The sequence below is a fragment of the Streptomyces sp. NPDC006463 genome, from assembly GCF_042870715.1.
In the GTDB taxonomy this organism is placed as follows: Bacteria; Actinomycetota; Actinomycetes; order Streptomycetales; family Streptomycetaceae; genus Streptomyces.
Map to the genome: position 1 here is coordinate 487822 of NZ_JBIAHP010000002.1, position 55319 is coordinate 543140.

Genomic DNA, 55319 nt, shown 5'->3' on the forward strand with positions numbered 1-55319 from the left:
CCCGGCCACCGCGACCGACGGCGCCGGGCGGCGGATGGTGTTCTCCTCGACGTCCAAGACGGTGGTGGGCTGGGTGCAGCCGAAGCCGGGCGCCGCGCTGGGCCCGGCCACCGCCACCGGGCTGCCCGACACCACGCTCCCGCTCACCGCGGAGGGTCGCGAGGGCGGGGTACGGCTGTGGTTCCGCAAGCCGGGATCCGGCAACGTCCGTACCGCCCTGCTGACGGGTGACGGCGGGCTGAAGGTGAACCACCTGACCGACCTCGGCGGCCTCCAGGGCTTCGGCTCGGTGACGGCGAGCGGGCACGTGCTGGCGGGCCGCACCGCGGGCGGGCAGCTGGGCTCGGACGTCGGGTGGGGGCGGCCGTGGGAGCGGTCGCCGCTGATGTTCGTCGGCGCGCCGTCCTCGACGATGACCGGGAAGAACCTGGTCAGCCTGGCGGTGCTGGGGATGGACGCGCGGCTGTACGTGACCTCGTCGGCGGACGCGCCGGACGCGCACCTGGCGCCCTGGCAGCCGGTGGGCCCGCGCAACACGGCTCCGTAGCGGGAGCCCGCCAACCGGGAGCCCACCGCCTGGGCGCCCAACACCTCGTATCCACACGTCGGTTGGACCGTGGTGCGGACGAACAGAGTCCACATTCCTGTCACATATCCGGACCAAAAGCTCCACAACGCACCGTCGCAGCCGGTGGACTTCGGAAAGCAGGAGCAATCGGCGAAATCGGCGAACCAAGTTCCCTGAATTCGCCTCTCTCTGACTGCTCAGCGGTTTTTCCCGCCCGGAACGAACCCAAGGCGTGACCGATGCCCTTGTCCCGTCGCCGCTTCGCGGCTCTGCTCACCGTGCTGACGGCCGGTGCCACCGGCGTGTTCGCCGTGGCCTCCGGCCAGCAGACGACGGCCGAGGCCACCCCGGAGACGGGCCCGGTCGCGGCCCTGCCCGCGAGCGTCACCGCCGGGTCGGTCGTCCAGATCGTCGCCCACCCCGACGACGACCTGTTCTTCATGAACCCGGACCTCAGCCGCTCGCTGCTGTCCGGCATCCCGGTGACCACCGCCTACCTCACCTCCGGCGAGGCCGACGGCCGCAACGAGGCGCACGGCGCGAGCGTCAAGGACCCGGAGCAGCCCGCCGACCGCACCCACTACGCGGAGGCCCGGCAGAACGGCATCCGCTCCGCCTACGCCCAGATGGCGACCGGCGACCGGACCAGCGCCTGGAAGCGCACCGTCATACCCACCGCGGGCGGCGGCCAGGCCGAGCTCGACGTCCTCATGGCGAAGCCGCAGGTCAACCTGGTCTGGCTGCAGCTGCGCGAGGCCCGCAGCACCGGCGAGGACACCCCCGACAGCCTGCGCGGCCTGTGGAACGGCAAGATAGCCGCGCTGGGTGCCCAGCTGACCTCCGGCACCCCGGTCAAGCAGCAGTTCACGTACACGAAGGACCAGCTGATACAGGCGATAGCCGGGGTCCTGGCACGGTACCGGCCGACGACGATACGGATGCAGGACCCGACGCCGGGCCGGTACGGGGACCCCGGCACCGGCAAGTACACCGACCACCAGGACCACATGTACGGGGCACGGTTCGTGCAGGCCGCCACCACCGCGTACGCCGCCCAGGTCACGGACCGCCCGCACTTCTCGGTCCAGAACTATCTCGGCTACCACAACAGCACCCTCCCGCACACGCTGGACCCGCAGACGGCCGAGACGAAGACCGGCTACCTGAAGACGTACGCCTGGCACGACCACCAGGACTACTGCGGCTCCCCCTCGGGCTGCGGCGACCGGAAGGTCGCGGGCAACCCGACCGGGCGCAACTGGGCCCAGTCGCTGCGCTACAGCCGCGCCGACCACAGCTCCTGGCTGGCCGAGGGCACGCCCGGCCGGCTCTGGGCGTTCGCCACGCTGGACGGGCAGACCGCCTACTGGACCCGGGCGCCCGGCGGCGACTGGGCGGGTCCGGCCCTCCTCCCGGGTACGGGCATCGACCCCGGGGCGACCACCGCACGCTTCCCGGACGGGCGGATCGCGGTCGTCGCCACCCGTACGGTTTTCGGCCCGGTGGCTACGGGCTACCTGCGCGAGGTCGTGTACGCCGTCCAGTCCGCGCCCGACGGCCCGTTCGGCCCGTGGCAGTCGCTCGGCAGCCCCGAAGTGGCCGACGAGGACGGCACGTCGGCGATCAGCGCTCCCTCGGCGGGCGTGGACGCGGAGGGCCGGCTCACCGTGTACCTCCGCGACGCCCGGCGCACGCTGCGCGCCACCACCCAGCTGCCGGGCGGCGGCTTCTCCGCCTGGCGGCGCCTGGGCGGCGAGGACCTGCAGGGCGACCCGGTGACGGCTCTGGACTCGGCCGGACGCCGCCACGTGTACGCCACCACCACGAAGTCGGTCCTGGCCTGGACCCAGGCCGGCCCGGGCTCCCCGCTGTCCGGGCCGTCGGAGACGGGCCTGCCCGCCACGACGGTCCCCCTCTCGGCGGCCCCGGACGGCGCGGGCGTCCGCCTGTACTTCCGCCGCCCCGACTCGGGGGTCGTCCGCACCGCCCTGGTCACGGCCGGCCCGGGCAAGCTCCAGGTCTCCAGCGTCGCGGAGGCGGGCGGGCGGGCCGGCTACGGCGCGGTCGCCGTCGCGGGCCGCCTCATCGCGGGCCGCGCGGACAGCGGCACCATCGGCACGACGGGACTGGGCGGCCCGCCCGCCTGGACGGAGTCCGCGATGCTCTACTCGGGCGCCCCGGCGGCCGTCCTCGAACTCTCCGGCGCCACCACGGCGGTCCTCGGCCTGGACGCACAGCTCCACATCACGTCGACCCCACGCGCCTCGACGACCCCGGCCTGGCACCGCGCGGTCCGCTGAAGGGCCGCGCCCAGTCCCCGAAAATTGAAGATCTTTCTAGAAACATATTCCATAACTGCCTTCCATGGGGCCACACTTGGGGTGCGTCACCCCCAGGCCGACGAGGAGCGTCGGAACCCTGCGCGAGGAGGCTTCTGGTGAAGATCAAGGGCTTCAAGTTCTTCTGCGGGGAGTGCCGGTACCGCACTTCCCTGACGAAGCAGTCCAAGGCTCTGGAAGACATACAGGACCACTACGACCGCAAGCACGCGGGGAACTACCCGCCCGAATTCCTCTACGCGGCCAAGGTCAAGCGCGGCCTTTTCGGCTAGGGCCGGAACCTTCGCGAGACGACTCCGGGCCGACGTTCGCGTGACGGACGTGGATATCGGGAGATTTCCACCCGTTCAACCCTATGGTGGCGTGGTGAACGGTCACCAGCGAGTGCGGGACGACGAGGGGAGCGCGACCCGGGTCCTCGCGCTGTCGGACGGCGTCTTCGCCATTGCGATGACGCTGCTGGCGCTCGACATCACGCTGCCCCCCGGGCTGGATGAGGCCGGTTTCGAAGAGGCGCTGGCGGACGTGGTCCCCAACCTGTGGGCGTACGCCCTCAGTTTCGTGGTCATCGCAGCGTTCTGGCGGGGCCACCATCAGGTCTTCCGGTACGTGCGGGAGGTGGACGGCACCGTCGTCAAGCTCGGGTTGCTGAACCTGGGGCTGATCGCCCTGATGCCCTTCCCCACCACCCTGCTGGCCGAGTACGGGTACCAGCCGCAGTCGGTGGCGGTCTACTCCGGCGCCGTCGCGGCCATCGGGGCCGCACAGCTCGCGCTGACCGTCGTGCTGTGGAAGCGCCCGTGGCTGAGCAGCACGGCGATGCCCGACCCCGTGGCGCTCAACGACGTGCTCGACCTGGCGTCGATGGTGCTGGTCTTCGCCGCCGCCGTGCCGCTCGCGTTCGTCTCCCCGGTGGTCGCGGAGCTGTGGTGGGCGGTGCTGGTCCCGGTCAAGGCGGTGCTGGGCCGGCGGGGCAAGCGCCTGCGCGCGGCCACCTAGGGGGTGCCGCGCATCCGGGCACTGTGTGAACCGCCATTGTGAAGCGCCATTCGGGGGAACAACGGGTGTCGCACACAGGAGGGCCGGAGCCGCGGCTCCTACGTTCGGCTGCCATGACGTACGCACCGAGTGACCGCAGCTCCGGCCCCACCCGTCGCACCACGCTTGCCGGGCTCGTCGGCGGGGCCGGGGCCGTGCTGGCCGCCGGGTGCACGCCGTCGGGCGCCTCGCCCGCGAATGCGCCCGCACCCGCTCCCTCGGAGTCGGCCTCCGCCCCCGCGGGCGGACCCACGCCCGGGGTGATGACCCTCTTCAAGGACCCGGCCTTCAACTTCAACGGGCTCCTGGCGCTCGGCGGGTCCGGTTTCGGCGCCGCCGAGGTGGGCGAGGTGCTCACCGCCGTGAACGCGATCAACAAGGCCGGCCTCTCGGCCCAGACGTACACCGAGACCTTCAGGAAACTCGGCGATCAGCTCATGGCGCAGCCCCCGGGCAGCAAGTCCGACCAGCAGACCACGCGCTTCCGTGCCCTGCGGGCCGCGCAGTACTACGGCCAGGCGCTGTTCTTCGTCCTCGGCTCCGACACCCCGGGCAGCGAGGAGCAGCTGTACAAGGCGGGGCGCGGCGCCTGGGACACGTTCTGCAGGCTGTGCGACCCGGCGCCGGTGACGGCGAAGGTCCCGTACCAAAGGACGCCGCTGCCGGTGTGGTTCTTCCGGCCGGACACCTCGGGTGAGCGGCGCCCGACCGTGATCCTCACGAACGGCAGCGACGGGCAGGACGTCGACATGTGGACCTACGGCGTCTCGGCCGCTCTGACGCGCGGCTGGAACGCCCTGGTGTACGACGGTCCGGGCCAGGGGCAGCTGCTCTTCGTCGACCGGGTGGTCTTCACACCGCGCTGGGAGACCGTCGTGACGCCGCTCGTCGACTGGCTGGTCGCCCGCTCGGACGTGGACACGGACAGGATCGCCTTGACCGGGCTGAGCATGGGCGGGAACCTGGCGCCCCGCGCCGCCGCCTTCGAGAGCAGGATCGCCGCTCTGGTCGCGATGCCCGGCTGCATGTCGCCGTGGCTCGGCTTCCCCCCGGAGCTCCGGAAGATCGTCACCCCGGACAAGGAGGAGACGAACACCATCTGGAACAAGGAGGTCGTCCCCCAGCTGCCCCCGGACGCGGCCGCGACGCTGAGGAAGCGCATCGAACCCTTCTCGGTCCCGGCGATGCTGGACGCCCGCAAGGGCAAGATGTTCACCGACTTCTGGACGCCTGCCAAACTCATCGAGTCGCTGGACATCACGAACGTCATCGGCCGCATCAAGATCCCCACGCTGGTCCTCGACTACGACTACGAGCAGTTCTATCCCGGCCAGCCGCGCCAGATGTTCGACAAACTGACGACTCCCGGCAAGGACTATCTGAAGCTCACCACGGCCACCGGCGCCCAGCTGCACTGCTCCCCGATGGCCCCGCAGCAGCACTGCGACGTCGTCTTCGACTGGCTGCAGGAGCAACTCCCCGGCAGCTGACGCAGGGGATGGTCGCCGGGGCCTAACCCGGCGGGAGGAAGCAGGGCGATGTCACCTTGAGGGTGGCGAGGCCCTCGCCCTTGGTGCGGTCAAGGACCCCGGTGATGCCTTCCATCCAGAAGTCATCGGGCTCCGTGCGCATGCTGACCCAGGGGAAGGGGCCGGACATGTCCTTCTCGTCCGACGAGTTGTACTTGTAGCCCTGCTTCAGCCAGGCATCCCGCGCCTGCAGCACGAGGTTCTTGGCCGCGGACCCCGGAACCTCGGTGAGCTTGTAGAAGAGGGTGACCTGCAGTCGGTCGTCAGGGCCGTGGTCGTCCCGGGCTATGCAGGGGCCGACGGTAGCGGGGCCCGTACGCTCCAGTGCCGGCTTGGGCGACATGACGTCCACCGCCTGGTGGATGATCTCTTCTGCCCGGTCGGTCGCTTGCTGCTCGTTCGTCGTGACCTGCTTCGCCGTCTCTCCGTCGTCCTCCTGTGCCCCACACGCGGTCACCACGACCGTCAGGGCCAGCAGTGCAGCAGCGGGGAACGCCTTCCGCAGATTCACGGCCGTCCTCCCGTGACGATGTTTGCCGAGCCGACGGATCCGCTCATACGTCTGCCGACGACGGACCGTTGACGGGCGGCGTCGTGACCGCGACGCGCAGCGCACCGGTGGTCGAGGCCGCGACCTGTGCGACCGTGCGCTCTTCGGAGTGGCCGGCGACGAGGGCAGGGATGCCCTCGTGCGTCGGCAGGTGGCGCACGCGCCATCCCGCGCTCTGGAAGTACGTCTGCGCACGCGCCAAGGCCCGTACCGTCTCGTCCTGCGACAGCGGCTCGGTCGACCAGGTGTGGTGGACCGAGGTCCCGGCCTCGCTCCGGACCGTGCTGAGGCCTTCCCCGGGCTGCGTGGGCGCCGACCCGACCCGCAGGGCGTCGTAGATCCGGCTGGAGTGGCCGAGGGCCCGTCGCGTGGCGGGATCGTCGGCCTGCGGGGCCTCGAACGCGGCGGGATCGGCCGACGCCTTGCCCGGCGGGAGGAAGCAGGGCGATGTCACCTTGAGAGAGGCGATGCCCTCGCCCTTGGCGCGGTCCACGACGCCGGTCACGGCGTCCATCCAGAAGTCGTCGGACCCCGTACGCATGTAGACCGTCGGAAAGGGGCCGGACCAGTCGACCTCGCCCGACGTGTTGTACGTGTATCCCTGCTTCAGCCAGGCGTCCCGCGCCTGCCGCACGAGGTTTTGCGCCTCAGGCCCCGGAACGCCCGTCAGCTTGTAGATGACGGTGACCTGCACACGGTCGTCAGGGCCGTGGTCGTCCCTGGCGATGCAGGCGCCTACGGGCGCGGGGCCCATGCGCTCCAGTGTCGGTGCGGGGGACATGCCTTCCACAGCCTGCTGGATGATTTCCTCTGCCCGGTCGATCGCCTGCTTCTCGTTCATCGTGACCTTCTTCGATGCTTTTCCGCCGGTTTTCTGTCCGCCCTCCTGCGCGCCGCACGCGGTCAACACGGTCGTCATGACCAGCAGTGCGGCAGTCGTGATGATTCTGCGCAAGTTCACGGTCGTCCTCCGGTAACGATCTTCGCCATGCTGCCAAGGGGTTTTTCGTCCCAGTACTGGGAGTGCGCTGGCATCATTTCCCAACCCGCGCCCGGAAGCTTCCCGTCGGGGACGTCGAAGACCACGCCGCCGAAGTCGTCGGAAGTCGGGTCGGTTCCGTGGACGATCGTGTGGTCGTCGAAAAGGTCCCAGTACGCCTTCGGGCTGAGCGGATCGCGGGCCGGGGGCGGGGCGGCGTTGATGAGGTCGTTCTGGGCCGTGGCCGCGAAGACGTGGTCCGCCGGGATGTTCAGGTCCTTCGCGTGATCCACACCCACGCCCGGACTGCCCACCATGATCGCGTTGTCGACCGGCAGGTCTATGTGCATGCTCATCGTCTCGCCGACGACCAAGGACCCGTAGCTGTGGCCCAGGAGCGTCTGGTTCACGTCGCGGCCGTGATTGGCTTCCTGGATGCCCTGGATGAAGTTGCCGAACGGCTCCCTCGCCTCGTCGGCCCACTTGGTCTCCGTCGCATCGGTCGCGATGCCCTGCGGGGCGTCGTAACCGAGCCACACGATCGATGCCGTCTTGTGGGCCTGATCCTGGCGCTCCGCCTCCGACTGGAGCGCCACGGCCCTGCCGATGTCGCCGTCGATGGACTCCAGCTTCGCGAACGTCCCGGGCACGTACGTCACCACGTTGTCGGCAGTGTCCGGATTCCCGATGGAGACGATGGCGCGCCCCATGTCCTTGCCGTCGAATCCGAGCAGATAGGGGCGAGTGCTTTCGCTCGTATAGCTGTCGAATCGTTTCTGTATGTCGTCCATGCCCTTGTAGCCGTTCTCGAGCTGCTTCTTCTTCTCGTTCCACTCCTTCCACTCATCGGTCGGGACCATCGCGCCCTTCACCTCGCGACCCGTGATGGGGCTGATGTACGGCTTGTAGTGCTCCGGTTCCTTCTTGAGCCAGGCGTCGTACTCCACCTGCTTGGCTCCGCGCTGTTCCGCGAGCACGATGCGGTTCGCGTCGTCGCGCACGTCGGAGGGAAGGCCGTCGAGCGCTCCGATACTGGCCGGGTGCATGGAGATGTAGGCGTCGCGCTGCTCCTGGGAGAGGCCGTTCCACCAGTTGGCGTTGTCCTGGGGCCAGTCGTTCTTGGGCGGCGGCTTGATCGTGTCGAGGTAGGCGTCGGCCGCGCCGCGCACGCCGTCGGTGTCCGACGTGACGTCCGTCCAGTCCCGGCCGGACACGGTCAGGTCGTCGTCGGCCTTGAGGGCCCGTATCTTCGGCGCCCACTTCGCGTCCGCGTCCGTGGCCTCCTTGAGCGCGTCGGCGATCCGGTTCGCGTACCCCATCGCCTTGCCGTAGTTCGGGTTCGGGTGGATGTTCGCCGCCTGGCGCTCCAGCGCATCGGAGGTCGCGTTGCCTCCGGCACTCCCCGTCACCGTGCCGCCTTCGGTGACCTTCTCGTCGCCCGGCTTCTGACCCGCCGGATACGCGACCGAGCCGTCGTCGTTCACCCTGCAGCCGTCCGCCTGGGCGTCGTCGATCGCAGAGGTCAGCTTCCGCTTGGCGGCCGCCATGTCGTAGGCGAACCCGTTGAGGGCCGTGCTGATCACGCCGCATTCGGTCAGGGTGTAGTGGAAGTTCTTGGCCAGGGCCTGGAGCTGCTTCTGTGACGCCTCCGCGGCCTCGCCCTGCAGCGACTTGCGCATGCCTGCGGCGACGGTGTTCTCGACGTGGTCCTTGGCCGCCTGGGCCGCGTGACCCATGGAGCTGTACCCGTCGGCGGCCTCCTCGAACTCGGAGGGCTTGAAGGCCTTGAGGGTGGCGTAGTCCATCCCGCCGTCACCGGCCCTTCGCCTGGCCGCCGACGGCGTCCGTGTCCGCGTACTTGACGTTCAGCTTGTGCATCTCGGCGTTGACCGCCTCATCGGTCGTCAACACGTCGCGGCCCACCTGCTCCAGGACGCTCTGGAGCGAGCCGCAGCGCTCGCTGACGCTTTCGGCGTACTTCTTCCAGGAGTCGTACACCTCCTTCTGCGCGGCAGCGCTCAGACAACCCGTGGTCGCGCCGAGCCCTGCCTGGCCGTCCTCCAGTTTGGTCAGCGCGGTGCCGATGCTCTGGCGGAGGGAGCCCACCCCTTGGCCGGCCGTGGACCACGCCTTCTGACTGGACTTCAGGCCGCCCGTTACGGCGCTCGGCCCGCTGCTGGGCTCAACCGGAACGTGGTTGAGCCGCATCGCCACGGACTGCTGATCAGTCACATCGGCCTTGATCTTTTCCCACTCGTCCCACGCCATGCGCAGCCCCCGATTGCCCCTGCCGGTTACTCCGGCCAAGAACACTACATCGCACCGGCAACACACAACTCACGCCGTACATAGGCCACATGAGTACCTGTACCTAGGCGAATGAGTACCTGCCCCGCTGCTCGGCACGGCCCCCGGACGGCCCAGGCCTGTCCCGCCTGCGGTCAGGACGAGGGGGCGGGGCCCGGCGCCGGGGTGTCGGCGGACCAGAAGTCGGAGCGGACGTTGGGGGTGGGGATGGCGGTGGCACCTTCGTACGTAGGGCCGTTCGCCACCTTGGTGGGCGCCGCCACCTTCGACTCGCCCACACAGGGGCTGGTGACTTCGAAGAAGGCCTGCCCCTCGTGACCGAACATGAGCATGATGCCGAATCCGTCCGGGGACGTGGCGTATATCTCCGGCATGTCCTTGCTCGGATTCACCGTCTTGATCCGATAGCCGCTCGCCTTCCAGAAGCTCTCGACCACACCGAGGAAGTCGCCGCGGCGCTGAGGGGAGACGACCGTCATCACGGTCCAGTAGCGCGTCACGTCGCAGCTGCCGGTCGTCGTCGTGTCATGGACCCATTCGAGCTCCGGCTTGATCGCCCCGACCGTCGCATAGAGCATCGCGTCGGCGCGCTCCGCCGCTCCCTGCATGTCCATGCCTGCCCCTGGCCCTTGTCCGGCCTTCGTGCCGTCCGACAGCCCGCACCCGGCGAGCAACGCGCCGGCCACGGCCATCGCACAGGCCACGTGAACGGTCCGTGTGATGCGCTTCATCGATGCTTCTCCCTCACGATGTTCGGCCCAGGGCCAGTGACACGGCTCCGGGCCGGTGGTCAGTGACCACCGGCCCGGAGTGTCGTGCATGCCCCGATGGGGCTCTGACCTGCCCTTACAGGACGGGGAGGTTCTTGCGGAGTTCGAAGGCGGTGACCTCCGAGCGGTATTCCTCCCACTCCTGCTTCTTGTTGCGCAGGAAGTCATGCCCTGCTCCGCCCCCCCAAGCGGTCGCCCAATGAGCCCCATCCCAACCAGCAGCTAGGCGGTCGTCATTGGCCATTGCCGGTGACCTCCCGCCACCCTCCGACGGCCCAGAGACGGCCCAGAGATCCACGTCCCGCAAAGGAGCAGAGCCTCATCCTCAGAGGCCAACCCCTGCCGATCCGCCGCGACCCCTTCAGAGGCGGAGCATCCGCCAAGAGCCCGCTGGACCACTGACTTGCCGTCGCCGCAGCCATGGATCCACACCAGGCCAGTGGGGTAGACATGGGGCTGCTGTCAGTGCCAGGCGCTAGCTTGCCTGATCACACCCGATCACGGAGGGGAAGACAGAGCGATGCCGTCACCTGAACACGAGTTTCTCTCCGACGCCGCTCTCCAGATCATGCAGCAGGTATCGAGATCTGGACTTTACACATACAAGGAAGGAGCAAGAAAGCTATTCGACTTCTCATGCGACCTTGCCAAGGACTGGTCGAAGGCGATTTCTGGGCAAACGCTTTGGACTCACAACAGGGATGGCATCGACAAGGATCTTCGCACCCTCCTTACCGATGAGGAGGTATCTGCTGCAGTTTACATAGCACGCCACTCAACAACCAATAAGGCGCGCGTCGGCGAGATTGTGTCAGCATACCGCAATTCGCCAATGAGGGACCGCCTGTCACGGTTACGCGTATTTTGGATTCCCGGCGACTTCGACGCCGATGACGAGAAGGCCAGGGAGTCGACCTACACGAACCTAAAGGAGGAGATCACTAGAGATCTTCTACTGTACGTCACCCTTGGAGGTCTAACAGCGGACGATGTTATACGTTTCGCCACGTCAACACGGCCAGGATATCCAGTAGTCATCATCTCTCACATCAAGTCTCACGGGTTTGACAACATGACCCGGATGGCCAGGACCTTGGGCATCAGCACGCCAATCCTGAAGGAAGAGATACAACGACTTTTTGTTTCCGGAACCCTGGAAAGTGATTACCTGACTGGCGGCATCTATAGACTGAGCGAGCGCGGTCACGCAATCCTAGATTTGTGCGCACGGCTTCACGATTTCCTCGATGGCACCCTCGGAGAAAACAGCGAATTTGAGTACGTTGCAAAGATTCTCGGCATCGACTATCGCAACGTGCCAATTGACCTAGGCGGCAACGGAGTTGGCTACCGACTAGTCGGACCCAACACGTATCAATTCGACTACGAGAATCCATCCGCATTCCTTTTGAACCATGTCGCTTGGGCGGAGTTGGCGGGCGCCGTCGATTGGCCAGCACCATTCTTCACACTGCCAACGATCTAGTGACGCCGATAACTATCGGTCACTCTTAAGGGCTTCGGGTCCAGCTAACTGTCGACTTAGCTTGACTCGCCGCCAGCACATCGCTTAGCAACGGAGCCGACAATGGACCTGTTCAGTCGTGTTGATCTCTCGAAGCCCCCTGCTCGGCGATTCGGCGTGTCAGTGGGAAGCGAAATCGAAGATGCCTTCCGATCCCGCCTGGCACCGCTGAGCGGTCACTTGCAGGCGGTTGAACTTGATCTTCTATTCTTCTCGCGCGCCTATTGGCCCATCGCCCCAAATCCTTCTTGTGCCGCAATATTCAACCACGCTCTGAACGATTTTCAAATACTCCTGAAATCCCTATGGGATGGCGACGGAAGAACGGCTGCAAGGACTTCGAGATCGCTCTTTGAGCACCTCGTAAACTACAAGCATGTCGCTGGCGAAGCAGATGGCGCAGAACGCTACGACGCCCATATTGCGATCACTCGGCAAATCCTTGCCCGTACGAAGAAACGCCTTCCGCTCCTACGAAGCACTCCGATGAGGAGGGAGCTACACAGAAAGGCCAAACTAGACCGGGAAAGTAGATCAGAACAAGCTGCACTGATCCGGAAATATGGGCCCAATTTCGCAAGAGACTGGGCCAAAGATAACTTGCGCGAACGGGCGAGAAAGGTTGGCCACGAGTCTGACTACGACACCTACCGACTGCTTTCTCAAATAACCCATGGCAGTACCGGTGGAACCATGGGAACGGTGAGTAATAACGCTGGTCGGACCGTCCACAGATTGGGACCCTCTTTTGAGCTAGCAGCCCTGTCGTATCCCGAGGGAATCTCCTTCTTTCGTGACCTATGTCAGCACATCAATTCTTCGACACCAATACATGATGGACGAATCGTCTCTACGCTCAACAGTCTGACAGCAGGTTGGGGAACCTTCAAGGAAGCATGCGAGTGGATCGACCGGAATCTCTGGCCCGATTCCCCACCCCCTCCCCCTGTGGCAATTCTGGCAATCTACCCGAACGGGCGCACAAGGTGGTTCCTTTGGGAACCCTCTTTGGGGCTAATCGTCCCCGGCATGCCACAGCAAGATCTGGGTTGGATCGAAGAGAACGCCAAGGGGTATATGAATTTTAAGCCAGACGGGACATTCAGCGGAGACGGGGAAGGTAGGCCAATAACTGTGCGAGTCCTGGATGTGCAACTTTCCATAACGCCCACCGCAAAATGGGTGCCAGCCGAGGCGATTCTGCAAAAGAAGAGTGCCTCAGGCCCCTCGGATACGTTCCGCAGCTAATCCAGAATAATGGCTCTCCTCTCTCACATGCTGCATCGAAGGTTCTGATCAGGGCGCCCCGGACAGCCCTCAATCGATCCAACGCCCCCTCTCCCGCGCGGGCCCGGACATGCGAAGCTGGGTCGTGCGGGAGCCCTGGGGGCCGCCCGTGCGCCAGAAGAAGGAGGAGAAAGCGTGCCGAACCCCAGCCCGCGCGGGACGTATTTGACGATCTCGGAGGCCCTGCAGGCAAGGATCGCCCAAGGCGCCTACCCTGATGGCCTTCCGTCCGAAGCGGAGATCGGGCGGGAGTTTGGCGTGGCTCGCACCACCGTCCGTCGTGCGCTTCACGCACTGGAGCAAGCCGGCGACGTGACGACAATCGCCGGGGTCGGCCGCCAAGTCGGTGACGACGCACAGATGGCACCGTACAAGCGGATCATGACGGATCTATTGGACCGCATTAAGACGGGTGAACTTCCCCCCGGTGCTCGTCTCCCCAGCGAGGCGGAACTCGCCGACACGTACGGAGTCGCGCGGGGGACCGTCCGACGCGCTGTGCGCGAACTGGAGGCTGCGGGGCATGTTCAAGCTCAGCACGGAGTCGGGCGGTTCGTGAGCCCGGCGTCCTGAACCGCGACATCTTCGGAGGCATTCGCATGCGCTTGGCCAAGTGGGCTCACGACCTCGCGGAGTCCTTGCTCGCCGACAGTCTGCCGACGCGCTGGGCCCACTCTCAGCGGGTCTACTCGCAGGCCCTGACGCTGGCACCAGCCCTGGGAGACGATGCGGAGCTGCTGGCTGCCGCGGCCATCGCGCACGACGTTGGATACGCCAAGGTCGCTGTCGACACGGGGCAGCACATGATCGATGGGGCTCGGTACCTCCGGGACGTTGTCGGCGCCGACCCGCGGCTGTGCAGTGTCGTGGCCTTCCACACCTCCTCCCCGTGGGAGGCCGCCGAGCTGGGGCTCGACGAGGCGCTCGCGGAGTTCGGGCCCGCAGAGCCGACTCTCGTCGATGCGATCACCTATTGCGACCTGACCAGCAGTCCCGTGGGTGCGCTTGTTGACCCGGCGGAGCGGCTGAAGGAGGTGCTGGACCGGTACGGCCCCGATCATGTCGTATTCCGGGCTGTGTCTGCCGCTCGACCGGAGCTTCTGGCCCGGGTTGCTCGGATCCGCGAGCGCAGTCACGGAGTCAAGCCGGCACGCCTCAGCTGATCGTCGTCACCGGGGAGCCTCGGAACCCCTCCTCCAAGCGTCGGCGCGTGGTGGGCGATAGGTCCAATGCATCGATCTCCGACCTGGGCACCCACCGGACCTCCAGGGATTCCGAACTCACCTTGATCTCCCCGCTGACCGGGCGGGCACGGAAGCAGAGCGAGAATTCCTGTCGGACCTCTCCGTCCGCGAACGCGATGACGTGTCCTGGGTCGGTGAAGATGCCGACCAGGCCGACGACTTCAGTCACGATTCCCGTTTCTTCCAGGACCTCACGGACCACCGTGCTGGCGATGTTTTCCCCGATCTCCTGGACGCCCCCCGGCATACCCCAGCGCCCGTTGTCAGACCTGCGCTCCATGAGCACGTCTCCGGCATCGTTGACGACAAACGCCGTCACGGCGGGCACGATGCTGTTGGCCTTCGGCGCATCGGGATCGTTGAAGTAGTCAGTGCGGTTGCCCATGGTCACCTCTCGACGGGAACGGCTTCGGACCAAACCTTGTCGAAGCTCTGCTGGTATGTGGAGACCAACTCGGCGCCGGCCACCTTACGCAAGTGGAGAACGGGCGTCAGCGGGGCGCTCACCCCGTACACCTGCGTGTTCACCAGCCACTCGTCATCCGATCGGTAGAGCGAGTTGTGCAGCGTCGACCGGTGCAGACGGAACTCGATTCCAGGCACGGCGTACAGAGGGCGATAGAGCTTCATGACCTCTCGAACCTTGTAGGCCACGCCTTCGCCGATCTCTTCCTCCTCCCCTCGGCGCCGAATCTCCGGGCTCTCCGGGTCGCCGAGCAGGATGCGAGCGCGCACCCCTCCGGCCGCTTTCATCCGGAGCAACTGGGCCCATCGGGGATTCTCGGCGAGGAAGACACCCGCGTGCACCAACACGCCGATCTCGCGCTCCGCACGCCCGAAGAGCTGCAGCCAAAGGTCGGCCGGCACGTAGGAGCGATGCGGATAGACCTTGAGGACTTCGGCGTCCGCAGCGTCCTGACGTTGGCCATCGGGCAGGCCGTCAGGCCAGAGGTAGCCCTCGTCCTCCCGGAGCAATGCTGAGATGGCAAGACGATGGCGCCGGTAGGGCGCCCGCCCCTTGGTGATCCATCGCTCCACCGTCTTCGGGTCCACCCCAAGACGCTCAGCCAGGGCATCCGTGGTCACGCCTTGCGTCAGCATCGCGGACCTTAACCGCTCGTTCGCCATCTCTCCCCCGGGGACGTCTAGGGACGCGCTCGCCCACCAGGACGGTACTCAGGACGTCCCAAGTCGTCCAGTGACGTGGTGACTTCGTCCCGCCCTTCGGCGGCACTCTGATGACACATCGCACGGCGGATCGGCTGGAGCCCGGAGCTTGACAGCCCCAACCAGAACCGCCACTGTGAGATACACGTTCAAGCATGTATCTCATGCAGGGGTGGGCGGCACTTCACGCTGACCTGCATGGATTCCTGCCACGAGCTGTGTGCACGGAAGCGGCCCGCCTTGGTACGGGGGTCCGCTGTTGAGGGCGGGGACGCTGCAATCCCGCTAAAGGCCAGGGGACAGAGCTTCGGCTCGACTGGCGAGGTGGCCCGGTGACCGCGAGCAACGGCCGGCGTGTGGGGACGTGGTCCCCCTTGCAGTGCGAGACCTGTGCCCATGAGTTTCGGAGGTTCGAAGTGATCCGCTTAAGACCCTTGGCCGCTGCCGCACTGGACCGGCGTGGCGGCGTTGCCCTCCGCGTCACCTGACCCGCCGCACGTGCGTGCTGCGGTCGGCTGCCTCCCCCGCCCGTCCAACGTCGCTCTCGGCGTACGGGCGGGGTCGCAGGGAGCCGGAGTTCTTCCTGCTCCACCAACGAAGTGCAGCCCCGACGCGGGAACGCCGGGGCTGCTGTTCGGGCCCGTTCCTGTGTGAGAGGAGCAAGACCCAATGAAGTTCATCGTTGCACGTCAGAACCCCGTTACCGTCCTGCCGACGGATCTGGAGCCGACGGACGCCGAACTGGCGGCAATCGAGATGGAGATGCCCGTCGTCTCCGCCGAGGTCGAGCTGCTGGACGCGCTGATTGCCCTGCTGGACCGGCCGGCCTGGGAGTTCGACGCCCGCCGTATCCGCCGAGCGCACAACCGGGTGCTGTCCGCCCGACGGGACCTGGCCAACTGGCAGGACCCGAAGGAGGCGGCGTGAGCACCGGCCGAACGCTGACCCGAGCACAGAAGGTCGTACTCGGCGCCGCTTTCGTGCCGATGCTCGTCACCGGCGCGGCCGGCGGAGTGGGTACCTTCTCCAACATCAAGGGCGCCTACGGCTCCGGAACCGCGCTGGGCGCGGTCGCCGCCGGCGAGGGAGCGACCGCCGTCTTGGCCCTGGTCCTGCTCGGGCTGACGATGCTCGGGCAGGCCTCCCCGGCAGTGGTCCGGATCGGGCTGTGGCTACTGCCTGCGGCCGCTGCGGTCATGGCCGCGATGGCCGCCGACGGTACGGGCCGCACCGTGATCTACGCGGTCACGCCGATGGGCATGTGCGTGGCGGCCGAGGGCATGGCGTTCCTGGCTCGGCGGATCGTGGTCCATACCGACGGCCGGGACGCGGAAGCCGAGCACCGGGCCGCCACCGTGATCCGGTCGCTGGCCTACCACCGGGCCCGTGCCGCGAACCACCCTGACGAGAAGATCCGTGCTCGCTCCGAGCGCACGTCGTGGAAGCTCGCTCGTCGGATCGGCACCGGGGATACCGCGCTCGGCACGAGCCTGCTGGACGTTCAACGCGAGCGTGTCACCGACGGGGCCGACGCCGCCCTGGCCGACATGTTCACGGCTCCCGTCACACCAGAAGCTCACGCTGTCACGGCCGCCGTGACGCCCGCCCTCGCTCCAGCCCCCGAACCGCGTACCGGCTCCTCCGCGGGGACGGCTGAGGGCGAGGCCGTCACGGTTGCCCGTGACGGGGAAGACACGCAGGTCAGCCCGGCAACGTCGGACGCCGAGGTGACGGCCGTCGCGGTGCCCGTCACGCCCGTGACGCTGGATGAGGTCGCGGCCGTCACAGGCGTTCCCACGCCCCACCCGGCGGAGACGCTCTCCGACGAACAGCTCGTCGTCGTGCTTCGGCACCTGCGCTACTCCGCCGACCCGCCGCTGTCGTATCGGCAGGCCGTGACGGCCTTCCGTGACGCCGGGTTCGTCGGGGGCGAGCAGCGCGTCCGTAAGGCCTGGGGTGCATTGATGTCCCAGGAAGAGTCCACGCCGTGACCGGGCTGCCGGTCTACCCGTGGCGCCTGGCCCCTGACGGTCTGGCCACGCGCCGACAGCTCCGCGCCGCCGGTCTGCGGCCGGGAGGGCAGGACGTCGTCGCGCAGGTAGAGCGGCTCCGCCGACGGCGAGGGCCGCTCGTCGCCTTCCTCTACCGGTTCGATCTGGCGATGCCGGTTCGGCCGATGACCCCGGCTCGCTGGGCAGCGCTTGAGCGGGCAAACGAGGCCCGCCGTGTCTGCCCAGTCTGCCGTCGCGATGCCGGCTACGTCATCCCGGCCTCGCTCGGCATGTGCGTGCCCTGCCAGACCGGAACCGAGCAGTACGCCGCCTGAGCCCTGCCCCCTGCCGTGAAGGAGTTCTGCTGTGTCTCGCCGTACACGCTCGCAGGCCGCACAGGCGGCTTTCCCCACCACCGTGCACATTCCTCGGCAGCGAGGCCGGCGCCGTCAGGTGCCGCCGGTCATCGTCGTCGTCTCGGAACAGCCCACCCTGACCGCCCGCGCCACTGCGGCGACGGGCCGGTTCGTGTGGCGCCACCGCCGTACCTGGGCCCCGACCGGCATCGCCGTCACGCTGCACGTCGTGGCTGCGGTTCTTCACCTGTTCGCCCCGTGGACGGGCCTGATCACCGCTGCGGCCAGTCTCATCCCTCTGGGGCACCTGGTCTGGCTGGCCAAGACCCGTCCGGCCAGTCGGACCGTGTGGGCCTGGCGGATCTCCCTCGCGGTCCTGGCCCTGGCCGGGCTCGGCTGGCTGTCGCTGGCCCTGTGGTTCGGCCCCGCGAGCGCGGCGCTGATGGGCCTGTGGTCGCTGACCACCCTCACCGTTCAGATTCTGTGGCTGACCGCTGGCCGCACCACCTCTAAGGGGCACAGCTGATGTCCACCAACTCGTGGATGCCGACCAGCGGCAACGGCGCACAACGTCCCGGCAATCCCCCGACCGGCGGCCAGCGCCGGACCACCCCGCAGGGCGGTGGCCAGCAGAGCACCGCTGGACAGGGTGGAGCGAACCGCTCACGGACGACGAACCGGAGCAAGTCGCGGGAGTACCACTTCCACATCAACGACAACAGCGGTGGCCCCCGCGGCGGGAGCCAGCAGGGCGGACGCGCCGGTCAGGGCCGTGGCCAGGGCGGCGGCGGGCGGGTACACAGCCCGCTCGGTGACCCGGAGTTCTTCTCCAACGTCGACATCCGCAACTACTGCGAGAGCGGCCGGGGCCTGTTCCTGCAGATGTCGTTCGAGCTCGCCAACGCCGCCGAGCTGCTGAACGCGGTCCTGAAGGAGGTCCCGGACCCCGAGGGCCGTCCGTTCGGATCGCGGATGCGGGCCCGCCGGGTATCGAAGCGGCTGCAGAAGGCCGCCGAGGACGCCCGCGACACCGCCAAGAACCTGGCCGCCACGTACGCGGCGTTCCAGCGCGAGTTCGACCCCGAACTCGCCCCCTACCAGTCGAAGCGACCCCGCCAGAGCGGCCGGCGCTTCGACTTCGGCTCCTAACCCACCGACCGGCAAGGAGGTCAGACCATGTCCCGAGCCACCGTACAGACGGAGGACCAGCAGTACGACGCTCAACTGCGCGCCGCTCACGGCGACGGGGGCGGGGTCGGTGAGTACCTGCTTCACCGCGCGAAGCCGCACCTTCCCCCCTGGCTGGCGGGCGCCGGCGTAGGCCTGGCCTCCCTGCCCGCTCACTACTTCTGGTCCGGACAGCCCGGCGTCACCGCCGGGCTCACCCTCGCCTCGGTGGCCCTGACCGGGCTGACCTGGTGGGCCGGCCGCTCCACCACGCAGCAACGGCGCCTGCACTCCGCCGTCACCGTGGCTGCGGCCTCCACCTGGTTCACCGCAGCATCCATTGCCGGCCCCGCAGCGGGCCCGCTCGGGGAGCTGTACTTCATCGGCGCCCCGACGCTGGCCCTATCGTGGAACATTCGCCAGATCCTCCGCCGCAACGTCGACGGACCCGCTGCCGGAACGGACGGCGGGTTCCTGGAAAAGGTCGGGCTGGCCAAGACACAGGTGGTCCGCTCCGAGGTCGGCCCCAACAAGGCCACCTTCGATCTGCAGCTCCCGCGCGGGGAACTGACCAGCACGGACGTGTCCAAGAACCTGGAGCGGATCGCCGGCGCCCTGGACGTCCCCAAGACCGCAGTCCGCATGATGGAGAGCCCCGACTCGGCATCCCGGGTCACGCTCACGGTAGTACCGCTGGACCTGCTCAAGAACACCGTCCCCTGTCCCGGGCCCTCCAACCCGGGTGGCTCCATCGCGGACCCGGTAGTCGTCGGGATCTACGAGGACGGCACCGAAGCAGTCATCTACTTCCCCGGCGACCCGGCCGCAGCGCGGAACGCGGCGCACTTCCTGGTCATGGGGATGACGGGATCCGGGAAGTCCGAGGGCGGGCTGACCGCCCTCGCCGAGGTCCTCACCCGATCCGACGTGATCGTATGGGCCTCCGACCCGGCCAAGGCCGATCAGACGCTCGGCCCGCTGCTCCCGGCGATCGACTGGGCCGCACTCGACATGCCCTCCACCAGGGCCATGGTCGAAGCGATCAAGGCCGCGATTCCCGTCCGTACGGCGTGGCTCGCCAAGTACGGATACAAGCAGTGGGAACCCGCGTGCGCCGAGGTCCAGGCGGACGGATCACCGGGGATGCCCTACCTGATCGGCTGGTTCGAAGAGGCCGCCAAGACCATCCGAGAGACCGACGACGACGTCTTCACCGGCATCGCCCAGGAAGCACGCTCCGCCGGCGTCTCTCTGGTGATCTCCATGCAGCGGGCATCCGGCAACCAGGTCTCCACCGACACCCGCGCCTCGTTCGGTTCCTCCTGGTGCCACGGCGTCCGCACCGAGCAGGACGCCCGCTTCGCCCTCGACGACGACGTTCTCGACGCGGGCGCGTCGCCGCACACCTGGAAGGACAAGAAGCCCGGCTACTCCTACCTCGTCGCCAACGGTGTCCCGGAGACCTTCTGGGCGACCCCGCTGCGCGACTACCTCAGCAGCACCGACTACCTGACCTGGGTCGTGCTCACCTTCGCGGAAGCGCGCGCCGGAATCGATCCGGTCACGGCCGGCGTCGCGGCCCGCACCGTCGACCGGGCGTTCACCGCCCGCACCCGCTACCCCCTGCCCGGCACCACACCCGAGCCGGAGATGCCCGTGGACGAGTACGACGCGGACGACGAGTACGAGGTCCACGACGTCGAGCCGTACGACGAGGACACCGACGACGAAGAGTTCACCGACCCTGAGGCAGAGCTGCCCGAGGTCGAAAGCGTCGTCGAGTTCGCTCAACCCGCCGCAGAGGCGCCGCGGATGAAGCTCACCGCCGCGCAGGCGCGTGCCGCCATGGAGGAGCTGCTCGACGAGTTCGAGGAGGAAGAGCGGCTCATCGTCGGTCCGTCGGACTTCATGGAGCACTGCGACCGCCACGGACGCTCCCGTTCCTGGGTCTCCGGACAGGTCTCCGCGTTCGTCATGGCCGGCCGTCTGGCCGAGACGAACGAGGTCGGCCGCTACCGGATCGTCCCGTACCGGATGGCGGCCTGACGCGTCAGACGCGTCAGACAGCCCTGACACCGAACAGCGCCAAAACACAGGTCATACGCGTGCGCGAGGGGTGTCAGACGGGTGTCTGACGCGTCTGACACCCCCACTGGCACTCGGCCTGACACCCCTGAAACCCACACCCGAGCGGGGCCCGAGCCATCCGGCACGGGCCCCCGTCCTCTCCAGGGAGCTCGTCTTGTCCTACGAGACACAGCCCGCGCCCCTCCGGTACGGGGAGGCCGTCCTCCACCCGCCGGCCCTGCCCGAGCCCCGGATGCTGCCCGCCGAGATCCCGCCCGGCGTCCAGGTCGTCACCCTCCCCGGCGGCGTCCGCACCCTCGCCTACGCCCCCAGCGCCCCTGCCGAGCCGGTACGGGTCCCGGTCCAGCGGATCCCCGTCTGGGCCAAAACCACCGCCCTGCTCGCCCCGACCGTCGGCGGCGGCATCGGCGCCGCATCCATCGGCCTCGCCTACGCCGCTCCCGGGCTGATCGCCCTGACCGAAGCCCTCTGGGCCGCCGTCGCCCTCATCGCTGCGGGCGGCGCCGCACTCTTCCTGGGCCGGGCCCGCCGCGCGCCGACGTCCACGCACATCACGCAGCACATCACCGCGACCGGCCTGTTCGGCCGCGCCACCGGCAGCACCGTCCACCACCGGTAACCGGGCATGGCCGTCCACCAATACCTGAACTGGGGCGATGCCAGCCACTACGACCGAACCCGGACCCTGCCCTGCGTGCTCTGCGACAAGCCCACCCCGCTCCGCTCGCACGCGAGCGAGCCCGTCCACAAGGTGTGCGCAGAGGACTGGAACGCGGGCAACCCGGACCAGCCGCGCCGCTACACCCTGCCTGTCAAGGACAAGCCGCAGCACGACGCCGGCACCTGGCGGTTCCACAACGACGGCCCCAACACCCCGACCCTGCGCCGGACCACGGTCACGGCACTGCGCCCGCTCGACCCGGACGACGGGGCCCTTGAACTGTTCGCCGCGTGACATGACGAAGGCGGCCCGCTCTCGCCAAAGCCCGGGCCGCCTTCTTCCAGCACCTACTGGAGGACTCCAGCATGACCCATCCCGTCCATCTCCCGCCGGAAGGCGGCAACATCAGCCTGTGCACCGGGTCCGGCGCCTTGGACCTGGCCGTGGAAGCCGTCACCGGCCTGCCCACGACGCTGGTCGCCGAGAAGGACCCGGCCGCATCTCGGCTCCTCGCCGCCCGCCTGCCCGCCGCCCGCAACCTCGGCGACCTCACCGCCATCAACTGGGCAGACCTGGCCGGGACGATGCCGCGCCCGGCCACTCTGACGGCCGGGTTTCCCTGCCAGGACATCTCCAACGCCGGACCTCGGGGAGGAATCGCCGGTGACCGCTCAGGACTGTGGAAAACCATCGCCCACGCCATTCGCCACCTTCGACCCCGCCTCGTGTTCCTGGAAAACGTCGCCGCGATCCGAAGCCGCGGGCTCGACACCGTCGCCGCCGACCTGGCCTCGATCGGGTACGACGCGCGGTGGATGTGCCTACGCGCTGGAGATCCCGAGGTCGGAGCCTGCCACCGGCGCGACCGCTGGTTCGCCGTCGCCTATCCCGCTGCTGAAGACCCCCACCTCACAGCTCGGCCGCAACGGGGGACCGCAGCACCCGGACAAACGGAAAGCCGGCGGGCACGGGCCCACGCTGGAGGACGAAGTGGTCTTCTTGCTGCCCCCAGCACGCAGTTGACCCTGCTCCCGACGCCGGCCGCCGCCGACGGGACCGGCGGCCCCGGCGTCTCCCCGAAGCGCAAGGGCGGGATGAACCTACGCACCGCGGTCACGCTGCTGCCGACCCCGGCGGCCCGTGACTGGAAGTCCGGCGCCTCGAACCTGCTGGGGACCAACTCCCGGCCGCTGAACGAGGTGGTGGTCAACCTGCTGCCCACGCCAAAGGCCTCGGACGGCCCGCACGGCGGGCCGAACCAGCGCGACCGGGCCGGGCACTACTACCTCCCCGGCCAGGCCGTCCGCCTCGACGGGCAGTGGCTGGCCACCAACGGCACCGACTACGGCCCCGCCATCCGCCGCTGGGAGACCGTCCTCGGCCGGCCCGCACCCGAACCGACCGAACCCGGCACCAAGGGCAACCGCCGACTGTCCCCGGCGTTCGTCGAATGGATGATGGGCGCCGATCCCGGCTGGGTCACCAGCCCGGACCTGGGCCTGTCCCGCTCCGACCAGCTCAAGATCCTCGGAAACGGCGTCGTCATCCACCAGGCCGCACACGCCTACCGCACCCTGCTCGCCACCCTCACCACCGTGACCGCGAGCCCGCACGTGTCCCAGCTCGCCCTGGACATCGCCTAGAACGCCGAGGGCGGCCCCCGTCTCGCCAAAGTCCGGGGCCGCCCTCATCTCCCGATCACCTCAAGACCTGGAGAACACCAGCATGACCCAACCCACCCCCAACCCGCGAGAGCCACAGCACCCGCTGTTGCGCGCGGCCCTCACCGCCGCCGCCCGCGGCTGGCCCGTCTTCCCCCTCCGGCCCGGAAACAAGCAGCCCGCCCTCCACGGCGAGGAGCAGTGCCCCCTGACCGGTCCGTGCGAGGGCGGGCACGTGAAGTGGGAGCAGCGCGCCACCACCGACCGGGCCGCGATCGTCCGCTGCTGGACGCACAAGCCGTACAACGTAGGCATCGCGACGGGCCCGGCCGGGCTGCTCGTGGTGGACCTGGACCGGCCCAAGCCGAACAGCAAGAGTGACGCGCCTGACGGCGCGACGACCTTCGAGGCGCTCTGCGAGCGCGCCGGGCAGGCCGTCACCACCACCTACCGGGTGCGGACCCCCAGCGGCGGACAGCACCTGTATTTCACTGCCCCCGCCGGACTCCGGCTCGGGAACACCGCCGGCAGGCTCGGCCCGCTCATCGACACCCGCGCCCACGGCGGCTACGTCGTCGCCCCCGGCAGCACCACCCGCGACGGGGCGTACGAGGTCATCGACCCCGCCCCCGTCGCCGAACTGCCCGCGTGGGTCCCTGCCCTGCTCGAACCGCCTAAGCCTGCCACCAAGGTTGTACCGCTGCGATTGCCGGCCGTCAGCGGCACCCTGGCCGCGAACGCGGCCCTGGAACGGGAATGCGCCGTGGTCCGGGCGGCCCCCGAAGGGGAGGGCAACAACACCCTCAACCGATGCGCCTTCAAAGTGGGGCGCTTCGTCGCGTGGGGCGACATCCCCCGCCACGAGGTGGAGCAGGCCTTCCAAGCGGCGGGGGAGGCGCGGGGACTCACCGCTGCCGAGTGCCGCGCCACCATCCGCAGCGCCCTCGACAGCTCCGCCCGCACGGTCCGCGCCCGGGAGACGGCATGAGCACCCACCCCCATCCCCGCTTGGAAGGCCCTGCCCACGCCCCGGACGCCATCAGCTCCGCCGAACCGGCTCCCGCCGCCGTCGGCAGTGGTGCGCCGAGGGTCGTCGCCCGTCAGGGCGTCCCTTCAGCTCTTCGTCCGAACCCGCAGAGGCCCGTGCCCCTGCAGCACGCCCTGACCGATAGGAGGAACGCCGCATGACCACGCTGCAGACCGTCGACGGCGCCGCCCTGCTGAACGAGGTGGAAGCCTTCCACCGGCGCTTCAACGTCTTTCCGAGCGAGGCCGCCTACGTTGCCGTCGCGCTCTGGGACGCGCACGCCCACCTTCTCGACTGCTTCGACGCGACTCCGCGCCTGGCGTTCCTCTCTCCGGAGCCCGGGTCCGGCAAGTCGCGCGCGCTGGAGATCGTTGAGACCTTGGTGCCGGCGCCGATGGTGGCCGTCAACGCCTCCGCCGCTGCGCTGTTCCGCGCCGTATCCATGGGGGACGGCCGCCCGACCGTCCTGTTCGACGAGATCGACACCGTCTTCGGTCCGAAGGCCGGAGACAACGAGGAACTCCGCGGCTTCATCAATGCCGGACACCGGCGCAGCGGAGTCATGTATCGGTGCGTTGGCGACGGGGGCAACCAGACCGTTGTGCCCTTCCCCTCGTACTGCGCCGTTGCCGTCGCCGGGCTGGGCTCACTCCCGGACACGATCCTGACCCGGTCCGTCATCGTCCGCATGCGCCGACGGGCACGCAACGAGCACGCCGAGCCCTTCAGGGCACGGCTCCACACCACCGAGGGACACGCCCTGCGCGAGCGGCTCGCCGCCTGGGCCGACGCCGTCCGCGAGCGGGTCAGCGGAGCGTTCCCCGTCATGCCGGACGGGATCACCGACCGACCGGCCGACGTCTGGGAGCCCTTGCTCGCCGTCGCCGACGCCGCCGGAAGCGACTGGCCCGAACGGGCCCGCTCCGCATGCGTCGAGATGGTGACCGCCGCGCAGAGCGACGACAAAGCGAGCCTCGGCGTCCGCCTATTGACCGATCTCCGCGACCAGGTCTTCGGCGACATGCCCCGACTGCCCACGTCCGCCGTGCTGGAGCAGCTCCGAGCACTGGACGAGGCACCGTGGGGCGACATCAACGGCCGTCCACTGGACGCCCGCGGGCTCGGCCAGATGCTCCGCGAGTACACCACCGCCGACAGTCGCCCGGTGGTCGCTCGCAACATCAAGATGGGCGGCGCAGTGCTGAAGGGCTACTACGCCGCCGATCTGCTGGACGCATGGACCCGGTACTGCCCGCCGCCGGCTCCCCTCTCCTGAAGGGCGCTACCAGCGCTACCGCCGCTACCCCGCAGGTCAGCACACCTGCGAGCGGTAGCAGCGTCACCTGAGGTAGCGGAACGGAACCGCTACCCGCGCCGCTGGCACCTCCGGCCGAGCGGCTCACTCATCCGCTACCGCTACCCGATCCGCTACCCGAAACAGGTCCCTGACCTGCGCGGTAGCGGAGTAGCGGCGGTAGCGGGCATCTCGGAGGGGTCTCCGACCCCGCCCTGAACGGAGGGGATCGACCTGAACGCCATTCCGCCCCGATTCTTCAAGCCCGAGACTCTCGCCGAGCTCTTCGACGTGCCCGTCGAGACCGTCTACCAGTGGCGCAAGAAGCGTACTGGGCCGCCCGGATTCCGTGTGGGCAGGCACGTGCGCTACCACCCCGACGCCGTACAGGCCTGGATCGACCAGCAGATGACCGCTGACCTCAGCCAGGCCGCCTAGAACCGACCACAGGAGGGCGGGCCCGTCACGGGCCCGCCCTCCCTCGCATCTCCAGAAAGGCCGCACGTGGCTGGACACATCCAGGACCGCTGGTTCAAGACGGAGCGCGGGCTCGACGGAAAGCCCAAGCGGATCAAGACCGAGCGCTACGGCAGCGGCATGCGCTACCGAGCCCGGTACATCGGCCCCGATGGCACCGAGAAGTCGAAGAGCTTCCCGGACAAGCAGAAGCGGCTCGCCGAGCAGTGGCTGAACCAGATCGAGGTCGACATGTCTCGGCGGCAGTACATCGACCCCGCCGCCGGTCGGACCACGTTCCGGGAGTACGGCGAGAAGTGGCTCGCCAGTCAGACGACCGACCCCACCACCCGCGTACCGGTATCCGTGCAGCTCCGGAAGCACGCCTTTCCCTACATGGGGCCGCGGCCGTTGGACTCGTTCCGACCGGAGCACATTCGCGACTGGCTGAGCAAGCTGGAGATCGCGGTTCCGGCGTCCTCGTATCGGCGGGTCATCTTCGCCAGCGTCTCGTCGGTACTCTCCGCGGCGGTGGACGACGAGTACCTAGCCCGGAATCCGTGCCGAGCGCGCAGTGTCCGGCCGCCGGCGTCCGTGTCGCCGCGGGTCACGCCATGGACGCGCGAGCGGCTCTTCGCCGTACGGGCCTCACTGCCCGAGCGGTACCGGGCGATGGTCGATGCCGGCGGGGGGTGCGGACTGCGGCAGGGTGAGATCTTCGGGCTCCCGGACGACCCCGACGATTTCGAGGGCGAGTGGCTGCACGTGGTCAACCAGGTCAAGGTCGTCAACGGGCATCTGGTCTTTGCGCCGCCGAAGCGCGGCAAGGAGCGGAAGGTGCCACTCCCCCGCCGCGTTGCCGAGGCGTTCCGCGAGCACCGCGAGGACTTCCCGCCTGTGGACGTGACGCTGCCCTGGTTGCGCCCGGACGGTCCGCCCATGACGAAGCGGCTGCTGTTCTCCCTCTCGGGTGGCGGCGCCGTGCGCCGGACCGACTTCAACACCCGAGTCTGGAAGGTGGCACTCGTCCAGGCCGGCGTCATCCCGCAGCCGCGGGCGGGTGAGCGCCACCAGGCCGCCCGGGAGCACGGGATGCACGCGCTGCGGCACTTCTACGCGTCCGTTCTGCTGCACAGCGGGGAGAACATCAAGGCGCTCAGCACCTACCTCGGGCACACCGACCCCGGATTCACGCTCCGCGTCTACACCCACCTCATGGAGGGGGCCGACGGGCGGGCCCGGAGGGCTGTCGACGGCCTCTACTGTGACGTCGGTTCCGCGCCCGACGGCCCACAGACGGCCCAAGAGGGGTGAGACGGCTTCGGGCCGACGGTCCACGACCGTCGGCCCGAAGTGTCAGTTATCGCTGACAGGTGCTCTGAACTGCGGCTACAGGACCGGGAGGTTCTTGCGGAGCTCGAACGCGGTGACCTCGCTGCGGTACTCCTCCCACTCCTGCTTCTTGTTGCGCAGGAAGAAGTCGAAGACGTGCTCGCCGAGGGTTTCGGCGACCAGTTCGCTGCGCTCCATCAGGGAGATGGCCTCGCCCAGGTTCTGCGGGAGGGGTTCGATGCCCATCGCGCGGCGTTCGGCGTCGGAGAGGGCCCAGACGTCGTCGTCGGCGCCCGCCGGGAGTTCGTAGCCCTCCTCGATGCCCTTCAGGCCGGCGGCCAGGAGGACGGCGTACGTGAGGTACGGGTTGGCGCCCGAGTCGATCGAGCGGACCTCGACGCGCGCGGAGCCGGTCTTGCCCGGCTTGTACATCGGCACGCGGATCAGGGCCGAGCGGTTGTTGTGGCCCCAGCAGATGTACGAGGGGGCCTCGCCGCCGGAGCCGGCGGTGCGGGAGGAGCCGCCCCAGATGCGCTTGTAGGAGTTGACCCACTGGTTGGTGACCGCCGCGGTCTCCGCCGCATGCTTCAGCAGGCCCGCGATGAACGAGCGGCCGACCTTGGAGAGCTGGTACTCGGCGCCCGACTCGTAGAAGGCGTTGCGGTCGCCCTCGAAGAGGGAGAGGTGGGTGTGCATGCCCGAGCCGGGGAACTCCGAGAAGGGCTTCGGCATGAAGGTGGCCTGCACGCCCTGCTCCAGGGCGACCTGCTTCATCACCAGGCGGAAGGTCATGATGTTGTCGGCCGTGGAGAGCGCGTCGGCGTAGCGCAGGTCGATCTCCTGCTGGCCCGGGGCGCCCTCGTGGTGGCTGAACTCGACCGAGATGCCCATCGATTCGAGCATGGTGATCGCCTGGCGGCGGAAGTCCATGCCCACGTTCTGCGGAGTGTGGTCGAAGTAGCCGGAGTTGTCCGCGGGAGTGGGCCTGGTGCCGTCGAGCGGCTTGTCCTTCAGCAGGAAGAACTCGATCTCCGGGTGGGTGTAGAAGGTGAAGCCCAGGTCGGAGGTCTTGGCCAGGATGCGCTTGAGGACGTAGCGCGGGTCCGCGAAGGACGGGGAGCCGTCCGGCATCAGGATGTCGCAGAACATCCGGGCGGTGCCGGGGGCCTCGGCGCGCCACGGCAGTATCTGGAAGGTGCTCGGGTCCGGCCTGGCGATCATGTCGGACTCGTAGACCCGCGCGAAGCCCTCGATCGCGGAGCCGTCGAAGCCGATGCCCTCGTCGAAGGCCTGCTCCAGCTCCGCGGGGGCGACCGCGACGGACTTGAGGAAGCCCAGTACGTCGGTGAACCACAGGCGCACGAAGCGGATGTCGCGCTCCTCAAGCGTCCGGAGGACGAATTCCTGCTGCTTGTCCATGCCTTCATCCTCGCAGTTCAGACGGCCTGTGCACCACCACCGAGAGGGCTTGGACACAGTCGGGCCGCCCCAGTATCGCCAGCGGTGGTTTCCGCCAGATTACGCACCCCGCAAAGCTCGCGGCACCCCCGCACTGACCTTGGACCCGTCATGAGCATTACCATCTGCGCCCATGGGGGGCGGGCAGTACACGCGACGGGGGCGTCACACACGTCCCGCGCTGCTGCGCGCCGTCCTCCTGACGGCCTTCGGCGTGCTGACCGGGGTACTCCTCCTGTGCGCCCGACCCGGTGAACACCATGCCCCGACGGAGCACACGGCGGCCCGCGGCGCGGCGCACGCCGTCTGCGTGTCCCCGGACGATCTCCCCGGCTGCTCTCCGCTCGCGCACGTGATCCCGGGCGTGCTGCCCGTGCCGCCGCCCGCCGTGACCGTGGCCGGCGGGGATCCGCCGCCCGCCGTCGCGACCGGCGGGGCGGCGCGGATCCGGCCTCCCGCGCCGCTCGCCCGCGCCCCCGACCTGCATGCCCTCCAGGTGCTGCGGACCTGACGGGTCCGGCTTTCGCGTCCATCCACCCCCCTCAGCAGAAGGAACCAGGGCACCATGGCCAGCAAGTCCGGAAACACCACAGACCAGCACTCCCGCCAGGCGCGCATAGCCCAGATGCGCCGGGCCGACAGGGCCCGCGAGCGGCGCAACAAGGCCATCGCGATCACGACCTCGGCGGTCGTCGTCGCCGGTCTGGTCGGTTTCGGCGCATGGGTGATGATCGACAAGAAGCAGACCGAGCAGCGCAAGAAGGACGCCGCGGAACTGGCCCGCAAGACGCCGGTCGACGGCGAGCAGACCTGGGACGCGGCGAAGTTCGGCCGCAACCACGTCGAGACCCCGGTGAAGTACGACATGAACCCGCCCGTCGGCGGTGACCACCACCCCCGCTGGATGAACTGCAACGGCGATGTCTACAAGAGCCCGGTGCCCGAGGTGAACGCCGTGCACTCGCTGGAACACGGAGCGGTCTGGGTGACGTACAACGAGAAGGCCGGCAAGGACGACCTGGACAAGCTCGCCGAGACGGTGGGCAAGACCCCGTACACGCTGATGAGCCCGGTCAAGGAGCAGGCCGGCTCGATCATGCTCAGCGCCTGGGGCAAGCAGCTGACGGTGGAGAAGGCGGACGACCCGCGCGTGGCGCATTTCTTCACCAAGTACGTGCAGGGCCCGCAGACCCCCGAGCCGGGCGCGGCCTGCACGAACGGGGTGGCCGGCAAGTGAGCCGCACCCCCCGTACGTACTGGGCCGCGGGCTCGGCCGTGCTGGTGGCGCTGCTGTTCGCGGCGGCCGCCACGGTCGCCGCCGCGACCGACGACTCCGGTACGCCGGCCGGCACGCCGGGGCTGCACTCGCCGGACGCGGGCTTCGCGCGCGACATGGCGGTGCACCACCAGCAGGCGGTGGAGATGTCGTTCATCGTGCGGGACCGCACCCAGGACGAGGCGGTACGCAGCCTCGCCTACGACATCGCCAACACCCAGGCCAACCAGCGGGGCATGATGCTCGGCTGGCTGGACCTGTGGGGGCTGCCGAAGGTGGTGGCCGGCGAGCCGCCCATGTCCTGGATGGGCACCTCCGAGGAGGACGGCAAGCACGACGAGCACAGTGGCCACGGCGAGCACAGTGGTCAAGGCGAGCACAGTGGCCACGGCGAGCACGGCACGGACGGCGGCCACGGCGGGCACGGCACCGGCGAGCACGCCACCGACGGCGGCCACAGCGAGAGCAGCAGCCCCTCCGGCCACTCCGGCCACGACACGGCGGCCAAGCCGGGCGCGCTCATGCCCGGCATGGCCACCAAGGAGGAGCTCGCGCAGCTGGCCTCCGCGAGCGGCCGGGACGCGGAGGTGCTCTACCTCCAGCTGATGACCGACCACCACAAGGGCGGCGTGGAGATGGCCGAGGCCTGTGCGCGCCAGTGCCGGACCCCGGTCGAGCGGGATCTGGCGCAGGGCATGGTCGACGCGCAGCGCTCCGAGCTCACCCTGATGGCGGACATGCTGGGCAAGCGCGGAGCCGCACCGCGCGGCTGAGGCGACACGCCCGTACGGTGGTGGAAGGACGCCCTCTCACCCGTACGGGCGTGTACGCCCCGCGTGCAGTCGCGCCGGGCCGAACGTCCGAATGAGGACGAGGACGCCGAGGCGGGCGGCAACCGCCCCCGCCGAGGACGGCGCTCAGGAGGTTTACACGATGACCACCGCCGGAGAGATCATGCACGCCGGGGCCCAGTGGATCCCCGCCACCGAGACCCTCGACCGGGCCGCCCAGCTGATGGCCCGGCTCAACGTGGGCGCGCTCCCCATCAGCGACAAGACGGAACGCCTCTGCGGCATCCTCACCGACCGCGACATCGTGGTGGGCTGTGTGGCCAAGGGGCACAACCCGTCGAAGGTGACGGCCGGCGACATGGCCAAGGGCACGCCGCGCTGGATCGAGGCGAGCGCGGACGTCTCCGAGGTGCTGGAGGAGATGCAGAGCCACCAGATCCGCCGGCTTCCGGTGATCAGGAACAAGAAGCTCGTCGGCATGATCAGCGAGTCCGACCTCGCGAAGCACCTCTCGGAGGAGCAGATCGCCGGCTGGGCGGAGATGGTCTACGCACGCAGCTGACCGGCCGCGGTGCGGACCGCCCGGGCCACCTGGTCCGGGCGGTCCAGCATGACCAGGTGCCCGGCGGGCTCGGCGACCTCGAAGCGGGCGCCGAGCCGGTCCGCGAGGTCCGCCTGGCGGGCGAGCCAGCGCAGGGCGCCACGGCCGGACGAGCCGTCGTGGCCCGCGAGGACGACGGCGGGCGCGGTGAGCGGGTGCGTCCGGCGCAGGGCCAGCAGCTCGGCGGCCATGTCCGGATAGCGGGAGTTCTCCAGCAGGACACCGCGCCAGACGCGGCCGGTGCGGTAGCAGCGCCGTACGAGGTCCCGCGCGGCCGGGTCGCCGCCGCCGGTGCGTGAGGCCCGTACGGCCGCCCGCCGGGCGAGCGGCCCCAGCGCTGCGGGCAGTCCCGCGGCGGCCAGCGCCCCGCCCAGTGCGCGGGCGGCGCCGGTGCGCAGCGCGGCGGGCAGCACCGTACGGGGTGCCTCCTCCACGCTGGAGTCGACGAGAACCAGGGCGGCGGTGCGCCCCGGGTGGAGGCGGGCGAAGGCCTCGGCGTAGAACCCGGCGATCGAGTGCCCGACCACGGTGACGCGGCCGGTGACCGGGCCGGTGAGCCCGAGGACGTCCAGCAGTGCGGCGAGCCGGTGGGCCTGGCCGGCGATGGTCGGCGGCGCGGCGGCCGGGCCGCTGAGGCCGTGTCCGGGCCGGTCGAAGCGGACGACGGTACGGCCCTGGGCCACCAGCCGGGCGGCGACCGGATCCCAGTCGAACCAGGCCATGGCAAGTCCGGCGTCGAGCACGGCCACGGGGCCGCGGCCCTCGACGACCACGTGCAGCGGGACCCCGTCCACCCGGACGAACAGGGCGGCGTCCTTCGCGCGGCGCGTGCTCACGTACGGCCCTCCTTGTGGACGGAGTACGCGAGAAGGCCCAGCCACAGCGCGACGAGGAGTACCTGCAGCCGCTGCCCGGCGCCCAGGGCCCAGGTCCCGTGGCCGGCGGTGAACAGCGCGATGGCCGACAGGGTCCAGGCCGTGGCGAGCAGTTCGAGGACGACGAGCGCGGGGCCGTAGCGGGCGAGCGGGGCGAACCAGCCGTAGCGGCGGGCGGCGACGGTGAGGCCCACCAGACCGACGAGGGCGCCCGTCATGGCGAGACCGCTGCTGACGGCATGGGCCTGATGGGTGGCGGGAACCAGCCCCGCGGTCTCCCGGGCGGCGCAGACGGGGTCCACGGTGGGCGTGCAGCTCAGCGGCAGCCAGGCGTCGGCGGCGGTGGCCGCGCCGAACAGGGTGACCCCTGCCCAGCCGGTGACCGCCCAGGGGCGGCGGGACTCCGCGTGCCGCACCAGCCGGAGCAGCGCGAGCAGTCCGCCGGTGAAGGCGAGCAGTCCGGCGGTGAAGTCGGTGGCGCGGAACAGGCCGCCGAGCGGCTGGTTCTGGGCGGCGAGCTCGCTGACGTACGTCTCGATGGGGTTGAGGCCGGTGGAGAGGACGACTTCGAGCACCCACGCGGTGTAGGCGGCGGCGCCCAGGCCGATGAGCACCGCGACCGGCCAGGCGGTCCGCGGAGAACGCAGAGAGAGGCCATTGGTGGACATGGTGTGACTAATCCTAGACAGACCCGGAGTCGTTCCTTCGATCGGATACCCGCCCCGGGTAGCGTCCGGCCATGACGGGCAGTGACCGGTGTGAGCCGCGCCGCTCGGGGGCGCGGCCCGTGTTCCGGCCGGGGCCGGCGCGCGCGGCGGACCGGCCTCGCCCACGCCGGTCCCCGCCCCAGCCCCGGCCCTGACCTTGACCTTGACCTTGACCTTCGCGTGTCCTCCCCCACCCGTTAGGTGCTCCCATGTGTCCTCATCCCACCCGTCGAGCCGTGCTCGGCGCGTCCGCCGCCGCTGTCGCGATCGCCGGTCCGGGGCTGCTAGCCGGCTGTGCGCACTCCTCCGGACGGGGCCCGCTCCTCGGCACCGGTGTCGGCACCGGCCATGGGGCCGCGCACCACGGCGGGTCCGCCGCCGACGGCCCGCCGGGGTACGTGGATCCGGCCGGGCCCGAGGTCAAGGCCGCCGAGGCCGCCCGCAAGGCCGGCGGGCCCGTCACCGAGGTCAAGCTCACGGCCACCGCCACCACGCTCGACCTCGGCGGCGGCCACACCGTCCGCTCCTGGGCGTACGGGGACCGGCTGCCGGGCAAGGAGGTGCGGGTCACCGCGGGCGGCACCCTCGCCCTCACGCTGGCCAACAACCTCCCCGAGGCCACCTCCATGCACTGGCACGGCCTCGCGCTGCGCAACGACATGGACGGCGTCCCCGGGCTGACCCAGCGGGACATCGCCCCGGGCGGCTCGTTCGCGTACCGCTTCGCGGTCACGCACCCGGGGACGTACTGGTTCCATCCCCATACCGGTGTGCAGCAGGACCGCGGGCTCTACGCCCCGCTCATCGTCGAGGACCCGAAGGAGCCCCTCGCGTACGACAAGGAGTGGGTGGTGGTGCTGGACGACTGGATCGACGGGGTCGACGGCGCCACCCCGGACGCCGTCCTCGCCGATCTCCGCAAGGGCCGGACCGGAGGCCACGACCACGGCAAGGCGCGCGCCCCGGGCACGCCCGCCGGTCCCTCCGCCCCCGCCACCCCGGCGGCCGGACCGAGTGCCACCGGCGTGCCCCCGCACCTGCTCGTGGGCGCCGACAGCGACATCCTCGGCGAGGAAGCGGGCGACGTCGCCCACCCGTACTACCTGGTCAACGGCAGAACCGCGGAGGACCCGTCGGTCTTCACCGCCCGCCCGGGCGACCGGATCCGGCTGCGCATCATCAACGCCGGCGGGGACACCGCCTTCCGCCTCGCCCTCGGCGGCCACGAGCTGACGGTCACCCACACGGACGGCTTCCCGGTCGTACACGCGAAGACGGGCTCGCTGCTGCTGGCCATGGGCGAGCGGTACGACGTCCTGGTCACCGCCGGGAACGGGGTGTTCCCGCTCACCGCGCTCGCCGAGGGAAAGGGGCAGTCGGCGCTCGCGGTACTGCGCACCGGCAGCGGTACCGCGCCCACCGCAGCGACCCGGCCGGCCGAGCTGAACGGGCCCCCGCTGATGGCGGACGCGCTCAAGCCCGCCGAATCGGCCGCACTGGCACCGCGCGAGCCGGACCGCACGGTCCAGCTCAGACTGACCGGCTCCATGACCCGGTACAACTGGGCTTTCGACGGCACTCCCTACACACCCGACCAGCGGCACCCGGTGAAGGCGGGCGAGCGGGTCCGGCTGGAGTTCAGGAACGCGACGCCGATGTGGCACCCGCTGCACCTGCACGGGCACACCTTCGCCCTCGGCGGCGAGGCCGCCGGGGCCCGCAAGGACACCGCGATCCTGCTGCCCGGCGGGACGCTGACGGCCGATTTCGACGCGGACAACCCCGGCCTGTGGATGACGCACTGCCACAACGTCTACCACTCGGAATCCGGGATGATGACGGTGCTCGGCTACCAGCTCTAGGCCCGAACAGGCCCGAAAACAGGCCGGACCCAGGACATCGCGTCAGAAAGACGATTAGACTGGGCCCGTGCCTCAACTTCGTCTCGCTCTGAATCAGATCGACTCGCACGTCGGCAACATCGCCGCCAACGCCGACTCGGTCGTCCACTGGACCCGGCACTCCGCCGAGCAGGGCGCCCACCTGGTGGCGTTCCCGGAGATGGTGCTGACCGGGTACCCCGTCGAGGACCTCGCCCTGCGCAGTTCCTTCGTCGAGGCCTCCCGCACCGCGCTGCGCGAGCTCGCGCAGCGGCTGGCGGCCGAGGGCTTCGGCGAGCTGCCGGTCGTCGTCGGCTACCTCGACCGCACCGAGAAGGCGGCGCCCCGGCTCGGCCTTCCGGCTGGCTCCCCGGAGAACGCGGCCGCCGTGCTGCACCGCGGCGAGGTCGTGCTGCGCTTCGCCAAGCACCACCTCCCCAACTACGGCGTGTTCGACGAGTTCCGGTACTTCGTGCCGGGCGGCACCCAGCCGGTGATCCGGGTGCGCGGCGTCGACGTGGCCCTGGCCATCTGCGAGGACCTCTGGCAGGAGGGCGGCCGGGTCCCGGCCACCCGCTCCGCCGGGGCGGGGCTGCTGATCTCGATCAACGCCTCCCCGTACGAGCGCAACAAGAACGACGTGCGCCTGGAACTCGTCCGGAAGCGGGCCCAGGAGGCCGGCTGCACCCTCGCCTACCTGGCCATGATCGGCGGCCAGGACGAGCTGGTCTTCGACGGCGACTCGATCGTCGTGGACGCCGACGGCGAGGTCATCGCCCGCGCCCCGCAGTTCTCCGAGGGCTGCGTGCTCGTGGACCTCGACCTGCCGGTCGCGCGGGCCGACGCCCCCGAGGGCGTGGTGGACGACGGGCTGCGCATCGACCGCGTGATCCTCTCCGAGGATCCCGTGGAGCCGTACGACGCGGTCGTCACCGGCGGCTACGCCGACCGCCTCGACGACGACGAGGAGATCTACGACGCGCTGGTCGTGGGCCTGCGTGCGTACGTCAGGAAGAACGGATTCCGGTCCGTCCTTGTCGGGCTCTCCGGCGGCATCGACTCCGCGCTGGTCGCCGCGATCGCCTGCGACGCGATCGGCGCGCAGAACGTGTACGGCATCTCGATGCCCTCGAAGTACTCCTCGGACCACTCCAAGGGCGACGCGGCCGCACTCGCCGAGCGGACCGGCCTGAACTTCCGGACCGTGCCGATCGAGCCGATGTTCGACGCGTACATGGGATCGCTGGGCCTCACCGGCCTCGCCGAGGAGAACCTCCAGTCCCGGCTGCGCGGCACCATGCTGATGGCGGTCTCCAACCAGGAGGGCCACATCGTGCTGGCCCCCGGGAACAAGTCGGAGCTGGCCGTCGGCTATTCCACCCTGTACGGCGACTCGGTGGGCGCGTACGGCCCGATCAAGGACGTCTACAAGACCGACGTCTTCCGCCTCGCCCAGTACCGCAACCGGGCCGCGGCCGAGCGCGGCGAGGTCCCGCCGATCCCGGAGAACTCGATCGTGAAGCCGCCGAGCGCCGAACTGCGCCCCGGCCAGGTGGACACGGACTCGCTGCCGGACTACCCGGTGCTCGACGCGATCCTCGCGCTGTACGTGGACCGCGACCAGGGCATGGAGGAGATCGTCCTGGCAGGCTTCGACCGCGAGCTGGTGGCCAGGACCCTGCGGATGGTGGACACGGCGGAGTACAAGCGCCGCCAGTACCCGCCGGGCACGAAGATCTCCGCGAAGGGCTTCGGCAAGGACCGCCGGCTGCCCATCACGAACGGCTGGCGCGAGCAGGCGTAACACGTCGGTACGGAGGTCGGGCCCGGGCCGGGGCCCTGGCCCGACCTCCGTACCGGACCTGCGTGAGCTACGGCTTGACCGTGACCCGGGCCGCGACCGGGAGGTGGTCGCTGCTCGTGCGCGGGAGGGTCCAGGAGGCCTCCGGGCTGATCCCGCGGACCATGATCTGGTCGATCCGGGCCATCGGGAACTGGGCCGGCCAGCTGAAGCCGAAGCCGTCGCCCGCCGCGCCCTGCGTGGAGCGCATCTGTGAGGTGACCTCGGACAGGGCGCGGTCGTTCATGGTGCCGTTGAGGTCGCCGAGCAGGATGACCTTCTTCAGCGGTTCGCCGGCGAGGGCGGCGCCCAGCGCGTCGGCGCTGTTGTCGCGCTGGTTGGCGGTGAATCCGGCGTTCAGCTTGACCCGGACCGAGGGAAGGTGGGCGACGTACGCGGCGACCGGCCCGTACGGGGTGTCCACCGTGGTGCGCATGGCCCGGGTCCAGCCCAGCCTGATGTCGACCGGCCGACTGGCGCTCAGCGGGAACTTGCTCCACACACCGACCGTGCCCTCGACCGCGTGGTACTTGTACGTGCCCGCCAGGGCCTTCTCGTAGACGGGGACGGCGCTCCCCTTGAGCTCGGTCAGGGCCAGCACGTCGGCCCCGGACTTCGCCACGGACTCGGCGGTCCCGCGCGGGTCGGCGTTGTCGGCGTCCACGTTGTGCGTGGCGACCACGAGGTTGCCGCCGGAGCCGGATTTGTCGGTCACCAGGCCGCCGAACAGGTTCACCCAGACCCCGGCCGTCAGCAGTATCGCGATGAGCGCGGTCGCGGAGCGGCGGTACACGGCGGCGCCCAGCAGGAACGGGACGGCCAGGCCCAGCCAGGGCAGGAAGGTCTCCGTGAGGCTGCCGAGGTTGCCCACCTGGTTGGGCAGCTCCGCGTGGAAGATCATGACGAGCGAGATCAGCACGGCGATCCCGGTCAGTACCAGCCCGCGCCGCCAGATGCCCCGGTCTCCTCGCAGTTCGGCCAGCCGGCGCCGGAAGCGGGATCCGAAAGGCTCGGGTTCCGAGCCGCCGTTCCCCTTTTCCGTCATGTACGCCTGTGCCATGCCCCTGCCCTCACTGCCGTGCTCGCGCTCCGTCTCCGCCCATTGACCCTAGGCGATGTCCGAAGCCTTACGTGTCCTGCGTCACCGACCGTCTCCTGTCGCGGTCGTACGTCCGGGAGGACGAACGGCCGTACGCCACGGGTTCCGCTTGTCACGAAACGCGCACATTCGGCCGCGCGCGCCGGGCGCGCTCCCCCCGCCACTTCCGTCGCGGGCCACGTGGATGCCACCATGGTGGATGAGTCCGGGGACGCCGTGAGGGCGCCTCGAGATGACACAAGGAGCAGTTGCAATGACGCATGCCGTTTCGCCTGCCCGCGAACCCGCTTCAGCACCCTCGTCGGGTTCCCCCACCCTGTACGGAGGCACGGGCACCCGGCGCATCACCGTCCGCGACCTGACCCTCGCCAAGGAACGCGGCGAGAAGTGGCCCATGCTCACCGCCTACGACGCGATGACCGCGTCCGTCTTCGACGAGGCCGGCATCCCGGTCATCCTCGTCGGCGACTCGATGGGCAACTGTCACCTCGGCTACGACACCACCGTCCCCGTGACGATGGACCAGATGACCATGCTGTCGGCGGCCGTCGTACGGGGCACCAGCCGCGCGCTCGTCATCGGCGACATGCCGTTCGGGTCGTACCAGGAAGGCGCCGTGCAGGCCCTGCGCAGCGCCACCCGCCTCGTCAAGGAAGCCGGCGTGGGAGCGGTGAAGCTGGAAGGCGGCGAGCGCTCGCTGCACCAGACCGAGCTGATCGTCCAGTCCGGCATCCCGGTGATGTCCCACCTGGGCCTGACCCCGCAGTCCGTCAACGCCATGGGTTACCGGGTGCAGGGCCGCGGCGACGAGGCGGCGCACCAGCTGCTCCGCGACGCCAAGGCCGCGCAGGACGCCGGCGCCTTCGCGGTGGTGCTGGAGCTGGTCCCGGCCGAGCTGGCCGCCGAGGTCACCCGGTCCCTGCACATCCCGACGGTCGGCATCGGCGCGGGCGCGGAGTGCGACGCGCAGGTGCTGGTGTGGACCGACATGATGGGACTGACCGGCGGGAAGATGCCGAAGTTCGTGAAGCAGTACGCGAACCTGCGCCAGACCATGAACGACGCGGCGAAGGCATTCGCCCAGGACGTGGTCGGCGGGACCTTCCCGCAGCCGGAGCACGCGTTCCACTGAGGCCACCGGCACGTAGGTGAACAGCAGTTCCGGCAGCCCGCCGACGCGATGTCGGCGGGCTGTCGGCTGCCTGTCGGTCGGCTGTCGGTGGTTTGTCAGTGGGACCTGGTCCCATGGTGGACATGACGCGAAACGACAACAAGCCTCACGCCGTGGAAGTACGGGGGCTGGTCAAGCACTACGGCGAGACCAGGGCCCTCGACGGTGTCGACCTGGATGTGCGCGAGGGCACCGTCCTCGGGGTCCTCGGGCCCAACGGTGCCGGCAAGACCACCCTGGTGCGCTGCCTTTCCACCCTGATCGTCCCTGACTCCGGGACCGCGACCGTCGCGGGCTACGACGTGGTCCGCCAGCCGCGGCAGCTGCGCCGCACCATAGGCCTGACCGGCCAGTACGCCTCGGTCGACGAGAAGCTCTCCGGCTGGGAGAACCTCTACATGATCGGGCGGCTGCTCGACCTGTCCCGCAAGGACGCCCGCCGCCGCGCGGACGAGATGCTGGAGCGGTTCTCCCTGACCGAGGCGGCCAAGAAGGCCGCCATGAACTACTCCGGCGGCATGCGGCGCCGGCTCGACCTCGCCGCCTCGCTGATCGGCAACCCGGCCGTGCTCTACCTGGACGAGCCGACGACCGGCCTGGACCCCCGCACCCGCAACGAGGTGTGGGACGAGGTCCAGCGGCTGGTCGCCGAGGGGGCCACCGTCCTGCTCACCACCCAGTACATGGAGGAGGCCGAGCAGCTCGCCAACGAGCTGACGGTCATCGACCGCGGCAAGGTCATCGCCAACGGCAAGGTCGACGAGCTGAAGGCCCGTGTGGGCGGCCGCACCCTGAAGATCCGCCCCGTGGACTCCTCCGACCTGCCGGGCATGGCCCGTGCGCTGTCGGAGGCCGGGCTGGACGGCGTGGCCGGCTCCCAGGCCGTGCCCGACGAGGGTGTGCTGCTGGTCCCGATCCTGACCGACGAACAGCTGACCGCCGTGGTCGGCCTGCTGGCCGCCCGCGGGTACGCGATCGCCGACCTCGGCACCTACCTGCCCAGCCTCGACGAGGTGTTCCTGGCCATCACCGGCCAGAAGCCCACCGTCGTCGAGGACTCCGTCCCCACCGAGAAGACCGAGGAGGTCGCGGCATGAGCACCGTAACCACGACGAAGCCCACTCCCACCACCTCCGCCCCGGCCTCGGCGGCGGCGCACCACGGCGAGGGCCGGATCGGCCTGCGGGGCAACCTGCGGCACATCGGCGCGCTGGTGCGCCGCAACGCGATGCAGATCAAGGCGGACCCGGAGTCGATGTTCGACGCCGTGCTCATGCCGATCATCTTCACCCTGCTCTTCGTGTTCGTCTTCGGCGGTGCGATCTCCGGCAAGGGCAACCAGGAGGCGTACGTCAACTACGTCATCCCGGGCCTGATGGCCATGATGGGCATGAACATCTCAATGGCGGTCGGCACCGGCGTCAACGACGACTTCAAGAAGGGGATCATGGACCGCTTCCGGTCCATGCCCATCGCCCGGTCCTCCGTGCTCCTCGCGAAGATCGTCGTCGAGATCGGCCGGATGCTGGTCGCCATCGCGATCCTGCTCACCGTCGGCTTCATCCTGGGTCTGTCGATCAAGGGCTCGGTGCTGGACCTGCTCTGCGCCATCGGTCTGTCCGCCATCTTCGGCGCCTCGCTGATGTGGATCTTCATCCTGCTCGGTCTCACCCTGAAGACGGCGCAGGCCGTCCAGGGCATGGCGATGCTGGTCCTGATGCCGCTGCAGTTCGGCAGCTCGATCTTCGCCCCGCCGACCACCATGCCGGGCTGGCTGCAGTCCTTCACGGACTACAACCCGCTGTCCAACCTGGCCGACGCGGCGCGCGCCCTGATCAACGGGGCGCCCATCGGCAACTCCGTGTGGATGACCCTGGGCTGGTCCCTCGTCATCACCGCGGTCACCATGCCGCTCGCGGTGCGAAAGTTCCGCCAGAAGACCTGACCCGCGGACCGATCCGTTCGGATCGCGTCCCGGACGGACACCGGCCGGGGGCCGGGTCAGATGAGGGCGGTGGCCTCCTCCAGGGTGAGGCCACCGCCTTCGGCGTACGCGTTCTCGTAGGCGGCGTCACCCAGCGCCGCCCGTGCCAGCTCCTGCGCGCGGGCGAAGTCCTCGCGTTCCGTCGTCACCGGGAAGTGCGCGGGTGGCAACAGCGCACCGTAGGCGCCCAGCAGCCGGGCCGCGTCGTACTCCCGGCGCGGGCCGCCGAGCGAGACCAGTGAGAGGGCCGCGGTCAGCACGTAGACCGCCGGCATCTGCGGGGCCACCATGCGCGCCATCGGGTCCGTGGCCGTCTCCATGGCATGGCGCAGCCTGCTCAGGGCCTCCTCGTACAGCCCCTGCTGGTTGTCCAGCCAGGCCATCGTGCCGAGCAGGAATCCGTCGAAGATGGCGAACGCGCCGAAGGCGAACTCGTCGCGCAGGAGCTGGAGCTGGGCGCGGGCCTGGGGGATCCGTCCCGTACGGCCGAAGATGCCCGCGAGGAACATCCGGGCGGCGGGCATGGCCTCGTTGCCGTACCGCTGCAGCCTGGCGGTGATCTCGGTGAGGATCTGCTCGGCCTCCTCGATCCGGCCGTCCTCGGTCAGTGTCCCGGCCATCCGTACGCGCAGCACCGTCACCTGGGCCATGGCGCCGAGGCGTTCGGCGTAGGTGATCGCCTCGCGGTAGTCGCGGGCGGACAGGGCGTACTCACCGCGTTTCTCCCGGGCCTCGGCGCGGGCGGACAGCGCCTCGGCGCAGCCCCAGGCGTCGCCGAGTTCCCGGAAGAGGGCGAAGCTCTCGTCGGCGTCGCGGGAGGCGTCGCCGGCCCAGTCGGCCCGGTTGGCGAGGATGTTGGCGCGGAGCTGGAGGGCGGAGGCGAGCTCCCAGCCGTAGCCGAGCTCGCGGGCGGCGTCGACGGTCTCGTCGACGGCCCGCTGGAGCAGGCTGGGCTCGCCCGCGATCATGACGGCGTAGATCCACAGCGAGCCCGGTGTCCGGCAGGTCTGCGGAAGGCCGGGCCGGTAGGTCGCGAGCACGGCGTCGACCCGGGCGCGGGCCTCCGGACTGTTCCAGGTTTCGCTGGTCTGGTCCCGGGAGGCCAGGTGGAGCAGGTGAAGGGCGCGCCAGGCCTCGGTGAGCAGTTCGCCGCTGTAGGGCGGGGGCGTGTCGACGAGCCGCTCGTACACCGGCTCCGCCGGGACGACGGGCAACGCGAAGGGATCGGGGCCGAGCGCGACGGCCGCGTCGCACCAGTGCCGGGCCTCGGAGCGCAGGTCGTGCATGTGCCAGTACCAGCCCAGGGAGTGGGTGAGGCACAGCACTTCGTCGGCGTCGCGGGCGGTGACGGCACGGCGCAGGGCCGTACGGAGGTTCTCGTACTCGGTGGCGAGCCGGTCGGCGGCCGCGCGCTGGCCGTGGCCGCGCAGCAGCGGCTCGGCGGTGCGGGCGAGTTCGCGGTAGTGGACGAGGTGACGGCGCTCGGTGGCCTCCCGGTCGCCGCCGGCCTCGGCGAGGCGCTCGGCGGCGTACTCGCCGACCGTCTCCAGCAGGCGGTAGCGCATGCCGGAGCCGTCGGGGCCGGGGGCGGCCACGACGAGGGACTTGTCGACGAGGGAGCCGAGCGTGTCGGCGACGTCGAGGCCGCCTTCGGCGCACACCGTCTCGGCGGCGGCCAGGTCGCAGCCGCCCGCGAAGACGGACAGCCGGCGCAGGACGATGCACTCGGGCTCGTCGAGCAGGTCCCAGGACCAGTCGACGACGGCCCGCAGGGTCTGCTGCCGGGGCAGCAGGGTGCGGCTGCCGCCGGTCAGGAGCCGGAAGCGGTCGTCGAGCCGGTCGGCGATCTGACGCGGGGTGAGCAGCCGCAGCCGGGCCGCGGCCAGCTCGATGGCCAGCGGCATTCCGTCCAGCCGGCGGCAGATCTCGGCGGCCGCGGCCGGGTCTTCGGCCACGGTGAACCCGGCGCGGGCGGCGGCGCCGCGGTCGTCGAGGAGCCGCAGCGCGACCGCGTCGGGCAGCGGCTCCACCGGGCGCAGCGTCTCCCCCGGTACGCCGAGGGGTTCGCGGCTCGTGGCCATGATCCGGACGCCGGGGCAGTGGGTGAGGAGGCGTTCGGCGAGCTCGGCGGCGGCGTCGATGACGTGCTCGCAGTTGTCGAGCAGCAGCAGGAGCCTTCGGTGGGCGCAGTGTTCGGCCAGACGGTCGAGGGGGTCGTCCCCGACGCGCTCGGTGAGTACCCGCATCTCCTCGGCGGCGGCGCCGCGCAGCTTGGTCTCGCGCGCACCGAGCGCGGCGAGCGCGGCCTCGGCGACGTCCTCGGGGTCGTCGACGGGGGCGAGCTCGACGAGCCACACCCCGTCGGGCCAGTCGCCCGCGTCCTGTGCCTCTGCGGCCTCCTGGGACAGCCGGGTCTTGCCGGCTCCGCCGGGTCCCAGCAGCGTGACGAGCCGGGCCCGGGCGAGGTCGGCGCCGATGGCGCGGATGTCGTCCTCGCGCCCGACGAAGGTGGTGAGCCGGGCCCGGAGGTTGCCCTGCCCGGGCTGCGGCGGAACCGGAGACTGCGGCTGGGCTCCCGGCCGGGAGACGGCGGCGGGTTCGGGGGCGGCTGCGGGTACGGCTCCGGCCTCGGGTGCGGGGTTCAGGAGCTCGGCGTGCAGGGCGCGCAGGGCCGGGCCCGGGTCCGTGCCCAGGCGGGCGGCGAGGTCCAGGCGGACGGTGTCGTACGCGGCCAGGGCCTCCGACGGGCGGCCCGCGTCGCGCAGGGCCCGGATGCGCAGGGCCTGCAGGGGCTCGTCCAGCGGCTGCCGGGCGCACAGCGCGGTCAGCTCCGGCAGCGCCTGCTCCGCCCCGCCCAGGGCCAGGGCCGCGGCGAGCCGGCCCCGGCGCGCGTCGCCCCGTACGGCGTCCCAGCGCGCGGACTCCGCGGCCGGGTCGGGGAGGTCCGCCAGGGCCGGCCCGCGCCACAGGGCGAGGGCCTCGTCGTACAGGGCCGCGGCCTTGGCCGCCTCGCCTGCCTCCAGGGCCTCGCTCCCGGCGCGGGCCAGCCGCTCGAAGCGGTACAGGTCGATGTCCTCGCGGTCGGCGGCCAGCAGGTAGCCGCCCTGCGCCGAACGCACGGCCTCGTGCCCCAGCGCCCGCCGCAGCCGCCCGACCAGCGCCTGCAGGGCGGCCACCGGGTCGGCCGGCGGATCGCCGTCCCACACCTCGTCGACCAGCAGGTGCGCCGGGACCGCCCGCCCGGGGCGCAGCGCGAGCCCGGTCAGCAGCGCCCGCAGGCGCGCTCCGCCGACGGCCACGGGGGTCCCGTCGTCGCGTATGGCCTGGGTGGTGCCGAGAATCGCGTAACGCACCGGCCCATTGTCTCCGGATCCGTGCCCGGACCCGACCCCATTTGCGTCAGGGCCCCGGGATAGGTTTCGCCGCATGGGTCATCAGGGCAGTCGCAGCGAGCGGCGCATCAGTTCCGTGTTCCTCGGCATCGCGGCCGTCATGGCGGTCACCGGCTGGGCCGTGTGGACGGGGTACTCGACGAGCACCGGGCTCGCCGTGTTCCTCTTCGTGACCTCGGCGTGGGTCGTCTCCCTGTGCCTGCACGAGTACGCGCACGCCCGGACCGCCCTGCACGGCGGCGACCTGACCGTGGGCGCCAAGGGCTACTTGACGCTGAATCCCCTGAAGTACACGCACGCGCTGCTCAGCATCGTCCTGCCGGTGCTCTTCGTGATCCTCGGCGGGCTGGGCCTGCCCGGCGGCGCGGTGTACATCGAGCTCGACCGCGTCCAGGGCCGCTGGAAGCACAGCCTGATCTCGGCTGCGGGCCCGCTGACCAATGTGGCCTTCGCCCTGGTGTGCACGGCCCCGTTCTGGCTGGACGCCCTCGACGGCGTCCCGCCGGCCTTCCGCTTCGCGCTCGCCTTCCTCGCCCTGCTCCAGGTCTCGGCGGCGATCCTGAACTTCCTGCCGGTGCCGGGCCTCGACGGCTACGGGGTGATCGAGCCCTGGCTGTCGTACCGGGTGCGCCGCGAGGCGGCGCCGCTGGCGCCCTTCGGCCTGATCGCGGTCTTCGCGCTTCTGTGGATCCCGGAGGTCAACACGTTCTTCTTCGACGCGGTGAGCGGTGTGCTGTCCGGGCTCGGCGTGTCGGACCTGGACACCTACTGCGGCCGCGACCTCTACCGCTTCTGGGTGGAGACCGACGGCTTCTGCGAGATCCCGTCCTAGTTGGCACCGCGCGCGGCGGCGGCCTTCTCGGCCTTCGCCTTGCGGACGTAGTACCAGGCCATGTTGGACGTGAGGCCCGCCAGCAGCACCCAGACGATCCCTATGAAGCTGCCCTCCACGAAGGCGACGACGGCCGCGGCGACCGAAAGAACGCAGACGACAACGGCGAAGACGGCAAGGCGGGGCATGGGGGGAGCTCCTCGGGAACACTGAACGGGGTCGAGCCCCTCCAGTGTCCCCCATGCCCCGCAGTGGTCCCGTAAGGACGGCCGGGCGTCCTCGCTCAGACGTCCGTGACGCGCAGGCCCGCGTGGGCCTTGTAGCGGCGGTTGGTCGAGATCAGGTTGGCCACCAGGGCTTCGACCTGGTGGGCGTTGCGCAGGCGGCCCGCGAAAACGCCCCGCATGCCCGGGATGCGGGCGGCCAGGGCCTGGACGGTGTCCGTGTCCGCGCGGGACTCGCCGAGGACCATCACGTCGGTGTCGATCTCGTCGATCGACTCGTCCTGGAGGAGGACCGCCGAGAGGTGGTGGAAGGCGGCCGTGACGCGGGAGTCCGGGAGCAGGGCCGCGGCCTGCTGGGCCGCGCTGCCCTCCTCGACCTGGAGGGCGTAGGCGCCCTGCTTGTCGAAGCCCAGCGGGTTGACGCAGTCCACCACGAGCTTGCCCGCGAGGTCCTCGCGCAGCGCTTCGAGGGTCTTGGCGTGGCCCTCCCACGGCACGGCGATGATCACGATGTCGCTGCGCCGCGCGCACTCGGCGTTGTCCGCGCCCTCCACGCCGAGGCCCAGTTCCTCCGCGGCGGTGTGCGCGCGGTCGGCGGCGCGGGAGCCGATGATCACCTTCTGGCCGGCCCGGGCGAGCCGGTATGCCAGGCCGCGGCCCTGGTCGCCGGTGCCGCCGAGGACGCCGACGACGAGGCCGGAGACGTCCGGGAGGTCCCAGGGGTCCTTGGCCGGCGGCTTCTGCGTGCTGTCTGAGGAAGTCATGGGGGCGAGCGTACTGCCGAGTACCGCAGAGCCGAAGGGAAGGGAAGTGCTCCCCTTTGTCCCGTGCGTGGTGCAGGATGCCCGTCATGGATGCCGTGAGAGTCGCGCTGCTTCGCGAGGTCCTCGCCGGTACGCAGTGGCCGGGCGCGGCGCGCCGCTTCGCCGGCTCGCTGCGGCGCTCGGTCGAAGCGGGCGGCGGGAGCCTGCTGCTGGTGGGGACCGAGCAGTACGAGCCCTGGCACCTGGCGGCGCACCTGGTGGACGAGGCCGCCTGGTCCGGGCTGCCGGAGCTGGCGCCCACCCTCGTACGCCACCACGTGCAGCCCGGGGAGCCGCCGCACCTGTCGGTGGGCCTGAGCAGGCTGGAGGCGGCCCGGCGCGGGCACGCGCTGCTGGTGGTGGCGCCGGAGAAGCCCGGCGAGGGGCTGCTGGAGCGCGTGCACGACGCCCGGCGGGCGGGGGCGACCGTACTGTCCCTGGACGGCGGGGACCCGGATCTGGGCACGCTCGCGCACGACGCCCTCTCGGTGACGGACGGCTGCGCGGCGGGGGCACCTCCCTGGGGGTCCCCCCGGACGGAGTCCGGGGGAGGCAGCCAGGGTATGGATCTGGACACCCTGCAGCACCTGGTCAGCGCGGCGGCCGGGGAGAACGGCCTGCCGACGCAGCGCGGGCCGCGCCGCTTCCGGGACCGGCTGGCGCGGCTGGCCGATCAGCTGACCGCCCCGCCGCCCAGCCGCTGGTAAGAGCCGTCGGTCCCGGCGGCCCACCGTCCTACGCGGTCGTGCCCTCGTCGTCCTCGCGGGTCTTGTCGTTCCACTTGGGGTCCGTCTGCCATTCGAGGTTGCGTTCCTCGGCCGTCTGCATCGCGTGGGCCGCCTCCTCGGGGGTCCCGTACGGACCGAACCGGTCCTTGGCGGGGCACTCGGGGCCTTCCTCGACCTTCTTGTGGACCAGGCAGTAGTACCACTCGCCCGGTTTGCCCACCTGACGCTTCTTGAACAGGGCCATCGCTGTCGGGCTCCTCTCGATACCGCTCTCTGCCGCCATGCTGCCCCATCCCCCCTGGATACACTCGCTTGCATGTCTGGCCAGTCGCTGCTCGTACCAGGCGAGCTTTCTCCCGTCCGTTCCGTTCCCGGAAACATCCGCCGGCCCGAGTACGTGGGCAAGCCCGCGCCCACTCCGTACACCGGACCGGAGGTGCAGTCGGCCGAGACCATCGAGGCCATGCGCATCGCCGGCCGGATCGCCGCCCAGGCGATGGAAGAGGCCGCCAAGCTGATCGCTCCGGGGGTGACCACCGACGAACTCGACCGGGTCGCCCACGCCTACATGTGCGACCACGGCGCCTACCCCTCGACGCTCGGCTACCGGGGCTTCCCGAAGTCGCTGTGCTCCTCGGTCAACGAGGTCATCTGCCACGGCATCCCCGACTCCACCGTCCTGCGCGACGGCGACATCGTGAACCTCGACGTCACCGCGTACATCGGCGGGGTGCACGGTGACAACAACGCCACCTACCTGTGCGGGGAGGTGGACGAGGAGTCGCGGCTGCTGGTGGAGCGCACCCGCGAGGCCCTGAACCGGGCCATCAAGGCCGTCAAGCCGGGCCGCCAGATCAACGTCATCGGCCGCGTCATCGAGTCGTACGCGAAGCGTTTCGGCTACGGCGTGGTCCGGGACTTCACCGGCCACGGCATCAATTCGTCCTTCCACTCCGGCCTGATCATCCCGCACTACGACAGCCCGCACGCCACCACCGTCATCGAGCCCGGGATGACCTTCACCATCGAGCCGATGCTGACCCTGGGCACCCACGAGTACGACATGTGGGCGGACGGCTGGACGGTCGTCACGAAGGACCGCAAGCGCACCGCGCAGTTCGAGCACACGCTGGTGGTCACCGACACCGGCGCGGAGATCCTCACCCTGCCGTAGGCGCCTGGGGGCGGCAGGCGCTCCAGCGCAGGTGACTTTTTGCCGACAGGACGTCGGGAACCCATTGACTTAGGCATACCTAAGTAGGAGGATCGGATGTGACGGCCGTGCCGTCACATCTTTTCCCCCTCCTTGGAGGTCCGTCTTGGACGCCTTCTCTACGGTCATCCGCGTCGCTTCGCACGAGCAGCACACCGAGGCCGAGACGTCGAGCTTCATGAGCGACCTGCTGGGCGGGCGGCTCGGTGTGGACGCGTTCACGCGCTACACCGAGCAGCTGTGGTTCGTGTACCGGGCCCTTGAGGACGCGGCCGACTCGCTCAAGGACGACCCGGTGGCCGGCCCGTTCATCCGGCCCGAGCTGATGCGCGTCGCCGAGATCGAGCGCGACCTCGCGCACCTGCTGGGGCCCGGCTGGCGCGGACGCGTGGCGGCGCTGCCCGCGACCGAGGCATACGCCGCCCGGGTGACCCGGTGCGCGGCCGAATGGCCCGGCGGTTACGTCGCCCACCACTACACCCGCTACCTCGGCGACCTCTCCGGCGGCCAGATCATCCGCGACAAGGCGGAGCGCACCTGGGGTTTCGAACGCAAGGGCGACGGCGTCCGCTTCTACGTATTCGCGGACATCTCCAACCCGGCGGCCTTCAAGCGGACCTACCGCGAGCTGCTGGACGCTATCGCCGCGGACGACCTGGAGAAGCAGCGCATCATCGACGAGTGCAAGCGCGCCTTCGACTACAACGGCGCGGTCTTCCGCGAGCTGGGCGAGCGCTTCCCGCTTTCCGCCTAGAACGTTCCGCCTAGAGCGGCCCCGCTCTCCGTCTAGCCGCCGATGCCGCTTCCGCTGCCGCCACCGATGCCGCCCGGGGCGAAGCGGACGCGGCCGCCGATCTCGACCGTGCCGTCGGGGCCGGGGGCGGTGAGGATCTGCGAGCCGGCGCCCTGGGTGATGTTCAGGGCGCGGTTCAGCTGGGCCGTCAGCAGGATCGCCGCCGAGCCGGTGGCCTCGTCCTCGGCGATGACCCCGTCGGCGCGGCGCGGGAAGCCGCGGGCCCGTACCCGTCCCGCGGCCTCGTCCTCCCAGGCCCAGGCGTACAGCCAGCCCTCGCCCGGCGGCGGCGCCGGCAGGGCCTCGACGTCGGCGGGGCTCGCGTACTGCTCGGTGCGCTTGCCCTCGACCCACTCGGGGCGGGCCGTGATCCAGGTGAACTCCCCGTCGTCACGCGCCCATACGGATCCGGCCGGCGGCTGGAGCTCCTCGATGTCCAGCAGCCACGCGACCCCGACCAGCGGATGTCCCGCGAAGGACATCCGGGTGCCGGGCGTGCGGATGTCGACGACGCCGCGCTCGGGGTCGTCGACGAACACCGTCTCGCTGTAGCCGAGTTCGGCGGCCAGCGCCTGCCGCGACGCGTCGTCGGGGCAGGTCCGGCCGTCGCGGACGACACCGAGCAGGTTGCCGTGCCGGCCGTCACCCGCACAAAAGACCTTCAACACGTCGAGATCGTTCACGCGGGCATTCAAGCACGGCTCAGCGCAGGTCCGTACGCCGACTGCGCGCGAGGTACACCGCGCCCGCGCCGGCCGCGACCGCCGCGCCGGAGGCGCCGAGCAGGGCCGTGGCCGGGATCTCCGCGCCGGTGGCGGCGAGGCTGCCGCCGACGGTGGCGGCGGTGAGGCCCGCACCGCCGGTACCGCCCGCGCTGCCCGTGCCGCCGGTACCACCAGTACCCGTCGCCGGGAGTGTGGCGTCCTTGTCCACGGCCACGGAGAGGGTCAGCGGGTCGATCGCGTCGCCCGCCTTGTACGGGGAGCCGGTGGCGTCGTTTGCGAAGGAGGCCGCGCCCTCGGCGGTGAAGGCCGCCGGTATCGAATGCAGCGCCAGCACACCGCCGTTGGTCCTGTAGTCGGCCTTCGACAGGTCGAGCGTGGCGAAGGGAACGGCGGCCTTGGCGCCGGAGGCGTTCTTGACGTCCACGTACAGGATCCCGGTCCGGCCGGTGGCGGCCACGCGGACGTTGCCGAAGGTCATGTCGACGCCGTGGGCCGCGTACTGGAAGCGCAGGCTGCCCTCGAAGGAGGCGTTCAGCGTCTGCTTCCCGGTGTCGAGCTCGCCCTTGCCGAAGGCGAAGTCGAAGAGCTCGCCGTTGCGGGCGGCTCCACCCGCCGGGGTGACCGAGCCCCCGCCCAGCACGTACCTGCGGAAGGACTCCTTCACTCCCCACGTCAGCTTGGCGCTGAGGATCTTCTGCGCGCCGTCGGCCGGGGCGGTGGGCTGCTTGGTGGGAGCCGTCCCGGTCGGCCCCGGAACCGGCTTCGTCGGCGCCGGGCTGGTCGGCGCCGGGCTGGTCGGCGCGGGGGCGGGCTTCTCGAACTCCAGCTTCGCGGTGAGCGGGTCGCCCGCCTTGTTCTCGTACGAGGCCGAACCGAGCGCGTCCGCGGTCTCCTTGGTGAGCGTGGTCGCCAGCTTGTCCATCGACTGCCCGCCGAAGGCCACCGTGGCGAGCGGTACGTCCTCGGCCGTGGCACCGCCCTTGGTGACGTCCGCGGTGAGCTTCTTCGTACCGGTGTCGATACGGAAGTCCGAGAGCTTGACCTCGAAGCCGTGGCCGGCGGGCGGGGCGGGCGAGGAGAAGGTGACGCTGCCCTTGAAGGCCGCCTTCACCACGTGGCCGGAGGCCGGTTCGTACTGGCCGGTCGGCTCGCCGAACCGCAGGCTGCCGTCCTCGTTCTGCCCGGCGCCGTCCGCCACGGTGATGGAGCCCTTGGCCATGCCGGTCACGTAGGCGCGGTAACTGGTGAGCACCCCCCAGTCGAGGGTGCCGCCGACGATCTTCATCGGTGGGACGGCCGGTGCGGCGGTGGCCGGCAGGGCCAGGGCGGTGGCGCCGAGAGCGGCGGCGGTGAGGACGGCGGCCGCGGCGGCGACGGGACGGCGGAGGGACGACATCGCTGAGAACTCCTGGGCAGAAGAGGAGGGAAGGACGAAGGGGTTGGAAGGGTGGCCGCGCCGCTACGGGGCTTCGGCCGACGCACGGCGCTTGCGGACCACGAGGAAGGCCGCACCGCCGGCCAGGACCAGTACGGCCACGGCCAGCGAGACGTACAGCCCGGTGTGCGAGGACTCCGAGGCCGCCTGCTGGGCGAGGAGCGGCGCGGGCGAGGACGACGCCGACGACGCCGGCCCGGGCAAGGCCGCCGAGCCCAGGTCCGGCAGGGCCGGGAGCTTCGCGGTGGAGTCGAGGGCGATCGCGAGCGAGACGGGGTCCATCTCGGTGCCCGCCTTGTACATCGAGCCGAAGGCCTGGGAGCCGCCCTCGGTGAGGGTGGCGGGGGCTTCGGCGAGGGTGGCGAGCCCGCCCTCGGCCTTCAGGGACGCGGCGTCGAACTCCACCAGCGCGACGGCGCTCTTCGTCCCGTCGCCGGTGGTGACATCGGCGGACAGCACGCCCTTGCCGTTCTCCACCTTGACCGCCACCTTGCCGAGCTTCAGGTCCAGGTGGGCGCCGGTGAAGTGGACCGTGCCGGCGAAGGCCGCGTCCAGGGCGCCCTTCGCGCCGTCGTACGTACCCCTGCCCTGCGGGAAGCGGAACAGTGCGCCGCCGTCCCGGGCCCCCTCGGCGAGGGTCCACGTGCCCTGGCCGACCGAGCCGGTGACGTACTCGCGGAAGGTACGGCGTACCCCCCAGTCGACGGCGGCGTCGGTGAAGGCGCCCGGCGCGCGCGGGGTCCCGGCGGCCGTGGTGTCCGGCTGCACGGTCGGCTGCTGCTGCGAAGGGTCCGCCGCCGGTGCGGTCTTGACGTCCTTGACGTCGGCGGACAGCGAGACCGGGTCGAGCTGCGCGCCCGCCGCGTAGTAGCCGGCGAAGGCCTGGGCGCCCTGTTCGGTGAGGGTGGCCGGGAGGTTGGTGAGGGTGAGCGGGCTCGCGCCGCCCTTCATGTCGACGCCGCCGAGGCCGAGGGCGGCGAAGGGCACCTGGGACCGGCTGCTGACCTCACCGGTGTCCTTCGCCTTGCTGGAGACGTCCACGTACAAAGTGCCCTTGCCGCCGCTGATCCTGACGGTGGGCCGGCTCACCGTCATGTCCAACTCGTGGACGCCGTCGGGCTTCTGGTGACCCTGGAAGGTCACCCCGCCCGAGTAGGAGACCTCGAAGGTGCCGGAGGCGGGGTCGTAGGAGCCGGTCGCCGAGTGGAAGCGGAAGAGGCTGCCGCCGACCGTGGCGGCGCCGCCCTTCAGCTTGAAACCGCCTTTCGCCACCGGGCCGGTGACGTAACTCTGGAAGGACGATTTGACGCCCCAGTCCAGCCGGCCGCCCTGCACGGTGCCCGCCCGGGCGGCGGTGGCCGGGAGCAGGGCGCCCAGCAGGGCCGCCAACAGGGTGACGGCGAGCGCGCGGGCGGGTCTTGCCGACATGAATGTCCCCTCCAGGGCTGGCGAACTAAGGTTAGGCTAACCTAAGCTATTGCCGGGTGGGTGAGGAACCCCCCGGTCTGGCGGAACCTCGCCGGAACCTCTCCGAAACCCCAGTCGGACGATCAGGACGGTGCCTTCGTGCCTACGCCCGCCGCGTCACACCGCTTTCCCCGTCTCGCTCCCGCCGTGGCGGCACTGGCCCTGGCACTCGCGCTGACGGGCTGCGGAGGTACGGCCACCACCCCGGGCCCGTCCGCCCGGACCGCCGCCGCCGCGGACCGGGTGGAGCCGCTCGCCCCGGCGCCGCTGCCCGCGCTGCCGGTGACCGTGCCCTCGGCGGACGGCACCCGGGTGAGCGTCACCTCGGCGGACCGGATCGTCCCGCTGACCGGCAGCCTCAACGAGATCGTCCACACGCTCGGCCTCGGCGGGCAGGTCGTGGCCCGGGACATCACCGCCACATTCGAACAGGCCGCGCACCTGCCGGTGGTGACCCGTGGCCACGACGTCTCCGCCGAGAGTGTGCTCTCGCTGCGGCCGACGCTGGTGCTGGCGGAGACCACCAGCGGTCCCGCCGAGGCGGTTCAGCAGATCCGTGACGCGGGCATCCCGGTGCTGGTGGTGGCCCCGGCCAAGTCCCTGGACGACGTGCCGAAGCGGATCGGGGCGGTGGCCGCCGCGCTCGGCGTCGAGGAGGCCGGGGCGCGGCTGAACCGGCGCACCGCCGACCGGATCGCCGCCGCCCGCAAGGACGTTCCGGCCGGCTCCGGGAAAAGGCCCCGGGTGGCCTTCCTCTACCTGCGCGGCGCCGCCTCCGTCTACCTGCTGGGCGGTTCCGGCTCCGGGGCCGCCTCGCTGCTGGAGGCGGCGGGCGCGGTCGACACCGGCAAGGAGTCCGGGCTCGGCAAGGACTTCACCCCGATCACCAGTGAGGCCCTGGCGGGCGCCGCCCCCGACGCGATCCTGGTGATGTCCAAGGGCCTGGAATCGGTCGGCGGCGTCGACGGCCTGGTGAAGATCCCGGGCGTCGCCCAGACCCCGGCCGGCATGGACCGCCGGGTGGTCACGATCGACGACGGCGTCCTGCTGGGCTACGGCCCGCGCACGGACCAGGTGCTCGCCTCCCTGGTCGCCCAGCTCTACGGCAAGGGCGCCTGAGATGCCGACAGTCACCGCCGCCACCACCGGCGGTGGGACGACGGCCGATCCCGCCGCAGCCGAACGGCCGCGCCGCCGCAAGGCGTTCGCGCTCACCGCCGCGCTGGTCGCCTGCCTCGTCCTCCTCGCCCTGATCTCCGCGGGAGTCGGCGCCTACCGGATCCCGCTCGGGGACGTGCTCGCCTCCGTCCAGCACCGCGCGGGCCTCGGCGGGGCGCCGCTCGACCGGGTCGGGGAGAGCGTGCTGTGGAACGTACGACTGCCCCGCGTCGTGCTCGCGCTGCTCGTCGGCGGCAGCCTCGGCTGCGCGGGCGCGCTCATGCAGGGCGTGTTCGGCAACCCGCTCGCCGAACCCGGTGTCATCGGGATCTCGGCCGGCGCGGCGGTCGGCGCGGTCGCCGCCATCGGGCTCGGGCTCAGCTTCCTCGGCAACTGGACGATCACGGTCTGCGCGTTCGCCGCGGGCCTGATCACCGTCGGCTCCGTCTACTTCCTCTCCCGCAACGGCGGCCGGACCGAGGTCGTCACCCTCATCCTCACCGGCATCGCCGTCAACGCCTTCGCCGGCGCCCTCATCGGCCTGTTCGTCTTCTTCGCGGACAGCGGCCAGGTCAACCAGATCACCTTCTGGCAGCTCGGCTCCCTCGCGCAGGCCACCTGGCCCAAGGTGCTCGCCGTACTCCCCTGCGCCGCCGCGGGCCTGCTGATCGCCCCCTTCCACTCCCGCCGGCTCGACCTGCTCGCACTCGGCGAACGCCCCGCCCGCCACCTCGGGATCGACGTCGAGCGGCTGCGCCTGGCCGTCATCCTGGTCGTCGCCCTGCTCACCGCCGCCGCGGTCGCCGTGGCCGGCGTCATCACCTTCGTCGGACTGCTCGTCCCGCACCTGCTGCGCATGGCGGGCGGCCCCGGCCACCGCTTCCTGGTGCCCGGCAGCGCCCTCGCCGGGGCCGTCGTATTGGTCGCGGGCGATCTGGCCGCCCGTACCGTCGCCCAGCCCGCCGAACTGCCGCTCGGCGTACTGACCGCGCTGCTCGGCAGCCCGTTCTTCTTCTGGCTGCTGCGCCGCACCCGCCGCAGGCAAGGAGGCTGGGCATGACCGGCGGACTGACCGGGCTGCTGTCCCGGAACAGGCGGACCGTCCCGGCCCGGCCCGCACCCGGCGCGGCCTTCGCCGAAGCGGTGGGACTGCGGGTCCGGCTCGGGCGGCGCGAGGTCCTGGCCGGCATCGACCTGACCGCCCGGGCCGGGGAGGTACTGGCCCTGGTTGGCCCGAACGGGGCGGGCAAGTCCACCCTGTTGGCAGCCCTCGCCGCCGACCTCCCCGCCGCCTCGGGAGAGGTACGGATCGACGGCCGAGCGGTGGGCGGCTGGAGCGCCCCCGAGCTGGCGCTGCGCCGCTCGGTACTCCCGCAGTCGGCCGAACTGTCCTTCCCGTTTCCCGTGGAGGACGTCGTACGGATGGGCCGCGCGCCCTGGGCCGGCACCCCCCTCGCCGACGCGGACGAGGAGGCGGTGGCCACCGCCATGGCCGCCACCGAGGTCACCGGCTTCGCGGCGCGCCCGTTCT

At 70.5% G+C, this 55319-nt stretch carries 56 protein-coding genes and 1 pseudogene (2 of these 57 only partly in view); 38 read left to right on the forward strand and 19 right to left on the reverse strand.

Annotated features, from left to right (window positions below; all coding sequences use genetic code 11):
* The 5 genes from ACFYOB_RS06020 to ACFYOB_RS06040 all read left to right on the forward strand — a co-directional run.
* Positions 1-547 carry the end of a PIG-L family deacetylase gene (locus tag ACFYOB_RS06020; RefSeq protein WP_388555070.1) on the forward strand. Its footprint begins 2168 nt before the window's first position, so 547 of the gene's 2715 nt are visible here — the last part of the coding sequence; its start codon lies off the left edge, out of view; its stop codon occupies positions 545-547.
* Between the two features lie 260 nt (positions 548-807).
* Positions 808-2868 carry a PIG-L family deacetylase gene (locus ACFYOB_RS06025; protein ID WP_388555073.1) on the forward strand — a complete coding sequence of 687 codons (2061 nt, stop codon included), beginning with the start codon at positions 808-810 and terminating at the stop codon, positions 2866-2868.
* A gap of 137 nt (positions 2869-3005) precedes the next feature.
* A complete protein-coding gene (locus ACFYOB_RS06030) occupies positions 3006-3179 on the forward strand; it encodes a hypothetical protein (protein WP_388555075.1) in 174 nt (57 codons plus the stop codon).
* Positions 3180-3270: 91 nt separating this feature from the next.
* On the forward strand, positions 3271-3906 hold the full coding sequence (locus tag ACFYOB_RS06035; protein WP_388555077.1) for a TMEM175 family protein: 636 nt from the start codon (positions 3271-3273) through the stop codon (positions 3904-3906).
* Positions 3907-4019: 113 nt separating this feature from the next.
* The gene (locus ACFYOB_RS06040; protein ID WP_388555080.1) at positions 4020-5435 is read left to right on the forward strand and encodes an alpha/beta hydrolase family protein; all 1416 of its coding nucleotides are present in this window, start codon (positions 4020-4022) and stop codon (positions 5433-5435) included.
* A 22-nt stretch (positions 5436-5457) separates the two neighbouring features.
* On the opposite strand, the gene ACFYOB_RS06045 is transcribed toward ACFYOB_RS06040, so the two are convergent.
* The 6 genes and pseudogenes from ACFYOB_RS06045 to ACFYOB_RS06070 form a co-directional block, all read right to left on the reverse strand.
* Positions 5458-5985 (reverse strand): hypothetical protein, encoded by a 528-nt coding sequence (locus ACFYOB_RS06045; protein ID WP_388555083.1) that lies wholly within the window; start codon positions 5983-5985, stop codon positions 5458-5460.
* 43 nt (positions 5986-6028) lie between these two features.
* Positions 6029-6985, reverse strand: coding sequence for a hypothetical protein (locus ACFYOB_RS06050; RefSeq protein WP_388555086.1), 957 nt, complete (start codon positions 6983-6985; stop codon positions 6029-6031).
* Positions 6982-8808 (reverse strand): alpha/beta hydrolase, encoded by a 1827-nt coding sequence (locus ACFYOB_RS06055; protein ID WP_388555089.1) that lies wholly within the window; start codon positions 8806-8808, stop codon positions 6982-6984. The genes ACFYOB_RS06050 and ACFYOB_RS06055 overlap by 4 nt, the downstream gene beginning before the upstream one ends.
* A 7-nt stretch (positions 8809-8815) precedes the next feature.
* Positions 8816-9271 (reverse strand): hypothetical protein, encoded by a 456-nt coding sequence (locus ACFYOB_RS06060; protein WP_388555091.1) that lies wholly within the window; start codon positions 9269-9271, stop codon positions 8816-8818.
* Between the two features lie 173 nt (positions 9272-9444).
* Positions 9445-10041, reverse strand: a complete 597-nt coding sequence (locus ACFYOB_RS06065; protein ID WP_388555094.1) for a hypothetical protein — start codon at positions 10039-10041, stop codon at positions 9445-9447.
* Between the two features lie 115 nt (positions 10042-10156).
* Positions 10157-10243, reverse strand: a pseudogene (locus tag ACFYOB_RS06070) (glutamine synthetase); the annotation flags it as partial.
* Positions 10244-10600: 357 nt separating this feature from the next.
* On the opposite strand from ACFYOB_RS06070, the gene ACFYOB_RS06075 reads away from it, so the two are divergent.
* From ACFYOB_RS06075 to ACFYOB_RS06090, 4 genes are all read left to right on the forward strand, one after another.
* The gene (locus ACFYOB_RS06075) at positions 10601-11566 is read left to right on the forward strand and encodes a hypothetical protein (protein ID WP_388555096.1); all 966 of its coding nucleotides are present in this window, start codon (positions 10601-10603) and stop codon (positions 11564-11566) included.
* A gap of 102 nt (positions 11567-11668) precedes the next feature.
* Positions 11669-12853, forward strand: a complete 1185-nt coding sequence (locus ACFYOB_RS06080; RefSeq protein ID WP_388555099.1) for a DUF5677 domain-containing protein — start codon at positions 11669-11671, stop codon at positions 12851-12853.
* Between the two features lie 174 nt (positions 12854-13027).
* Complete coding sequence (locus ACFYOB_RS06085) at positions 13028-13465, forward strand: GntR family transcriptional regulator (protein ID WP_388555101.1); 438 nt, start codon at positions 13028-13030, stop codon at positions 13463-13465.
* Positions 13466-13491: 26 nt separating this feature from the next.
* Positions 13492-14055, forward strand: a complete 564-nt coding sequence (locus ACFYOB_RS06090) for an HD domain-containing protein (protein WP_388555104.1) — start codon at positions 13492-13494, stop codon at positions 14053-14055.
* Here ACFYOB_RS06090 and ACFYOB_RS06095 read toward each other — a convergent pair.
* Together ACFYOB_RS06095 and ACFYOB_RS06100 are read right to left on the reverse strand one after the other, a co-directional pair.
* Complete coding sequence (locus ACFYOB_RS06095) at positions 14048-14521, reverse strand: NUDIX domain-containing protein (RefSeq protein ID WP_388555603.1); 474 nt, start codon at positions 14519-14521, stop codon at positions 14048-14050. The genes ACFYOB_RS06090 and ACFYOB_RS06095 overlap by 8 nt on opposite strands.
* A 2-nt stretch (positions 14522-14523) precedes the next feature.
* Positions 14524-15222 carry an XRE family transcriptional regulator gene (locus ACFYOB_RS06100; protein ID WP_388555107.1) on the reverse strand — a complete coding sequence of 233 codons (699 nt, stop codon included), beginning with the start codon at positions 15220-15222 and terminating at the stop codon, positions 14524-14526.
* Positions 15223-15972: 750 nt separating this feature from the next.
* On the opposite strand from ACFYOB_RS06100, the gene ACFYOB_RS06105 reads away from it, so the two are divergent.
* The 13 genes from ACFYOB_RS06105 (at position 15973) to xerC (ending at position 27318) form a co-directional block, all read left to right on the forward strand.
* On the forward strand, positions 15973-16230 hold the full coding sequence (locus ACFYOB_RS06105; protein ID WP_388555110.1) for a DUF6284 family protein: 258 nt from the start codon (positions 15973-15975) through the stop codon (positions 16228-16230).
* On the forward strand, positions 16227-17294 hold the full coding sequence (locus tag ACFYOB_RS06110) for a hypothetical protein (protein ID WP_388555113.1): 1068 nt from the start codon (positions 16227-16229) through the stop codon (positions 17292-17294). Before ACFYOB_RS06105 ends, ACFYOB_RS06110 begins: the two co-directional genes overlap by 4 nt.
* Positions 17291-17629, forward strand: a complete 339-nt coding sequence (locus ACFYOB_RS06115; protein ID WP_388555116.1) for an RRQRL motif-containing zinc-binding protein — start codon at positions 17291-17293, stop codon at positions 17627-17629. Before ACFYOB_RS06110 ends, ACFYOB_RS06115 begins: the two co-directional genes overlap by 4 nt.
* A gap of 31 nt (positions 17630-17660) precedes the next feature.
* Positions 17661-18176, forward strand: coding sequence for a hypothetical protein (locus ACFYOB_RS06120; RefSeq protein ID WP_388555119.1), 516 nt, complete (start codon positions 17661-17663; stop codon positions 18174-18176).
* On the forward strand, positions 18176-18799 hold the full coding sequence (gene traA, locus ACFYOB_RS06125; RefSeq protein WP_388555121.1) for a plasmid transfer protein TraA: 624 nt from the start codon (positions 18176-18178) through the stop codon (positions 18797-18799). Before ACFYOB_RS06120 ends, traA begins: the two co-directional genes overlap by 1 nt.
* Before the next feature lie 27 nt (positions 18800-18826).
* Positions 18827-20863, forward strand: a complete 2037-nt coding sequence (gene traB / locus ACFYOB_RS06130; protein ID WP_388555124.1) for a plasmid transfer protein TraB — start codon at positions 18827-18829, stop codon at positions 20861-20863.
* 274 nt (positions 20864-21137) lie between these two features.
* The gene (locus ACFYOB_RS06135) at positions 21138-21524 is read left to right on the forward strand and encodes a hypothetical protein (protein WP_388555605.1); all 387 of its coding nucleotides are present in this window, start codon (positions 21138-21140) and stop codon (positions 21522-21524) included.
* Positions 21525-21530: 6 nt separating this feature from the next.
* On the forward strand, positions 21531-21860 hold the full coding sequence (locus tag ACFYOB_RS06140) for a hypothetical protein (protein ID WP_388555127.1): 330 nt from the start codon (positions 21531-21533) through the stop codon (positions 21858-21860).
* 71 nt (positions 21861-21931) lie between these two features.
* Complete coding sequence (locus ACFYOB_RS06145) at positions 21932-23209, forward strand: DNA cytosine methyltransferase (protein ID WP_388555130.1); 1278 nt, start codon at positions 21932-21934, stop codon at positions 23207-23209.
* An 82-nt stretch (positions 23210-23291) separates the two neighbouring features.
* Entirely contained in the window at positions 23292-24215 is a 924-nt protein-coding gene (locus ACFYOB_RS06150; RefSeq protein ID WP_388555133.1) for a bifunctional DNA primase/polymerase, read from the forward strand.
* Between the two features lie 196 nt (positions 24216-24411).
* Entirely contained in the window at positions 24412-25530 is a 1119-nt protein-coding gene (locus ACFYOB_RS06155) for a DUF3631 domain-containing protein (RefSeq protein WP_388555135.1), read from the forward strand.
* A gap of 261 nt (positions 25531-25791) precedes the next feature.
* Complete coding sequence (locus tag ACFYOB_RS06160) at positions 25792-25986, forward strand: helix-turn-helix domain-containing protein (protein WP_324615668.1); 195 nt, start codon at positions 25792-25794, stop codon at positions 25984-25986.
* Between the two features lie 66 nt (positions 25987-26052).
* Complete coding sequence (gene xerC / locus ACFYOB_RS06165) at positions 26053-27318, forward strand: tyrosine recombinase XerC (protein WP_388555138.1); 1266 nt, start codon at positions 26053-26055, stop codon at positions 27316-27318.
* Between the two features lie 75 nt (positions 27319-27393).
* On the opposite strand, the gene ACFYOB_RS06170 is transcribed toward xerC, so the two are convergent.
* Positions 27394-28755 carry a glutamine synthetase family protein gene (locus ACFYOB_RS06170; RefSeq protein WP_388555140.1) on the reverse strand — a complete coding sequence of 454 codons (1362 nt, stop codon included), beginning with the start codon at positions 28753-28755 and terminating at the stop codon, positions 27394-27396.
* A gap of 172 nt (positions 28756-28927) precedes the next feature.
* On the opposite strand from ACFYOB_RS06170, the gene ACFYOB_RS06175 reads away from it, so the two are divergent.
* From ACFYOB_RS06175 to ACFYOB_RS06190, 4 genes are all read left to right on the forward strand, one after another.
* Positions 28928-29305, forward strand: coding sequence for a hypothetical protein (locus tag ACFYOB_RS06175; RefSeq protein WP_388555141.1), 378 nt, complete (start codon positions 28928-28930; stop codon positions 29303-29305).
* 54 nt (positions 29306-29359) lie between these two features.
* Positions 29360-30031, forward strand: coding sequence for a DUF3105 domain-containing protein (locus ACFYOB_RS06180; RefSeq protein WP_388555143.1), 672 nt, complete (start codon positions 29360-29362; stop codon positions 30029-30031).
* The gene (locus ACFYOB_RS06185; RefSeq protein ID WP_388555145.1) at positions 30028-30843 is read left to right on the forward strand and encodes a DUF305 domain-containing protein; all 816 of its coding nucleotides are present in this window, start codon (positions 30028-30030) and stop codon (positions 30841-30843) included. The genes ACFYOB_RS06180 and ACFYOB_RS06185 overlap by 4 nt, the downstream gene beginning before the upstream one ends.
* Before the next feature lie 160 nt (positions 30844-31003).
* A complete protein-coding gene (locus ACFYOB_RS06190) occupies positions 31004-31423 on the forward strand; it encodes a CBS domain-containing protein (protein ID WP_388555147.1) in 420 nt (139 codons plus the stop codon).
* Here ACFYOB_RS06190 and ACFYOB_RS06195 read toward each other — a convergent pair.
* Both ACFYOB_RS06195 and ACFYOB_RS06200 read right to left on the reverse strand, forming a co-directional pair.
* The gene (locus ACFYOB_RS06195) at positions 31408-32298 is read right to left on the reverse strand and encodes an alpha/beta fold hydrolase (RefSeq protein WP_388555150.1); all 891 of its coding nucleotides are present in this window, start codon (positions 32296-32298) and stop codon (positions 31408-31410) included. The two genes, ACFYOB_RS06190 and ACFYOB_RS06195, sit on opposite strands and share 16 nt — an antisense overlap.
* The gene (locus ACFYOB_RS06200) at positions 32295-33005 is read right to left on the reverse strand and encodes a DUF998 domain-containing protein (RefSeq protein WP_388555153.1); all 711 of its coding nucleotides are present in this window, start codon (positions 33003-33005) and stop codon (positions 32295-32297) included. The genes ACFYOB_RS06195 and ACFYOB_RS06200 overlap by 4 nt, the downstream gene beginning before the upstream one ends.
* A 248-nt stretch (positions 33006-33253) precedes the next feature.
* Here ACFYOB_RS06200 and ACFYOB_RS06205 point away from each other — a divergent pair, with 248 nt between their 5' ends.
* Positions 33254-34906 carry a multicopper oxidase family protein gene (locus ACFYOB_RS06205; protein WP_388555155.1) on the forward strand — a complete coding sequence of 551 codons (1653 nt, stop codon included), beginning with the start codon at positions 33254-33256 and terminating at the stop codon, positions 34904-34906.
* 67 nt (positions 34907-34973) lie between these two features.
* A complete protein-coding gene (locus ACFYOB_RS06210) occupies positions 34974-36728 on the forward strand; it encodes an NAD+ synthase (protein ID WP_388555157.1) in 1755 nt (584 codons plus the stop codon).
* Positions 36729-36795: 67 nt separating this feature from the next.
* On the opposite strand, the gene ACFYOB_RS06215 is transcribed toward ACFYOB_RS06210, so the two are convergent.
* Complete coding sequence (locus tag ACFYOB_RS06215) at positions 36796-37824, reverse strand: endonuclease/exonuclease/phosphatase family protein (RefSeq protein ID WP_388555160.1); 1029 nt, start codon at positions 37822-37824, stop codon at positions 36796-36798.
* 292 nt (positions 37825-38116) lie between these two features.
* On the opposite strand from ACFYOB_RS06215, the gene panB reads away from it, so the two are divergent.
* From panB to ACFYOB_RS06230, 3 genes are all read left to right on the forward strand, one after another.
* The gene (gene panB, locus ACFYOB_RS06220) at positions 38117-38995 is read left to right on the forward strand and encodes a 3-methyl-2-oxobutanoate hydroxymethyltransferase (RefSeq protein WP_388555163.1); all 879 of its coding nucleotides are present in this window, start codon (positions 38117-38119) and stop codon (positions 38993-38995) included.
* 113 nt (positions 38996-39108) lie between these two features.
* Positions 39109-40131, forward strand: a complete 1023-nt coding sequence (locus ACFYOB_RS06225) for an ATP-binding cassette domain-containing protein (RefSeq protein WP_388555166.1) — start codon at positions 39109-39111, stop codon at positions 40129-40131.
* A complete protein-coding gene (locus ACFYOB_RS06230; protein ID WP_388555169.1) occupies positions 40128-40979 on the forward strand; it encodes an ABC transporter permease in 852 nt (283 codons plus the stop codon). The genes ACFYOB_RS06225 and ACFYOB_RS06230 overlap by 4 nt, the downstream gene beginning before the upstream one ends.
* A 56-nt stretch (positions 40980-41035) precedes the next feature.
* On the opposite strand, the gene ACFYOB_RS06235 is transcribed toward ACFYOB_RS06230, so the two are convergent.
* The gene (locus ACFYOB_RS06235; RefSeq protein ID WP_388555171.1) at positions 41036-44371 is read right to left on the reverse strand and encodes a BTAD domain-containing putative transcriptional regulator; all 3336 of its coding nucleotides are present in this window, start codon (positions 44369-44371) and stop codon (positions 41036-41038) included.
* A 73-nt stretch (positions 44372-44444) separates the two neighbouring features.
* Here ACFYOB_RS06235 and ACFYOB_RS06240 point away from each other — a divergent pair, with 73 nt between their 5' ends.
* A complete protein-coding gene (locus tag ACFYOB_RS06240; RefSeq protein WP_388555175.1) occupies positions 44445-45242 on the forward strand; it encodes a site-2 protease family protein in 798 nt (265 codons plus the stop codon).
* On the opposite strand, the gene ACFYOB_RS06245 is transcribed toward ACFYOB_RS06240, so the two are convergent.
* Both ACFYOB_RS06245 and npdG read right to left on the reverse strand, forming a co-directional pair.
* Positions 45239-45430 (reverse strand): hypothetical protein, encoded by a 192-nt coding sequence (locus ACFYOB_RS06245; RefSeq protein ID WP_388555176.1) that lies wholly within the window; start codon positions 45428-45430, stop codon positions 45239-45241. The genes ACFYOB_RS06240 and ACFYOB_RS06245 overlap by 4 nt on opposite strands.
* A 95-nt stretch (positions 45431-45525) precedes the next feature.
* Complete coding sequence (npdG, locus tag ACFYOB_RS06250) at positions 45526-46230, reverse strand: NADPH-dependent F420 reductase (protein ID WP_388555179.1); 705 nt, start codon at positions 46228-46230, stop codon at positions 45526-45528.
* A gap of 86 nt (positions 46231-46316) precedes the next feature.
* Between npdG and ACFYOB_RS06255 the strand changes: the two genes are divergently transcribed.
* Positions 46317-46976: a hypothetical protein gene (locus tag ACFYOB_RS06255; RefSeq protein WP_388555182.1), complete on the forward strand. Its 660-nt coding sequence runs from the start codon at positions 46317-46319 to the stop codon at positions 46974-46976.
* A 28-nt stretch (positions 46977-47004) separates the two neighbouring features.
* Here the strand turns inward: ACFYOB_RS06255 and ACFYOB_RS06260 are convergent, their stop codons facing one another.
* Positions 47005-47241, reverse strand: a complete 237-nt coding sequence (locus ACFYOB_RS06260) for a hypothetical protein (RefSeq protein WP_328925405.1) — start codon at positions 47239-47241, stop codon at positions 47005-47007.
* A 72-nt stretch (positions 47242-47313) separates the two neighbouring features.
* Between ACFYOB_RS06260 and map the strand changes: the two genes are divergently transcribed.
* Both map and ACFYOB_RS06270 read left to right on the forward strand, forming a co-directional pair.
* Positions 47314-48171, forward strand: a complete 858-nt coding sequence (gene map, locus ACFYOB_RS06265) for a type I methionyl aminopeptidase (protein ID WP_388555186.1) — start codon at positions 47314-47316, stop codon at positions 48169-48171.
* Between the two features lie 145 nt (positions 48172-48316).
* Complete coding sequence (locus tag ACFYOB_RS06270) at positions 48317-48964, forward strand: heme oxygenase (biliverdin-producing) (RefSeq protein WP_388555189.1); 648 nt, start codon at positions 48317-48319, stop codon at positions 48962-48964.
* A gap of 32 nt (positions 48965-48996) precedes the next feature.
* Here the strand turns inward: ACFYOB_RS06270 and ACFYOB_RS06275 are convergent, their stop codons facing one another.
* The 3 genes from ACFYOB_RS06275 to ACFYOB_RS06285 form a co-directional block, all read right to left on the reverse strand.
* On the reverse strand, positions 48997-49686 hold the full coding sequence (locus ACFYOB_RS06275) for a PhzF family phenazine biosynthesis protein (protein WP_388555192.1): 690 nt from the start codon (positions 49684-49686) through the stop codon (positions 48997-48999).
* A 19-nt stretch (positions 49687-49705) separates the two neighbouring features.
* Positions 49706-51124, reverse strand: a complete 1419-nt coding sequence (locus ACFYOB_RS06280) for an HtaA domain-containing protein (RefSeq protein ID WP_388555195.1) — start codon at positions 51122-51124, stop codon at positions 49706-49708.
* Between the two features lie 63 nt (positions 51125-51187).
* Complete coding sequence (locus ACFYOB_RS06285; RefSeq protein ID WP_388555198.1) at positions 51188-52591, reverse strand: HtaA domain-containing protein; 1404 nt, start codon at positions 52589-52591, stop codon at positions 51188-51190.
* 138 nt (positions 52592-52729) lie between these two features.
* On the opposite strand from ACFYOB_RS06285, the gene ACFYOB_RS06290 reads away from it, so the two are divergent.
* The 3 genes in view from ACFYOB_RS06290 to ACFYOB_RS06300 are tightly spaced (at most 1 nt apart) and all read left to right on the forward strand, a layout consistent with a single transcriptional unit that may run on beyond the window.
* The gene (locus ACFYOB_RS06290) at positions 52730-53749 is read left to right on the forward strand and encodes a hemin ABC transporter substrate-binding protein (RefSeq protein WP_388555200.1); all 1020 of its coding nucleotides are present in this window, start codon (positions 52730-52732) and stop codon (positions 53747-53749) included.
* A 1-nt stretch (position 53750) separates the two neighbouring features.
* Positions 53751-54848 (forward strand): FecCD family ABC transporter permease, encoded by a 1098-nt coding sequence (locus ACFYOB_RS06295; RefSeq protein WP_388555203.1) that lies wholly within the window; start codon positions 53751-53753, stop codon positions 54846-54848.
* Positions 54845-55319, forward strand: the 5' portion of a protein-coding gene (locus tag ACFYOB_RS06300; RefSeq protein ID WP_388555205.1) for a heme ABC transporter ATP-binding protein. 416 nt of this gene lie beyond the right edge of the window; 475 of the gene's 891 nt are visible here — the first part of the coding sequence; it begins with the start codon at positions 54845-54847; its stop codon lies off the right edge, out of view. Before ACFYOB_RS06295 ends, ACFYOB_RS06300 begins: the two co-directional genes overlap by 4 nt.

Excerpts from the sequence above, each read along its gene's own strand:
- ACFYOB_RS06180 (WP_388555143.1), top strand. The coding sequence starts at position 29,360 with ATGGCCAGCAAGTCCGGAAACACCACAGACCAGCACTCCCGCCAGGCG.
- traA (WP_388555121.1), top strand. The coding sequence starts at position 18,176 with ATGTCCACCAACTCGTGGATGCCGACCAGCGGCAACGGCGCACAACGT.
- ACFYOB_RS06280 (WP_388555195.1), bottom strand. The coding sequence starts at position 51,124 with ATGTCGTCCCTCCGCCGTCCCGTCGCCGCCGCGGCCGCCGTCCTCACC.
- ACFYOB_RS06140 (WP_388555127.1), top strand. The coding sequence starts at position 21,531 with ATGGCCGTCCACCAATACCTGAACTGGGGCGATGCCAGCCACTACGAC.
- ACFYOB_RS06215 (WP_388555160.1), bottom strand. The coding sequence starts at position 37,824 with ATGGCACAGGCGTACATGACGGAAAAGGGGAACGGCGGCTCGGAACCC.
- ACFYOB_RS06155 (WP_388555135.1), top strand. The coding sequence starts at position 24,412 with ATGACCACGCTGCAGACCGTCGACGGCGCCGCCCTGCTGAACGAGGTG.
- ACFYOB_RS06175 (WP_388555141.1), top strand. The coding sequence starts at position 28,928 with ATGGGGGGCGGGCAGTACACGCGACGGGGGCGTCACACACGTCCCGCG.
- ACFYOB_RS06230 (WP_388555169.1), top strand. The coding sequence starts at position 40,128 with ATGAGCACCGTAACCACGACGAAGCCCACTCCCACCACCTCCGCCCCG.
- ACFYOB_RS06260 (WP_328925405.1), bottom strand. The coding sequence starts at position 47,241 with ATGGCCCTGTTCAAGAAGCGTCAGGTGGGCAAACCGGGCGAGTGGTAC.
- ACFYOB_RS06135 (WP_388555605.1), top strand. The coding sequence starts at position 21,138 with ATGCTGCCCGCCGAGATCCCGCCCGGCGTCCAGGTCGTCACCCTCCCC.
- ACFYOB_RS06080 (WP_388555099.1), top strand. The coding sequence starts at position 11,669 with ATGGACCTGTTCAGTCGTGTTGATCTCTCGAAGCCCCCTGCTCGGCGA.
- ACFYOB_RS06150 (WP_388555133.1), top strand. The coding sequence starts at position 23,292 with ATGACCCAACCCACCCCCAACCCGCGAGAGCCACAGCACCCGCTGTTG.
- ACFYOB_RS06065 (WP_388555094.1), bottom strand. The coding sequence starts at position 10,041 with ATGAAGCGCATCACACGGACCGTTCACGTGGCCTGTGCGATGGCCGTG.
- ACFYOB_RS06170 (WP_388555140.1), bottom strand. The coding sequence starts at position 28,755 with ATGGACAAGCAGCAGGAATTCGTCCTCCGGACGCTTGAGGAGCGCGAC.
- ACFYOB_RS06285 (WP_388555198.1), bottom strand. The coding sequence starts at position 52,591 with ATGTCGGCAAGACCCGCCCGCGCGCTCGCCGTCACCCTGTTGGCGGCC.
- ACFYOB_RS06200 (WP_388555153.1), bottom strand. The coding sequence starts at position 33,005 with ATGTCCACCAATGGCCTCTCTCTGCGTTCTCCGCGGACCGCCTGGCCG.
- map (WP_388555186.1), top strand. The coding sequence starts at position 47,314 with ATGTCTGGCCAGTCGCTGCTCGTACCAGGCGAGCTTTCTCCCGTCCGT.
- ACFYOB_RS06055 (WP_388555089.1), bottom strand. The coding sequence starts at position 8,808 with ATGGACTACGCCACCCTCAAGGCCTTCAAGCCCTCCGAGTTCGAGGAG.
- ACFYOB_RS06255 (WP_388555182.1), top strand. The coding sequence starts at position 46,317 with ATGGATGCCGTGAGAGTCGCGCTGCTTCGCGAGGTCCTCGCCGGTACG.
- ACFYOB_RS06240 (WP_388555175.1), top strand. The coding sequence starts at position 44,445 with ATGGGTCATCAGGGCAGTCGCAGCGAGCGGCGCATCAGTTCCGTGTTC.
- ACFYOB_RS06090 (WP_388555104.1), top strand. The coding sequence starts at position 13,492 with ATGCGCTTGGCCAAGTGGGCTCACGACCTCGCGGAGTCCTTGCTCGCC.
- ACFYOB_RS06295 (WP_388555203.1), top strand. The coding sequence starts at position 53,751 with ATGCCGACAGTCACCGCCGCCACCACCGGCGGTGGGACGACGGCCGAT.
- ACFYOB_RS06225 (WP_388555166.1), top strand. The coding sequence starts at position 39,109 with ATGGTGGACATGACGCGAAACGACAACAAGCCTCACGCCGTGGAAGTA.
- ACFYOB_RS06075 (WP_388555096.1), top strand. The coding sequence starts at position 10,601 with ATGCCGTCACCTGAACACGAGTTTCTCTCCGACGCCGCTCTCCAGATC.
- ACFYOB_RS06095 (WP_388555603.1), bottom strand. The coding sequence starts at position 14,521 with ATGGGCAACCGCACTGACTACTTCAACGATCCCGATGCGCCGAAGGCC.
- ACFYOB_RS06190 (WP_388555147.1), top strand. The coding sequence starts at position 31,004 with ATGACCACCGCCGGAGAGATCATGCACGCCGGGGCCCAGTGGATCCCC.
- traB (WP_388555124.1), top strand. The coding sequence starts at position 18,827 with ATGTCCCGAGCCACCGTACAGACGGAGGACCAGCAGTACGACGCTCAA.
- ACFYOB_RS06205 (WP_388555155.1), top strand. The coding sequence starts at position 33,254 with ATGTGTCCTCATCCCACCCGTCGAGCCGTGCTCGGCGCGTCCGCCGCC.
- ACFYOB_RS06060 (WP_388555091.1), bottom strand. The coding sequence starts at position 9,271 with ATGGCGTGGGACGAGTGGGAAAAGATCAAGGCCGATGTGACTGATCAG.
- ACFYOB_RS06040 (WP_388555080.1), top strand. The coding sequence starts at position 4,020 with ATGACGTACGCACCGAGTGACCGCAGCTCCGGCCCCACCCGTCGCACC.
- panB (WP_388555163.1), top strand. The coding sequence starts at position 38,117 with ATGACGCATGCCGTTTCGCCTGCCCGCGAACCCGCTTCAGCACCCTCG.
- ACFYOB_RS06025 (WP_388555073.1), top strand. The coding sequence starts at position 808 with ATGCCCTTGTCCCGTCGCCGCTTCGCGGCTCTGCTCACCGTGCTGACG.
- ACFYOB_RS06145 (WP_388555130.1), top strand. The coding sequence starts at position 21,932 with ATGACCCATCCCGTCCATCTCCCGCCGGAAGGCGGCAACATCAGCCTG.
- npdG (WP_388555179.1), bottom strand. The coding sequence starts at position 46,230 with ATGACTTCCTCAGACAGCACGCAGAAGCCGCCGGCCAAGGACCCCTGG.
- ACFYOB_RS06105 (WP_388555110.1), top strand. The coding sequence starts at position 15,973 with ATGAAGTTCATCGTTGCACGTCAGAACCCCGTTACCGTCCTGCCGACG.
- ACFYOB_RS06245 (WP_388555176.1), bottom strand. The coding sequence starts at position 45,430 with ATGCCCCGCCTTGCCGTCTTCGCCGTTGTCGTCTGCGTTCTTTCGGTC.